Origin of the sequence: uncultured Clostridium sp., from assembly GCF_947072515.1 — a bacterium.
GTDB lineage: Bacteria > Bacillota > Clostridia > Clostridiales > Clostridiaceae > Clostridium.
Genome location: NZ_CAMTIG010000024.1, coordinates 1 through 53681, shown reverse-complemented (window position 1 = coordinate 53681; position 53681 = coordinate 1). Strand labels below are relative to the sequence as shown.

Sequence of the window (53681 nt, the reverse complement as noted above, 5' to 3'; positions counted from 1 at the left end):
ACTGAAAATTTATAGATTTTTCAGTGTTTTTTTCTTAAGTTGATAGCATTGTGCCCAGGGTATGTTTTGGACATTTTTGTTCCCACTCAATTTTTCTTTTAAATCAAGAAAAAGGCTAACTTTTCTAAGCCAGCCTTTTTCCAGTGTTACCTTACGTATTCTGCTGACACGTATCCATATCCATTTCCATATTTTATTTTATGCCATCCATTTTTAGTTTCTACTACAGTAACTTTTGCTCCATTTCTTAATGAACCTACAACTCTATATCCTGTTCCAGCTCCACTTCTTACATTTAAGCTTGATGCTGTTACTGTTTTAGTAGCACTTGAACTGCTTCCCCCTCCTGATGTTGAACCACCAGTTACTTTTATATAGTCAGAACTGATATATCCATATCCACTTCCAAACTTTATTTTATGCCATCCATTTTTAGTTTCTACTATTGTTACTTTTGCTCCATTTCTTAATGAACCAATTACTCTATTTCCTGTTCCAGCCCCACTTCTTACATTTAAACTTGATGCTGTTACTGTTCCTGTTTTTGAGCTTGTTCCTGGATTTATTGGTCCTGGGTTAGTTGGGCCTGGATTTGTAGTTTCTCCTGATGTGAATTTTACATAGTCAGAACTAATATATCCATATCCACTTCCATATTTTATTTTATGCCATCCATTTTTAGTTTCTACTACTGTTACTTTAGCTCCATTTTTTAATGAACCAATTACCTTATATCCAGTTCCTGCACCACTTCTTACATTTAAGCTTGATGCTGTTACCGTTCCTGTTTTTCCACCTTCTACTGGTGGTGGCGTTGGTTCTTCTGGTTTTACTGGTGGCTTAACTTCTTCATTATTCCCATCTGATTTTTCTATTTCACTCATTAGTCTTGATATTTTATTTCCATACTCTTTATCAGTCGCCCATGTTCCTGATAATCCACTTACTGTTTTTGCTTTTCCAAATATGCTTGGAAAATGTCTTGGATCTTTTGTATCTGCTCTTGGGTATCCACTAACTCCTGCATAAAGAGCTAAGTGATCTAAATGAGCACTTACTCCATCCTCCCAAGAATCAAATCTTTGATGAGCATTTGGATCACTATTACTTCCACCGTCTTTAGTTTTTAATCCACAAGGATTATTATAACTTTCATTTAAAACTCCACCAAATTTTCCATAACCTGTTTCAACAGCTGATTGTACATATGCCATTACTGGATTTATTCCACCATGACTTCCGGCTAAATCTACATATTTTTGCGCTAAAGAAATAAAAGTTTCTGTTGCTCCCTTACTTCTCGCCCATTCTCTCATTTCATCTACACTAGCAGTAGCTCCACTAACTATGTTCCTTGAAGTATTTCTAACACTTCCTGTAGTTATACTTATGTTTGTAACTGTTGTATTGGCAACTTCATTTGCTTCTGCTTTGATATTAGTTCCACCCACTATAAGTGATGCTGCCAAACTTACTCCCACTGCACCTTTAATTAATACATCAATTTTTTTCCTTCTCATACTCCCTATATCCCCCACAAAATATAATATATGTTCTATTTTAACATATACTCTTCTACTTTTGTATTATTTTTGTATTATTTACATTAAATTACAGTATTTTTTTATAAAAAAGCTATAGAGTCTACTTTTATTTATATAAAACCCCATAGCTTTCTTTTTAAATACTAATTTTTTACTACTTTTATTTCTATTGCTTCTAATCTTTTTGCTTGACCTTCTGTTCCTGACATTTCTCCATTCTTTTTCCAGCCTTGCCATCCAATATCTTCTACATGTGTTCTATATTCTACTCTATATCCTGGAGCGTTTTCTAATTTTATTTCTATACCTTCTAATCTTTTTGCTTGACCTTCCGTTCCTGAAAATTCTCCATTTCTTTTCCAATCTTGCCATCCGATATTTTCTATATGTGTTCTATACACTATACTTGCATTTGCAGGTAAATTTTGAGTCTTTATCTGAATTCCTTCTAATCTTTTAGCCTGTGATACAGTTCCACTTAATTCACCGTTTGATTTCCAGTTTTGCCAACCATCAATTTCTACATGTGTTTTATATTCTACTTTAGCCGGTAATTTTTCTACTATTTTTATTTCTATGGCTTCTAATCTTTTTCCTTGGCCTTCTGTTCCACTTGTTTCCCCACTTCTTTTCCAGTCTTGCCACCCGATATCTTCTACGTGAGTTCTATATGCAACATCATATTTTCCTGTATTTTCTAACTGTATTTCTATAGCTTCTAATCTTTTAGCTTGTCCTTCTGTTCCTGAAAGTTCTCCATTTCTTTTCCAATCTTGCCATCCAATATCTTCTATATGTGTCCTATATTTTATATTTCCATTTGGAATAGCTCCATTTAACTTTATTCTTATTCCTTCTAGTCTTTTTCCTTCTCCAACGCTTCCACTAGTTTGACCATCCATTTTAAACTCTTGCCATCCCTTATCTTGTACATGTGTTCTATAAACAAGTTTATTAAAATTTCCATGCTCATAAGAGTTTATCTCTTTTTTTATAAGGTCAAGAGGATAATTCTTTCCTGGACAACTAGTTGAATTTACATCTTTATGTCTTAAAATCTCATTCATTCCATACTTACTCCTTACATATTGTCCTAATTTAATAACAGCCTTTCTTTGTGCCTCTGGCATATTTTCAGTTTGATACTTTCCTTCAACTGCTATTCCTATAGTATCAACATTATATCCAGATGCATGAGCTCCTATAGCCTCTTCTGGTCTTCCTCTAAAAACTTGTCCTGTTTTTGTTACATAGAAATGATATCCTATTCCTGACCATCCATTTGCTAAGTGCCAATTATGAATATCTGTTACTGGTATTGTTGAACCTGGTCTTGACGCATCTATATGATGCATTATCATTTTTTTAGGCGTATTCGTTAAATCTAAACTTCCTGCCCATTTAAAGTTTGTTTCATTTATAGTAACTCCATTTGGTGTTACTGTGCTCTTTTTAGGAGTCATTTTTTCTTCACTAAAGCCTTTTACTTTATCTTTTACTTCTAAGTAATCCTCTAGTGAAATTTCTAACTTATCATCATCTGCAAATTTAGTTTCTGTAGATTTACCCTTTAAGTTTTCTTCAATTTTTACTGCCTTATTTAAAGACTCCTCTTTAGTTTCACTTGCCATTGCTACATTTGAAAAACTCAACATCATAACTATTGCGGTCATGCTAATTCTTAATATTCTTTTTTTCATCTTCTCACCCTATAATCTTTATATTTTTAATTCTCTCTTAGCTTGTCCTTTTGTTTCTTAAATACTAATTAGTATTCTCTGCAATAGTTCTTATTTCTAATTTTTTATCTTATACTCTGATTGCTTTTAATTTACTACTAATAAATCCAATTGCTTCATTTATTTCTTTGTTATACATACAAAAACTTACTAACGTATATATAATCAAATACATTACTGCCCCTACAATCCAATGCATTGTATTAGTTGTGATTAAAAATGCAACTAATACTATTGCCAAGTATAAAATTTCTTTTTTTCTTACTTTTGTATATCCTAAATCATAACTTGAATATATATACCATGTAATAAATGATAATAATGTAGCCATAGCTATACTCTCCATTGTTTTAAATATAATTATTGCAATTAGATTGTATACTATTGATATTGCTACCATACTGAGCATAACTTTTAAATATTTTTTTTCATCTTTCCTTGCATTATATAAGTTTACTAATAACCCTTTTATAACTATAATATAAGGAAATCCTGCAAAAGATATAGCTATTATTTCTAAAGCTGGTGTATATTTTTTTATAAATATATTTACTATCATTGCAAATCCAAAATATGCAAAACTACACAAACCACCAAATAAAATAAAGTAATTTTTTAATTTCAATACTAATTCTTCATTTTCTTCTTTAGCTAAAAAATTATAAAAAGTAATTGATACTGACATTATCATTACATTTATTATATTTAACATTGATATTGCAAAAGAATAATATGCAAAACTCTCTTTTGACAATCCTATTTTTACAAACCATAAATCTGCTGCACTAAATATCATAACTCCTAAGTTTGCAATTAATATTACAGCTCCAACTTTAATATTATTTTTCAAATCCTTAGTATAAGTTGCTTTTATGCCTCTAAATTCTTTACAAATCTTTATTTCTAAAATAGAAAATACCACAATATGTCCAATTAAGCTTGCTAAACAATAGAATATGTAATTATCAGACTTTAATACATATGCTCCAATCATATTTATAGTTAAATAAATAATAGAGTAAATATATGATGTTTTAGCAAAACTTTTAAATTGCCCTGTTGATTGATAAAATAGTTTATGAAAGGATCCTGTATTTATTGGCAATATGCTTATTCCAAATAATATTAAAATAAAATCTTTTGTTATTATTGCTATAGTAACAATTATTAATGTCATTATTGTTTGCATAATGATAAAAATATTATGCTCTGCCTTTAAAACTGATTTATCTATTTCATCAATTGATTTTCCACCATATTTTATATACATTCCATCAATAAAACCAAAATGTAAAAAACCTATATAACCAACATATAGCATATAAGTCTTTACGTATGCATATGAGTCTAATGATAAAACTGCTGGGACTATAAACCCAATTAATATCCCACTCACCATAGTTAGTAAATTTGCTGAAAAAACTCTTGCTATACTTCCTTTTATATTCATAGTTACTCCTTTTTAATCTTTCTTTACCGTGTATATGTCTTAACAGTATCTTTAGCACATTTCTCCCATGAGAAAAACTCTATTCTCTTACTTCCAAGTTTACTCATTTCTTCTCTTATAGTTCTATTATCTATAGTTTCTATCATTTTTTCTGCCATATTTTTAATATTATATGGATCTATTAATATTGCACTTTTTCCTACAACTTCTGGCATAGATGTTACATTAGATACTAAACAAGGCTTTTTATAACTCATAGCTTCTAATGGTGATAATCCAAAACCTTCATAAAATGATGCATAGATAAATAAACTTGTATTTTTATATAAGAATTTTAATTCATCATCATTTACTTTTCCAGTAAAAATGACTCTATCTCTTATTTTTAAAGTATCCACTAATTCATGCACTTCATTATAAAGCCATCCATTAGCTCCACCAATAACTAACTTAAAGTTTGTTTTATCTTTAATTTCATTAAATGCCTTTATTATTCCATCTACATTTTTTCTAGGTGATATTGTATTTATAGTAAAAATGTATTCACCTTTAATGTTCTTAATTTCATCTCTTATATTTTTTTCTTCAATATTGTCCTTACTAAAATCATTAAACCCATTATATACAACATCTATTTTTGATTTATCTTTTAAATTGTAGTATTTGTTTATCTCATCTTTTGTAAACTCCGTTATTGCTATAACTTTGTCTGCTTTTTTTAATGAAATCTTTGTTATAAAGTTTTTCCATAATACAGTTTTTAGTTTAAATACTTTCTTTAAACTTCTAAATGCTATATCATGTACCGTTATAATACTATAATTTTTAGCAAAAATCGGTGCCATTGAATCTGGATAATGTATTTTTGCATCTGGATACTTTCTATATATCATACGTGGCAATTTTATTTGCTCGTATAGATTTCTTTGAATACTATTCGTTATTCCTTCTGCTATTATTAAATCTTCATCTTTTGCAAAGGAAAAATCTTTATAGTCTTCTTTTCGAATAACTATTTTCATATCTATTTTTTGCTTATATAATTCCTTTGATAACTCAAAGCTATATCTTCCAATACCTCCACTTAGTGAAGTTTGCAACGCATTAAATATTATCATATCTTCTCCCTATTTATACATTTTAGAATAGTACTTTTGATAATCTCCTGAAGTTATATTTTCCATCCATTCTTTATTATCTAGGTACCATTTTATTGTTTTCTTTATTCCTACTTCAAAAGTAGTTTCTGGATACCATCCAAGTTCTTCTTTTATCTTTGTTGGATCTATTCCATACCTTCTATCATGACCTTTTCTATCTTCTACATATTTAATTAAGTTTTCAGTTATTTCTTTATCCACATTTTCACTTAAGTAATTAATAACAGTCTTAACTATTTGAATATTTGTTCTTTCATTATGTCCACCAACGTTATAAACTTCTCCAAGTCTACCATTATTGATTACCATATCAATTGCTTTTGCATGGTCTTCTACAAATAACCAATCTCTTATATTCATTCCATCTCCATAAACAGGTAAGTCTTTATGACTTAAGCAGTTGTTTATTAATAGTGGTATAAGCTTTTCTGGAAACTGGAATGGTCCATAATTATTTGAACATCTTGTTATATTAACTGGCATTTTATAAGTATCAGCATAGGCTTTTACCATTAAATCTGATCCAGCTTTACTTGATGAATATGGGCTGTGAGGATCAAGTGGTGTAGTTTCCATAAAGAATCCTGTTTCATCTAAAGAACCGTATACTTCATCTGTTGAAACATGAAGAAATTTAACTCCTTTTTTCCACATTCCATCCACTTCCCATGCATTTTTTGCACAGTTTAAAAGATTAACAGTTCCTAAAACATTTGTTTTTGCAAATACTTCTGGTTCTCTTATACTTCTGTCAACATGTGATTCTGCTGCAAAGTGAGCTACATAATCTATTTCATACTCTTCAAAAAGTTTTGAAACTAGTTCTCCATCACAAATATCTCCTTGAACAAAGATATGTCTCTCATCATTTTCTATCTCTTTTAAGTTTTCTAAGTTTCCTGCATAAGTTAATTTATCTAAATTTATTATTTTTATATCGTTATATTTATTAAGCATATATAAAACAAAGTTTGATCCTATAAACCCTGCTCCACCTGTTACTAAATAAGTTTTCATATCTTTACTCTCCTCTTATATCCTCTTGTTTTAAACCTTTTGCACTACCTTTATATCTGCTTCTTTTTCTACATCTAGTTTTTTAATAAAACTTTCTATTGCATCTTCCCAGTTTCTCATTTCATCACCAATAGTATTTCTAAGCATCATATTATCAAGTGATGAATATTCTGGTCTCTTTGCTGGAGTTTTAAATTCCTCTGATGTACATGGTCTTACATCACAGTTTATATTTGAAAGTTCCATTATTTTTTTAGCAAAATCATACCATGTGCACTCACCTTTTCCTGTACAATGATATATTCCATACTCTTCTGTTTCTATAAGTTTTAATATATGATACGCTAAATCATTTGCAGATGTTGGATTTCCCTTTTGGTCATTTACCACTGTTAAGAAATCTCTATCTTCTCCAAGTTTTCTCATAGTGTAAACAAAGTTATGTCCTATATATCCATAAAGCCATGCTGTTCTTACTATGAAGCTCTTAGTTGAATACTGTTTTACATACTCTTCTCCCATAAGCTTTGTTTTTCCATAAACACTATATGGTGCTGCTAAATCATATTCTTTAAATGGCTTTTCTCTAGTTTCTCCACTAAAAACATAATCTGTTGAAACTTGAACAAGTTTTGCTCCAATTTCTTCTGAAACCATGGCTAAATTTCTAGCTCCTAAAGTATTTACCTTAAATGCTAAATCTTCGTTAGTCTCACAACCATCAACATTTGTTGCTGCAGCACAGTTTATAACTACATCTGGCTTTTCAATTTTTAGAACTTCTTTAACCTTTTCTAAATTTGTTATATCAAGTTTATCTACATCATATGAAAGGGCTTCATATGTTTTAGCCCTTTCTAATGTTCCAATTTCACCTTGTCCTGTTTTTATAATGCTAATAAGTTCATTTCCAAGTTGTCCTTTTCCACCTGTTATAAGAATTTTCATATTAATTTTCCTCCTTATATACAAATGGTAAATCTAATTCTTTTAATGTCTTTTGATTTTTATCCTTTTCTGAAAGTGATACTTCTTTTATTCCTTCTAATGGCCATTCTATACCGATTTCTGGGTCATTCCAAAGAACTCCCCCATCATATTCTGGTGCATAAAAATCTGTACATTTATAATTAAAAGTTGCATAATCTGAAACTACTAAAAATCCATGTGCAAACCCTTCTGGAACATAAAACTGCTTTTTATTTTCTGCTGTTAAAAGAATTCCTTCCCATTCACCATAAGTTGGTGAACCTTTTCTTAAATCAACTGCTACATCATAAACAGCTCCATCAGTTACCCTAACTAATTTTCCTTGAGTATACTTAGTTTGAAAATGCATTCCTCTTAAAACACCTTTTTTAGAGCGTGATTCATTATCTTGTACAAATTCCATAGTAAGTCCAGCTTCATTAAATGCTTTTTTACTATAGCTTTCCATAAAATATCCTCTATCATCTCCAAAACATTTTGGCTCTATAATATATAAATCTTTTATTTTTGTTTCTATAAAATTAAAGTTACTCACCATATCCCCCCTATAATGTAGCTGCTACTTCAGCTCTTCCTTTTTCCTTTTCTTCTACAATATCCATAAGATATTTTCCATACCCTGTTTTCATTAAAGGTTTTGCTAAATTTATTACTTCTGAACTATTTATCCAACCTTTTCTATAGGCAATTTCCTCAAGACATGCAATATATGTTCCTTGAGTTGTTTGAACTGCTTCTACAAAATTTGAAGCTTTTAACATTGATTCATGAGTTCCTGTATCAAGCCAAGCCATTCCTCTTCCTAAAAGATTTACCTTTAAGTTTCCTTCTTCCATATAAACTCTATTTAAATCTGTAATTTCAAGCTCTCCTCTATCAGAAGGTTTAAGATTCTTTGCCTTTTCAACAACTGTGTTGTCATAAAAATAAAGACCTGGAACTGCATACTTTGACTTTGGATTTTCTGGTTTTTCCTCTAAAGAAATAACCTTCCCAGTCTTATCAAACTCAACTACTCCAAAAGCTTTTGGATCTTGTACATAATATCCAAATACTGTTGCTCCACCTTTCATTTCTGCTGCTTCTAAAAGATGACTTGAAAAGTTTTGTCCATAGAAGATGTTATCTCCAAGTATCATTGCAACATTATCATCTCCAATAAACTCTTCACCTATAATAAACGCTTCTGCTAGTCCATTTGGTTCTTCTTGAATTGCATATTCTATATTTAATCCAAACTCACTTCCATCTCTAAAAAGTTCCTTGAAATTTACTATATCTCTTGGTGTAGATATTATTAATATATCTTTAATCCCTGCAAGCATTAAAACTGACATTGGATAATATATCATTGGCTTATCATATATTGGTACCATTTGCTTTGACATTGCCTTTGTTACTGGATAAAGTCTTGTCCCACTTCCACCTGCTAAAATAATTCCCTTCATTCTTTTCCCCTTTTATATATACTCATATATTTTTATATGTTCATCCCTTACATATCCCCATGTAAATTTTTCTATGTTTATCTTGTGATTTTTATATTTTTCTTCTTGCATATCTTTTATTATTTCTGTTAGCTTGTCTACATCATTATATTTTTCTAAAAGTATTAATCCTTCAAAGTCTTTATAATCATATTTTGCCTTTGTTGTTATTACCATTTTATTTTCTTGTAATGCAGCTAACATGCTTCCATTTTTAGGAGAGTATCCATTTACAAAAGGTAGTGCAAAATAATCTGTATCCTTTATGTATTCCCCTACTCTATTTGCCTCTAAATACCCTGTTATAGTTATCCACTCTTTTAATCCAAATTCTTTAATCTGTTCTAATAGTTTTTTATGATATTCATTCTTCTCATTTAGCTCTGCTATTATTAAAAATTTGGTTTTCAATTCATTTCTATCTTTTAGCTTTTTCATAGCTTCTAATATTGTTTCTATACCTTTTGATTCATTTATAAATCCAAAATAGCCCATAACTTTATTTTCTGAATGGATTTCTTTTTTCTTTTTACTCTTAGGTATATTAGATGCTATATTCACATAATTTATTTTCTTATTTTTTAGCCAAAAGCTTTTTAGCATATCATCTTTATATCTTTCATCAACAACTATTGTTTCATTTGAAAATAATGCACTTAATCCTGTTCTTATTTTCCCTAATTTTGAGTTATCACTATATTCATGGATTGTTGTAATAACTTTATATCCTTTTATCCTTAAAAATAATGGCAATATATTTATTCCTACAGATTTGCCATATCCTATTGTTGGATATTGAATATGAACTATTTCTCTTTTCATTCCATGAACTTCTTTTAGAATTTTAAATATGTTACTAAGTTTCCAGCTATCAATAGAATTATTTATATCTTTTTTCATTATATTTTTTGTGCTAGTTAGTACTTTTACATCTATTTTCTTTTCTAGCTCTTCCGTTAATAAACTACTGTAATCCCCAACTCCACATTTATCCTTTGGGAAACTTCCTGTTATCATTAAAACTTTACGCTTCATATTTCCCCATAGCCTCTTTTCTTATGCTTTTATAACTGTTTATTACTATCTTTTTTCTTACACTATTATTTCTCAATATTTCTCGTGCAAACTTCATTAAAAGCCTTGTTCTCATGTAGCAAAACATAAACATTTTATTTTTTGTTCCAAAGTTTCTCATTATAAAGTAATAGGAATTTCTATCGTAATAATAACTGACGATATCACTTATTTTTTGAGTACTACTAGAAATTTTATGATATATTTTTGCCTTAGGATTATATACTATTTTGTATCCACCATTTTTTATTTTCATGTTCCAATCAGTTTCTTCATAATATAAAAAATAATCTTCTTCCATCATTCCAACATCTTCTATTACTTTTGCAGGAACTAACATCATACATCCTGTTACATATTCTGTTTCTGATTCTTTATCGTACTCACCTTTATCTATTTCATTTACACCTATATGTCTAGTTCTTGCTGTAAAGCTATTTACTTTTCCACCAGCATACCAAATCTTATCTTTTTCATCGAAGTAATTTATCTTCCCACCAACTACTCCAATTTTATTGTCTTTCATAGCCGTTTTAACTAATTCACTTAAGAAATCTTTTTCTACTGTAGTATCGTTATTTAAAAGTAAGATATAATCAGCTTTATCTTTTAAAGCTTTCTTTACTCCTAAATTATTTCCGCCAGCAAAACCTAAGTTTACTTTTGATTTTATAGTTATAACTCCATCAAAGTTTAAATTTGCTTTTTCTACTGAAGCATTATCAACTAAAATTATTTTATAATTTTTATAATCTATTTTCTTTAAGCTAGCTATACATTCCTTAGTATCTTCAAAGCCATTATAATTAACTAAGATTATATATACTAATGGTTCTTTAAGCATTTTTCACCTCATTAAATTCATTTATTTTTCCTTTGAAGTTCATCTTGTATGTTTCTCTACTTTCACCAGTTAAAGCCACTGCTATAACTATCCAAAAGAAGTTATAATATGGCTCTGGTACTGATATTAAAAGAATAGCTAAACATACTACTACACTTGCTTTATATGCAATAGTATTTATGTTATCTACATCCTTTATATATAGTACGTCATAGAAGAATCTTCCTATTAGGAAAAGTGATATGATTCCTCCATTTGCCATAAGTGTAGTTATCCAATCTGATCCTCTATTTATTCCATACCCTATTCCTGTTAATGGATATCTTAAAAAGATATTTAAACATGCTTCAAACTGGCTAGCTCTTTGACTTCCTGAAACACCATTACCACTTATTTTATAAATTAATTGACTAATCTCATTTGAAATTATTCCTTTGAATACCACTTCTAAAATAACTGCTAGTCCAAAACAAACTCCCACCATTATTTTTATTTCTTTAAATCTTTTTTCTTTTATCATATATGCAAGAACAATTAAACTATCAAACATTATTGCTAATATAAATGTTGATCCTCTAGAAAGTAATCCAATTAGAATTAATCCTCCTACATAAATAAGATTTTTAAAGTTTCTAAAAGATTTAATTGAAAAATATGCTATAGCAATGGCTAAAAATGTTGCTAACATTGATGGTTCATTAAATGTTGCAGTTAATCTAAACTTTCCACTCTCTAATGTTTGAATAAAAGCATGTCCACTACGATTTACAAGTAACATATTAAATATATTAGTAAAAACTAATTGAAATATGGCTAATACAAATAATAATAATGTAGTAATTTTCATTCCTTTATCTAACATTTTAAAGTCAATCTTCTTATTTTTAATTAATATATAGCTTCCATAAAATACGCATATAGACATTACTAAGTACACAACTTGTATAATGCTTCCCATACTAAATTTTGATAGTCCTTCTTTTCCTACAATCTGGACTCCACTTGAAAATATTAGTGGGAATATTATTGATATAGAGCTATATATTCCAAACATTATTAACCATTTATTTAAAGCAAACTTTTCTAACTTTCCTTTAAGTACATCATGGATTATTCTTGCAAAATATATTAACGCCATTACATTTGGAACTGTTATACTTTTTTCACCAAGAGTTATTACTGCTGTTGTAGTTAATATAGATGTTGCAAATAAAAATAATACTAGTTTTTCATAATCTTCTTTTATCCCTATGTATATCCCTACAGCAGAGCACAATACTCCAACTACCCCAATATTCCCTATCATTATTTACACCTGTACATAATCTATAACCTTCCATTTTTTTTGATTAGCAAATTCATGTTTCTTTTCTTTTATAAAACCTTCAATTTTTGCCTTAAATATTTCTTCATCAAATTTTTCTGCATTTTTTCTTATTGTCTCTTTACAAAATTTAGTTTTTTCAAACTTCTGAATAGCATCTTCTAAATCTTTTACCTTCTGCTCTTTAAAGAAAAGCCCTGTTACTCCATCTACTACTGTTTCTAAAGCCCCACCTTTTCCATAAGCTATAACTGGTCTTCCTGATGCTTGAGCTTCTAAAGGTGTTATTCCAAAGTCCTCTTCTCCTGGGAATATAAATGCCTTGCATTTTGCATAGTGTTCTTTTATAACTTCATCACTTGCTCTTCCTAAGAACTTTATATTCTTATTTGCCATTTTCATTAATTTTTCTTTTTCTGGTCCATCTCCAATTATTACTAATGGTAAATTTAATTTATTAAATGTCTCTACTACTAAATCTATTTTCTTATATTCTTGTAACCTAGATACAACTAAAAAATAATCTTCATTTTCCTTTGATATCTGGAAGAATTTACACCTTACTGGCGGATGGATTACTACAGATTCTCTTTTATAGTGTTTCCATATTCTTTTCGCTACATTTTCTGAATTTGCAATGAAGTAATCTACTCTCGCAGCACTAGAATAATCCCATACTCTTACCCCTGTTAAAAAGTAACTTAGTAATTTACTTTTAAGACTGCCTTTCCCTGCCATTTTCCCTGCATATTCATGTGAGAATTCCCATCCATATCTCATTGGTGAGTGACAGTAGCAAACATGCATTGTTTCTGGTTTCGTAATTACTGCTTTTGCAATACTAGAACTACTACTTAACACTACATCAAACTCATTTAAATCAAATTCCTCTATGGCTGTTAACATAAAAGGAAATAACTTTCTATGATTTTCTATAGGTTTGTTTTTCTGTAATTTTGATGTTATTATCTCTGTATCTCTAATAGGTCCATCTATTTTTTCTTTATTGCATATTGTTGTATATATTGGTGAATTAGGATATAGTTCTACAAAATTAGTTAGAACTCTTTCAGCTCCTCCCATAAAAGGTAGCCAATCATGTATTAATGCTAATCTCATATTATTTATCTCCCATCCCTACACATTCTTTATATTCTTTTAGGTTTTCCATATAATCCTTATTTACTATAAATATTGATTCATCTGTTTCTACAGTTAATGTATTTTCCATACCAATCATTATTATTTCTTTTTTATTATTTATAGTCATATTGCTCTTACTTTCTATAGCTTTAGCTTTATGTCCTAATATGTTATCCCATTCATCTTTCTCTCTATATCTCTCAACTGATTTCCATGTTCCTATATCATCCCAACCTATGTTACTTGGAATAACTTTTATATTTTTAGATTTTTCTAAGATTGCATAGTCAATAGAAATACTATCTGTATATCCATATCGTTTACTGATTAAATCTTGTAAATCCTCTTCTTTTACTTCTTCAATTCCCTTAATAGCTTCATAAGTATTTGGTATGTATTTTTTTATTTCTTGTATTATGTAGTTTGTTTTCCACATAAACATACCACCATTCCATAAATATCTACCATCTTTTAAGTATTCTCTAGCTTTATCAATATTAGGTTTTTCAACAAAGCTTTCTACCTGTATGACTTTTTCCCCATTAAACTCTTTTTCTTCACTTGAATACTTTATATAACCATATCCTGTTTCTGCTCTATTAGGTGTCATTCCTAAGGTAATTAAATTATCAGTATAATTATTTAAAAAGTCTGCTCCACTATTTATTATTCCTCTAAAATATTCTTCATCTTCTATTAAATGATCTGATGGTAGTACCACCATTTTTGAATCTTTAAAATATCTTTGTATAACTAAAGCTGATAATGCTATACATGGTGCAGTATTTCTTCCTTCTGGTTCAACCACTATATTTCTCTCAGGCAAATTTGGTAGTTGCTCTTTTACTAAATCAACATACTTTTCACCTGTGCATATAAAAATTCTCTCTATTGGTATTAGTGGTAAAATCCTATCTACAGTCATTTGTATCATTGTTTTATTACCAACTAAATTTAAAAATTGCTTTGGCTTCTCCTCTGTTGATAGAGGCCAAAACCTCGTTCCTTTTCCCCCTGCCATAATTAACCCACATAACATCTTTAATTCTCCCCCTCTTTAGTAAGCGTTTTTGTCTCCAAATAAAACAAAAAAAGTCTTAAATATTAATTTTATATCTAATACTAAGCTTCTCTTCTCTACATATTTTTTATCTAATTTCATCCAGTCCTCAAACTCTATATTATTTCTACCCATTACTTGCCAATAACATGTAAGTCCTGGTTTTACTTTTAATCTTATTAACATCCACTCTTCAAACTCTTCTACTTCATGTGGAAGACTTGGACGTGGTCCAACTAGACTCATTTCCCCTTTTAATACATTAAATAATTGTGGTAATTCATCAATGCTTGTTTTTCTTATAAATTTTCCTATTTTAGTTATTCTAGGATCATCCTTCATTTTAAACATTGGTCCCGACATTTCATTTTCTTTTTCTAACTGTTTTTTTATCTCTTCTGCATCTATTACCATACTTCGGAATTTATACATTTTAAATTCCTTCCCTTTATATCCAACTCTTTTTTGTGAAAATATTACTGGCCCTTTTGAATCTTTTTTTATAAATATTGCTACTATGCATAATACTGGACTTAATAATATAATTCCTATCAAGGAAAGACATATATCCATTCCTCTCTTTAATGTTTCATATATAATTTTTTCTTCTATAATATCTTCATTTAAATTTTTCCCATTTACTTCTGCTTCATTTTCCATAATACTTTGCAAAGCTTCCCCCTCCATTTAAATCTCAAATTTCTTCCCCACTTCATGAATAATTGTAACATAATATTAATAAATTTTGAATAATTTTTGAATACTTTGTCATCTTTTATCCAATTTTTATTATTTTTGTAAATTTAAAATAGTTTTTTTATCTATTTTAAACTATATTAAATTATTTTTGCTTTTTTATTTTCTTTTATTATTAAACTAAAAAAAATTAATATACTTAAATTCTATTTTTTTATCATTTAATTCTCTATACTACAGTAAATCTAAGAGTTTTTATATTTCATTTTCAAATAAAAAAAGCTAGATACTTTTTTCGTATCTAGCTCTCTTAACTTTATTTTATTCTTCTGATTTACCTACATCTGATAGAACTATTCCTTTATTATGTTCTAAAGCCCATGTGATTCCCCATGTGTTTTGGAATATAAGAAGGTTTCTATCTTTAACGTCTTTAACTTTTTTAGTATCTGATGTAAGATTTAATTTATCTATATCGATATTACTATCGTCTTCTATCCATCTTACAAATCTATATGGAAGTCTTTCCATTTTTATATCTACATTATATTCATTTTTTAATCTGTATTCTAATACTTCAAATTGTAGTACCCCTACAACCCCAACTATGATTTCTTCCATTCCTATGTGTAGTTCTTTAAACACTTGGATTGCTCCTTCTTGTGCTATTTGTGTTACACCTTTTACGAATTGTTTTCTCTTCATAGTATCAACTGGTCTTACTCTTGCATAATGTTCTGGTGCAAAGGCTGGAATTCCTTCAAATTTGAATTTTTTTGATGGTGAACAGATTGTATCTCCTATTGAGAATACACCTGGATCAAACACCCCAATTATATCTCCTGCATATGCTTCTTCAACAATTTCTCTATCTTGAGCCATGAATTGTTGTGGTTGTGCAAGTTTTATTTTTTTATTTTCTTGCATGTGGAAATATTCTTTTCCTTTTTCAAACTTACCTGAAACTATTCTCATAAATGCTATTCTATCTCTATGAGCTTTATTCATGTTTGCTTGTATTTTAAATACAAATGCTGAGAACTCTTCATCGAATGGATTTATTTCTCCTGCATTTGAGTTTCTTGAAAGTGGTGATGTAGTCATTTCTAAGAAATGCTCTAAGAATGGTTCAATACCAAAGTTTGTTAAAGCTGATCCAAAGAATACTGGTGTTAATTCTCCAAGTCTAACTTTTTCTATATCAAACTCATCTCCAGCTATATCAAGAAGTTCTATATCTTCCATAAGTTTATCATGTAAAAGTGATCCTAAGATTTCTCTAAATCTTGGGTCACTAGCTTCACCTGTTATCATTTCAACTTCGTTTTGCCCGTGATTTCCACCATTAAAAAGAATTACTCTATTGTTATCTCTTTCATAGATACCTTTAAAGTCTTTACCTGAACCTATTGGCCAGTTCATTGGATATGTTTTTATTCCAAGTTCGTTTTCTATTTCTTCCATAAGTTCAAATGGATCTCTAGCTTCTCTATCCATCTTATTCATAAGAGTAAATATTGGCATTTCTCTTAAAGAACAAACGTGGAATAATTTTCTTGTTTGGTCCTCTACCCCTTTAGCTGCATCTACTACCATTACTGCTGAATCTGCTGCAATAAGAGTTCTATATGTATCTTCTGAGAAGTCTTGGTGCCCTGGAGTATCAAGAATATTAATACAGTGACCACTATAGTTAAATTGCATTACTGATGATGTAACAGAAATCCCTCTTTGTTTTTCTATTTCCATCCAGTCAGATACTGCATGTGTTGAAGCTTTTCTTGCTTTTACTGACCCTGCAAGTCTTATAGCTCCTCCATATAATAAGAATTTTTCTGTTAATGTTGTTTTACCAGCATCAGGGTGAGATATGATGGCAAAGGTTCTTCTTTTTTCTATTTCATTTCTTAAATCAGACAACGTTATTCCTCCTAAAAGTGTATTTATAATAAATTTAAGTTTTCTCTTATATTTTCACTATCCCTCATTATATCACACCATAAAACAATTTTAAAGAATGCTATTTTATAAAGTCGGCTTCCCTTTATTCTCTAATATACTCCCCCTAACTTCATAAATTTGATTTTCTGTAACCAAATAATAATCCGTTCCATTTACTAGAAATAATTGATGTGGTTCATCATACAACTTTTTATACCCTTGTACATCATTTATAAATTCTCCTTCATTATAAATAGCTTCTATATTAGGAGTAGATGCTTTATTTTTATTCTCATTTTGTAGACATTGTTGTAATGTTACAAATCCCCTTGCTAAGTTTAAATCTTTTTCTGCTTTTTCTTTTAATGAACCACTTTTTATCAATTCTAAATTTTTTATTGCATACTTATATCTACCTGCATTAAAAAAAGCTACTCCATCTTCATAATATCTTTCATTTGATTGTTCCGTTTCCATATTTACTTCTGATATATTTCCCTGCTGCGTATCTTTCGATTTACTCTGCTCTGTTTTCTTATTCTCTTCATTAACTCCCTGTACATTCCCATTATTTATATTTATAGTCATGTTATTCATGTTATCTTCAAAGGGCTCTAAGGCATTTTCTATACATAAAAATGAAATGCTTCCACCAATTACAAGCGCTAATATAATTATGCTGAATATAGCTTCTTTTCTATTTTTCATATACGTTTCTCCCGTATTACTTTTCTTATATTCTAACAAAAGCTTCAAACCCATCTTTTTCTTCTGTATTAGTTATACGGTTTTTTCTGCATTAAATTAATAACCATTTAAATAAATAATCCTTTTTATATAATATTTATATTTACCTATAAAAATTTTTCATACATTGCATTTATTTAATATAGTTTTTATACTTCCTCTGTCTGTATTTTAGGATTTAATATTGTCTTTCCTTCTTTAATTAATTTATTTCCTTTAACCATATATATCTCTTCTGGTGTAACTAAATAATATTCATTTCCATAGACTAAAAATAATTGATGTGGCTTATTATATAATTCTTTATAACCCTTAACTTCATTTATAAATTTAGTTTCATTATAAAGACTTTCTAAGTGAGTTATCTTATTTATATCTTTTTTTCTTAATAAATCTTGAAGAGCCATAAAGCAATTTGGTATATTAAACTCTTTCATATATGAACTTGCTACAGGATTCCCCCCATTAAATTCTATAACCTTAAATGTAGGCTTAAAATTATTTAAAATACTTTTATCATATATATTTACTTTTCCTGAATCCATATTTACAAATATATAATAGTATCCATTTAAGTAATTTAAACTATTTCCTTCCCTCTCCACCTGCTTTACTAAAAATAAAAATCCTTCTTGACCATCTATAACTCCATTTTGCTCTTTTGTAATAAAGTTAATTTTCCCTGTTGGATAGCTATATGTTATATAGTTATTACTCACTACTCCCACCATAGTTTGAATATCTACTTCAATTTCATTTACTTTCTTTAATGCAATCCCTGTCGCTTTATATAAATCTAAATTATTCTCATTTTCTAATGCTTTTATCCTATTTAAATATTCTTTCACTATTGAATTATTCACTATAAAAGCACTTTCATTTTGTAATTCATTATAAGCATCCATATAATGCTTCGCCTTAATCTCTGGCTCTAATTTTTCAAACTTTTCATTTAAAAATTTTGTAGTGGCTATATTTAAATCTTCTTTGCCTTTTTTAGCAAATCCATTAGTTCTAGGAAATTGAAAATCTTCAATTGCTTGTTTATAGTCCTTTTCATTTGATGCTGCTATTCCCTTATTAAACACTTGTAAACCTTGATTATATTGTATTTCATTTTCTTGTCCTTCACCTAACCATATACTTGCTTCATATAAGGCAGATTTATCTTTAAATTTTTCTTCTGCAGCTTTTTCATAGTACCTAGCCGCTTCTTTTAAATTGCAACTTGAAATAGCTTTCTTCATATTTTCTATATCTTTATCAAATGGTTTTCTTAATTGATGTACAACTATTATTCCTACTGATATTACTACTATTACGGCTATTACTAAACTCTTTAACCGTGTCTCTTTTTTATTTTTCATTCCTTGCTCTCCACTAATCTTTTTCTTATATTGTAGCAAAGCTTTTTCAACATAATTTCTCTTATAAATTGCATTTATAAAAGGATTATCTGAATAATAAAAATATCTCAGTTAAACTTTCATCTAACTGAGATATCTTTATCTATTTTAAAAGATTTTTTATAAATTGTTTTTCTGCCTTTATTAACATTAAACTACTTTTGTTCCGTGGATTTCTGTAGCTCCTGTTTTTTCTAAGATATAATCTCTATTACTTTTATTAACACCTTTTCCTGGCATTATTATAATTCTGTTTTCTGCATATTCAACTAATTTCTTTAATGAGTTCCAGTTGTATAATGCATCTCCTTTTCCACCTTTTGTTAGGATTCTATTTATTCCAAGTAAAAATAATCTGTCTATAGCATTTTTCATGTGCTCTAAGTCACTTAGTTCATCAAAAGCCATATGGAAGGTTACTTCTAAGTCACCTCTTATATCCATTAGATCTTCAATACAATCGTAATCTATATCACCATCTTTTATAGCTCCTATAACGATTCCATGAGCTCCTGCTTTTTTCACCATATCTATATCCATTTTCATGATTTCTATTTCTTCTTTTGAATATGTAAAATTTCCACCTCTTGGTCTTATTATAACCATTACAGGGATTTCTACATCTTCTACTACTTTTTTAATCGTTCCATAACTTGGTGTTGTCCCATCTTCTTTTAGATTATCGCAAAGCTCTATTCTATGAGCACCTCTTTTTAATCCATCTATTGCTTCAATATAATTTCCTACACAAATTTCATATATCATATTTTTTCCCCACAATTCTACATAAATTAATTTTCTATACACTTCTAGTTATAGCACGATAACCCTTAATTAACAATATACTTTTATTAAATAAAAACTAAGAAATTCCTTTTTAAACCTATTCTTTATTCTTCGCTAAATATTCTATTTCTTCTTCTGATAACCCCGTGGCTATTATTATAGTTTCTAATGGTGTATTTAACTTCATTAGCGCTTTAGCAGCTTTTTCTTTAGCTCTTCTTTCACCTTCTTCTATTCCCTTTTGCGTAGCATTCTCTAAATCACTTACTCTATCTGATATTGCCATCATTCTTTGCAAATAGATATCTCTTTGTTCTCTATCACTACTTAAATTTATTAATTCTTCTTTTGCTTTTTTTATTTCATCAATATTTCGTTCCAAAGCCTTCACCCTCTTACTCTCTGGATTTTTTATAAAGGAAACCCAAGCTTCTAAAAGATTACTTACCTCCACTTCATCCGATTCCTTAAGTTTTGGTAATTCTATAAAATGAATCTCTTGAATATCTGTAAGCTCTTCATTAGTTTCCACTTCTTTTAATCTATATCCATTATGATATCTATCATTTTTTAAATAATTAAAACTTAAAAGATTTATACATACAGTTCTTTTCAACTTATCATAGTTTTCTCCTTTTTTTAAATCTTCCTCGTACATTTTACTCCAATAATAGAGACTTCTTTTTATCATATTATATTCATTTTTAACTTGAATTTCTATATTTACTTTTTCATTCTTATTTGTCCTTGCTTTTATATCTAATCTACTATATTTATCATCTATATGTTCTTGGTTTATATCAGTTCCTTGAATCTCTACTGAGATTATTTTATCTTCTGATTCCATAACTGCATTTAAAAATGATATTAATATTTCTGGCCTTTTTTCATTTCCGAAAATCTTTTTAAAAACAAAGTCCACTTCTGGTTTTAATAATCCTATTTCCATCTTTTACTCCTACTAAATTACATTTTTTCTTATGTTTAAATTATTAACCTTTTTTACTTTTATTATAACATATACTTCTTTTCAAATTTAAAAAAACTAGCCCTCAGGCTAGTTTCTTCATTAATTCTTGACTATTTACTTTTAGTTTTTCACTAAATTAAACTGCTGCTGTTTCAACTTTAGCTAGTTTTATTTTCTTCTTATCAAGTCCAACAACTTTTAATATTTCTTCTGATCTAACTTTTGTTGATCCTGTAACTGTTGTGAACTTAACATGTTCTGATTCTAGGAATGTAAGTATAGCTTTATCTATTGCTATAGCAATATCTTCATCTTGCCATCTTACTCCATCTTTTTCATATCCAAACTCTCTTGGTACGAAGAATATATGATCATAATTTTGTAAATCTCTTAATGCTAATACATAAAGATCTTTTAATATTTCAATTTCTTTTTTAGTTCTCTTTCTTTCTCCAAGCATAAATCTACCATATATGTATGGTAAGAATGTTGCATAATCTGTTAATGCATAATCAAAATCATTTAACGATGCTTCAATTTGTGCTTGTCCTAAATATATACCATATTGTTCAGAGATATTTTCTATCATTCCTTTATCTCTTAAGTAATCAGTACTATATTCTGTTACTGCTCCAACATTTAAATCTCTTATTTTTAAATCTACATATAATTGTTGGATAAGTGTTGTTTTCCCACATCTTGGGCCACCTAATATAGCTATTCTTGTTGGCATAATCTTCTCTCCTTTATCGTTACACAGACATTTCTTCAGATTTTTCGACAAAATCCGAATACTTTTTAATTATATCAATCTTTCATTCAGATGTCCATTGTGCACAAGGTAATAGGTAAGAGAGAATAGATAAAAGGTATATAATTTTTTTTTCAAGACAAACTAATTAGGAGGAGATGATTTTTATGAATGATAAGAAAAATAAATCTTTAAGTACTTCTCCACAGATTACTACAAAAGTTTCTGAACATGGAGATAATACTCAAATGTCTAACCTTATGAATGACTATGCAGAAATTCAGAATTTAGCTAGTAGTTGTGAGCATTGTAATTGTGATAAGAATATTCAAGCTTCTGTAGATAGTTATCTTCCAAAGGAGAGAACTGACTACAATCCATCTAATTCACAATTAAATAATTTCTATGAATCTACTACTCCAACTAGAGCAACTAGTCCTGTAACGGATGATATTGCAGTTAATAATATTGCGACTTCAGAATTTGATAATACTGAAGATCCATTAACTGAAAAAAAAGAAAAGTAAAAAGATACACCTAAGCAATTTTGCTTAGGTGTATCTTTATTTTATGCTTTTAATTTTTCTAAGAAGTTTGTTAAGTTGTTTACTGTAGACATATCTTCTCTCTCAATGTCTGTTGGTTGAAGTTTCATTCCTAACTTTTCTTCTATTTGAATTAATATTTCGATTATTGCTAATGAATCTAAAAGTTCTGCTTCAAAAAGATTTAAATCTAAATCCTCTCTCACTTCATCATTTCCTGTAACTTCTTCTAAAATTTCTAAAACTGTTTCTCTCATTACAATTCCTCCTTTGTTTTATACATATATCTTCTATTTTAGATTATATCTTTAGTTTCTTCTATATTTCTATTTATATTTAATAGTTTTTTAATCTAAATGACACTTTTTATTCCATGTAATATATGTTGTACAAAGTGATGAACTATTCCAAAGTGTGAGAAATATCCTGAGAATATTAATAATAAAAATACAACTATATTGAATGTTACTATAATTGAAACTATCTTAAACCATGTTTTCTTTTTATTTCTCTTATAGAACTTTGATTTTCTTTGGAATATATCAGTTAAAACTAACATAAGTCCTTGTAAGAATCCATAAAGGATATAATACCATGTAATACCATGCCAACATCCTATAATAAGCATTGTCATAAACTGTGCTATATGTGATGCTGTATATCTACTTTTGAATCTCTTTTTTCTCATTGATGAGATTACAAATCTTGAATAAAGATAATCTCCAAGCCATTTTGAAAGTGTTATATTCCATCTAGTCCAAAATTCTTTCATATCTTTACTTATGAAAGGCATTTTAAAGTTATCTGGTGTTTTTACTCCAAAGAAATAACTTGTCCCAACTGCCATTAAGCAGTATCCTGCAAAGTTGAAGAATAAGTAGAATGTATATCCATAAGCATATGCTGCTGCATGTAAGAATGTAAGTTCATGTGGTATTTTCATTAACCAGTATGTATAAATTAAATAAGATAATATAAACTTATAAAACACACCTAAAATTAATTTTCTAATACCTACAAGAGCATACTCTTTTAAATATATATTTCTTGGAATTCTATTATTTGCTTCTTTATCAAATCTTCTGCTTCTATCTATTGGTCCTGAACTTAATGCTGGGAAGAAAGTAACATAGTATAAAAAGTCACCTAATTTTACTTCTGTTATTGTTCCATCATAAATTTCTATAATCATTTGTAATACTCTAAAGTTTAGATATGCAAGTCCCATAAATGTTACTACACCTATCCATATCTCATTAGTATATCCTAATTTATGTCCATTATAAGCAAAGTTTCCTATAGGTAATTTTACTCTTATAGTTTCTGTGTATTCAAATATTAGCATTGGTATTAAAGATAAGAAAAGACATATTCTATATTTTATTATACTGTCTGTTCTCCTTCTTATTTCTAAATAAATAAATACTATTAGAACTTCCCATATTATAAATACTGCAAAGTATAATAAGTGAAGACCTGTTCCTAAGATTACAAATATCATAAAGATAGTTGCAACCATTCCATAAACTTTTATTCTTTTTCCCATTGCTCCTAATATAAAGGCTGGTATTGTAACCAAGAATAGGAGATACATATAAAAATATGTACCATATTGTATAAGTGGGAACATTACATATCCTCCATTAGTCTTTTTCTATCGATTTTTCCATTTATATTAGTTGGAAATGCATCTATAATTTTTATATTTCTAGGTACCATATAGTTTGGTATATATGTCCCTAATTCTTTTTTAATAGCCATTCCATTCTTAAGATTACTTAAATCATTTTTTTCTTTAAGCTGTACAACACCTTGAAGATAAGCTATTTTTTCATCTTTATATACTGGTAAAACTATTGCATTTTCTACATTTAACACTTTTCTTAAGTTATTTTCAATGTCTTCAATTTCAATTCTGAATCCATTTAATTTAATTTGGAAATCTCTTCTTCCAGAATAATATATCATTCCATCTTGGAAATATCCCATATCACCTGTTTTATAAGCTCTCCATTCTTTTCCTTCAAACTCACTGTAGAAAAATGCTTCATTTGTTTTTTCTTCATTTTTGAAATAACCTTTTGATACTGATTTACCTATTATGATTATTTCTCCTTTTTCTCCTTCAGGAACTTCATTTAAATTTTCATCTACTATTTTAACTCCTGATGTTTTCATAGGAATTCCAACTGGTAGATTTTTTCCTGATTCTATCATTTCATAAGTTATATCATTTGTAGCTACACCAACTGTTGCTTCTGTTGGTCCATAACCATTTATAACTCTTGTATTTTTAAATCTATCCTTTAACGCTTTTGCAAGTTTTACTGGTAGCACTTCGCCTATAAATATCATAGACTCTAGCTTTGGTAACATTTCTGAGTTAAAACTATCTTCTGTTACACATACTCCTGCAAAAGATGGTGTAGATACCCATATTCCCATGTTAGATTCTTCGAACTGATTAAACATCTCTTTATAATCAGCTAAAGTTTTCTTTGATAATGAAAATAATGTACATCCATGTGAAAGCCCTGGATATATAGTTGTTACTGAAAGATCAAATGAATAAGCTGCTTGATTCATTATTACTTTTTCACTACCATCTATATTTAACTCTGGACTTATCCAATCTATAAAGTTATCTAGATTGTTACTGCTTATTTGAACGCCTTTTGGCTTTCCTGTACTTCCTGATGTAAAAAGAATATATGCATTTTCATCTCCTTTTACCCAAGAGTCCTCATTTAGCACTCCATTATATTTAAAGAAAATCTTCTCTAATTCTTCTTTATTTATAACAGTTATGTCTTCTCCAAATACTTCTTTTTCACAGTCACTAAAGTTAAAAAGAATTTTTGGTTTAACTTCTTCTTTAACAGTTATAACTCTATCAATTGGAAAACTTATATCTAGTGGTACATAAGCTCTCCCTGATTTTAAGGCCCCAATCATACATGCCATTATTAAATTTTCTTTGTTTCCGTATATCATAATTGGAGTGTTATCACTATGCTTTTCTTTTAAGAAACATCCAATTGAATTTGAATAGTTTTCTAAATCTTTGTATAAAAGGTCTTCTCCATCGCATGTTAATGCAACTCTTCCAGTTGCTGAATACTCTTTTATTCCTTTTAATATTTGCATTTTTAACTCCTTCCTCCTCTTACTCTCTTCTTCCGTAAAGTTATATTTTTATTTTAAACTTCCTTTGAGCCTTTTTTATATCTTCTTAGAACTCACTATAAATGAATGGAAGTTGTTTATATGGTGTAAATGTAATTATTAATATTCCAATTATTATTGCAATAGTTAATATTATACTCATTATTAAAAGCTTATTGTTGATCATAAATGTTATAAACTTTTTCACAAACATCAGTCCACCCTTCTGTTCCTAAGTGAGCTACGTCTCTTAAGAAGTATTTTTTTGTATCATCTTGCTCATAATTTAACACTGTAAATCCATAACTTTCTCCAAGCTTTTGTATATAATCGAAGAATTTTGTTCTTTCTTCTTTTGGTACTCCTATATAGTTATAGAACCAGTTCATACCAGGCATTAATACTATTATTGGCTTAACTCCTGTCTCTTTACATACTTGTAAGAATAATTTATATTGGTTTACTTCATTTGATGTCATTAAATCTGATGATGCATAGGCTTTATTATATATTGGTAAGCTATCTACAAACCCTTGATTATATTCTGAATTTAACATTCCATATGGATTATTTGTACTTAATCTCTTACCATCTTCATAAGCTAATTCTTGTTGTTTCTTCCAATTCCATGGCACTATTTTCTTTGATTCTGGTTTATATTTTGGTAATGTCTTTAATTCTTTATATAAAAGACCTTTTCCATTTAATTGAATCATAAATTTGTGCACTACATAATAAGGATAGAATAATACTCTTTCTATTTTTGATGAGATAGTATCATATCCATACATTTTTGCATATAAAACTTCTGGTTGATAATCTTTTGATCCTCTTAAATATAAGTACACTTGCTGTGCAAATTGCTTTTTAGTAGCAGGTGTTATCTCTGGATTATCTAAAAATTGGTAAAACTGTATTGGTGAGAATCTTACCGAGAAATTATAATTTGAAATTCCTGCTTGTGATAAGAACCATTGGAATGAAAATGTAAATACAACTTTCTTATCCTTTATTTTTGGATCTAAACTTCCTATTGTTGTGGCTGCTTGTAAGTCTTGATTAAATTCTTTACCTACTATAAATGCTTCATTTTTACTTTTTCCTGAGTTAAAGAAATAACTTGGATGTTGAAGTGTTACATGTCTAAGTTCTGATGAACCTAAAAACATTATATCTCCTTGATTTAAAAAATAATCATTTGCAACTACACCTTTAGACTTTAGGTCATCCCCGAATTTATTTCTAATTGGCATTAAGTCTTTTTGTTTCATTAATACTGGAATCTCATGGTCTAAATACATATTAAGTCCATTTGCAAATAAAACTCCAATTAATATAGGTACTATAAAGTATAATATCTTTAAATATTTTTTCATTGTTTTTCCCTTCTAAATAAATCAAAATTCTAATCTAGAATATTATTTTTACCCATTTTTATCAACTAAGTCTAGTCTCTATTCTTTAGTTTTTTTTTAATACTTCATTAACATATACCTCTATTTTACTCATTTCCTAAGAAAACCCCCTCAAAATAGTGCATTTAACGTCTATTTTCATGTTCATATATTAAATAGTTTATTTACTTTTCTTTTTTTCAATTTTTTGTGAACAGTTGATATTATCAACGCTTTACGCTGCTTTTTAATTTGCTTTCTTATATTATAGTTTATTTTCTAATTTATTTATTTCATTAAATTCTCTTACTTTTTTATTTTTTTATATACGAAAAAAGAACAATTTCTATAAGTAAACAGAAATTGCTCAATTCTTAATATTAATACACACTATTTGGTTAATTTGGTTGAACCTTTACGTAGAGATTTTAACACTTTCTCATTTTTCTGTCCAATATTTATAACATTTCTAAATATATGTACTATCATTTTGTTTGTTTATCTAATGTTTTTTCTTTAATATATCACTTAATTCAAAGTTAAACTTATGATTTATTTATAAAATTTCAAAAAATTTCTCATTTTTACAATTTAATTTATAAAAATTCACCATTTTTGCATTTATATGCGGTTTCTAATAGCAAACTTCTATATAACTTTCCCCTAAACCTGTTGGAATAACTTCATTCTCAATTTTTTTACCATTTATTAGTATCTTTTTTTCACCTCTAGAAACCTTTATTTTATATTTTTCATCTTTTATTTCTATAGAAAATGAATCTATATAACTTGGCATGTGTGGAGTTATAGTATATCCTTTCCCTTTTACCTTATTTAATCCAATTAGATTCTGAAGACCTATTTTATAAAACCATCCTGCAGCTCCTGTATAATAGCTCCATCCTCCTCTTCCTTCATAAGGTGGTCTAATATATATATCTGCACTTATTACATAAGGCTCAACTTTATATGTATCAGCCTTTTCTTTTGTATTAGAATGACTTATAGGATTTATCATATTATAAAAACCATATGCTTTTTCATTTTCTTCAAGCATACTATATGCTAATATGACCCAAGCTGCTGCATGAGTGTATTGCCCACCATTTTCTCTAACTCCTGCAACATATCCTTTTATATATCCTGGCTCTAACTTTGAACTTTCAAAAGGTGGGTGTAGAAGCTTAATTACAGAGATATCTCGATCTACAAGATATTTTTCTACTGATTCCATAGCTTTCTTTCTTCTCTCCTTACATCCAAGTCCTGTTATTACTGAAAAACTTTGTGGAAGTGAATCTATAAAGCATTCATCATTTTCACTTGAACCAAGAGGAGTTCCATCATCAAAGAAGGCTCTCTTATACCAAGCACCGTCCCAAGCATTTATTTCTATATTTTCTATAATAAAGTTTCTTTCTTTTTCAAATTCTTTTGCTCTAGAATCTTCACCTTTCTTTATACATAGTTCTTCAAAATCCTTAAGAATTTTAGCTAAGAACCATCCAAGCCATACACTTTCCCCTTTTCCTTTATTCCCTACAGTACTCATTCCATCATTCCAGTCACCACTTCCCATTAGAGGAATTCCATGACTTCCATATTTTAAAGCCTTATTTATAGCTCTAATACAGTGATTATAGATACTATCCTTTTCAGTAATATTATTTACTATCGTATATCTCTCATCCTCACCTTTATTTAATGGTGCATCATCTAAATAAGGAACCTCTTCATCTAAAATACTATAATCTCCTGTTAAATTTATATATTCAATAACTCCATAAGGAAGCCATAATAAATCATCTGAAAATCTTGTTCTTATTCCACTATTTACGATAGGATGCCACCAATGCTGTACATCACCTTCAATATACTGCCTACTAGCATTTTTTAATATTTGTGTTTTTAATATTTCAGGTTTAATTATTCCAAGAGATAATGAATCCTGCATTTGATCTCTAAATCCATAGGCTCCTCCTGATTGATAAAATGCTGTTCTACTTAAATATCTACAATTATAGTTTTGATATAAAAGCCATCCATTCATCATATAATCAAATGATTTATCTCCTGTATTTATTTTTATATTACCTAAAAAGCTATCCATCTCTAGTTTTATACGGTTTAATTCTTCAAACGCATTATTTATATCCTTATATTTGTTTATCTTCCCTTCTATAGCCTCTAAGCTTTCTTCTTGACCTAAAATACTTATAAGGGTTATCTCTTCGTCTACGGCCAGTATTATGTCCTTTTGAGTACATAAGCAAGGTTTATATCCTCCTCCACTTTTTGGAGTTATATTTTCTTCTATAGCCTTATTCAACATTCCTCTTCCTTCATCTATATCACAAGTATAATGATTTACCCCTTCTCCAAGAATTGTTCCATAAGCTATTTTTTCTTTAAAGCTTTTTGAGTATGTCTTTTTAGCAAAAGCAAACTCTTCTCCTATCTCCGTATATATTTTTTCATTATCTTTTCGTTTATTTTCTCCTAAAGCTAGTTCATTATAACTAAACATTGAGATACTTTTGCTTTCTCCACTTAGATTTTTCAATTTAACTATTTGAATCTTCAAGTCTTCTTCTAAAGGAACAAAAACTGTTATATTACCTTCTATTCCTCTACTTCTATGCCAGAATGTAGAATATCCAAAGTTATGATTTATCTTATAAACCCCTCCATCATCAAAGAGATTTTTATAGATAGAAAATAATTCTAAATCTGTATTATCTCTAAACCATATTCCTTCATACATAGGGTCTTTTATATAATCATTACTCCATGGTGTTATTTTATTTTCTCTACTGTTCCCGCACCATGTATAACTTGAACCTGACTCTGATATATGAGTTCCAAAGTTTTTATTACTTAAAACATTTATCCAAGGTCTAGGTGTAGATTCTTTATTTTTTAGTATTATATTATAACTTCCATCTTCCTTATTAAATCCACCATATCCATTAAAGAAATCTAAATTATTCCCCTCTTCTTTTTCTATGTATATTGGATCTTTTTCTAGTTCCTCTTCTTTCCTATCATTTAAATGAAGTAGTATTTTACAGTCTTCTTCTATATCACTATCTAGCTTATGCATCTTTTCATAGTATTCTAATTTTTTTTCAAAACTGTCTCCATCTTCATTTATATAAATAGTTGCAATACCTGTAAGGAAATGGAGATATTCTTCATCAATATCACCTTTATTTAATATAAATACTCCTGTTCTATCTCCACCTCTAAAGTTATTTAAAAGCTTATCTATATCTTTTCTATTTCTTACGTTATAATCTATCTCTTCTTCGTTATATATGATTAAATCTAGCTCTATGCCTTTAAGTTCCATATAGTAATGGAATCTTATAACATCCTTTAATAACTTTTTATCTTCCTTTGATTTTAAAAGAATTATTTTTTTATCTCCTGAAATCCCATATCTCCATAAATCTTCTTGTGACCCCTTAATATTTTTTATATAATTATCTCTAAATTTTCTTCCTTCACCTATGTAAAGAATCTCTCTTAAAACCTTTTGATATTCATTACTTTTTTCTGATGGCAGAGATAATCTATTTAAAAGAAGGCTAGCCATTTTATTATATTTTCTCTCTATTTTAACGATATCTTTTAAATATTTATTTTCTCTTACCATTCTTATTATTTCTCTCTTATCATCTGTAAAGCCTATAATTAAATTCAATACCTTTTCTTTTCCCTTTTCTAAAGTTATTTCTTTTCTTATAGCTATACATGGATCTAAGGGTTGAAAACTTTTATTTTTTAAATCTTCTTCAACTCCTATAGGGTTTTGAAATGTTCCATTTCTTTTAATAAAGTTTTCTCTATTTGTTGTAAATTTCAATTTTCTATCATCTTCATTATTTCCCTCAACTAAACTTACAAAAATATAATTTTCTTTATCTTCTTTTTTTCTAGTTCTCCTTTTAGCAATAAGAATATTTTCTCCGTTTATAAATTCTGTTTCTATAAAAAGATCTGAAAAGGCTTTATGAGCTAAGTCTGCTTCTAATGTTGTTATTATAGGTTCTAAATAAGATGTTATTTCTAGCTCTACATCTCTTTCTTTTAAATTTTTTATTTTTAAGCTTCTTATTTCTAAGTCTTCTTCTGGTGAAACTAAAATTTTCAGCTTTGTTTCTATTCCATTTTCTATTTTTTGAATTTCACTTCTATCTTCTGAAAACTTAACTTTATATCTTTCTCCTAGCGAGTTAAATGGATAATATGTTGGGCTTTGAATCTTATTCCCTTTTTTATCTTTTATGTAGAATAAAACTCCACCTTCTTCCGATAAAAAGTCTCCACCCCATCTATAAATCATATTCTTCTCACATTTAGAGTATCCTCCACCAAGGCTATTTATCATTACAGAGTATTTTCCATTTGATAAAATATTACTTCCCTTATCCAATACTTTTTTATCATTTAAAACTCTAGTATTAAATATTACTCTTTTCATTTTAAATTCTTCATTTATAAAGCCTTCTTTTTCAGCTAAAACTAAGTTTTCCATTTTTTCTTTTAATATTATTTCAGTTGTCTTTACTTCTGGAATGCTATGAAACCTTTCTATCATAATATCGTCTTTCAAAATATTATCTAATGCTAAAAGAGATATCCCTATATGATGAACCATATAGGTTTTAATTAATAATCCCTTTCTTTCTTTTGCTTCATACTCATTTATTACTTCTTCTTTTAACAACTTTGTTATTCTATTTGGCGTATAGTCTACAGCTTCTATAAATCCATACTTTCCATATGCTCCAATATCCTCTAGTGCTTTTAAGTTTCTTATTCCTTCTTCTTTACAATATTGAAGTGCCATCATTGTAGAGTATGGAGATATAACTAATTCCTCTTCACTATCTCTTCTCATTTCTAATTTTGGTACTCCAAAAGCTTTATATTGATAGTTTTTTTCATTATCAAATCTATAAAAAGCTGATTCTGATATACCAAAAGGAACTTTTTTCTTTCTTCCATATCTTATCTGTGCCCTTACCGCTCCTTTATATGTTTCCCATAGAACACTTCCATTAAATGCTCTCATTATTAAGGAAGGCATTAAATATTCAAACATTGTTCCACTCCAAGAAAGAAGTGTTTTATGTATTCCTACATTTCTATAACTTCTTTTTAGCTTAAACCAATGACTTTCTTCAACCTCGCCTCTAGCTATTGCTAAAAATGAAACTATTCTTGCCTCTGAAGCTAAAAGGTCATAATAACTTTTTCCTAAACTATCTTCTTCCATGTTATATCCAATATAAAATAATTCTTTTCGCTCATTATATAGTGGTTTAAAATTCATTTCATCTATATATTTATTTAAAAGTTCGTCTTCTCTGTAGTTTTTCTGCATAAACTTTTTTACTATCATTAAATATGAAAGAAGGTTTCCACTATCAACGGTTGAAACATATTTAGGGTGAAGTGGCATTTTACTCCTTATATCATACCAATTTAAAAAATGGCCGTTCCATATTTCTAAATCTTCCATAGACTTTAATGTCATTTGAATTCTATAGATAGCATTTTCTAAATTTATAAATCCTAAATCATATGCAACTATATTACAAATCAAAGAAAGTCCAATATTAGTTGGAGACGTTCTTAATGCTTCTCCAACTAAAGGATCTTCTTGATAATTATCTGGTGGTAAATAATTATTTTTTAGATTTACTAAATCACTATAATATCCCCACATGTCCTTGCTTATTTTTAATAAATATATTCTTTCCTCAGAAGTTAGAAATTCTTCTTTTTCTTCACTTTTACTTATACTCCAAGCTACATAAGGTGAAAATACCCATAAGACTCCAACTACTACTCCCAAAACAGAAACTATTTCATTTGCATAAAAGCTTAAAAGTACTGTTATAAGTCCTGCAATAATTGAAAACCACATTCTTTTTATATAATATCCAAAGTTTTCCATCCTTCCTTTATCTTCAATATCAGACGCTCTCCACTTTAACAAATTCTTTTTGCTTATCCCTAATCTATAAAGACTTCTTATTATTGCATCTAACATTATTACTGCTTGATAAGGTATAAAACTTATTATAAGCATAACTGTAATTAGTGTTTTTCCACTTCCATTTAGTTTATTTTTAGGTGTTACAACAAAATCTGTTACTCTGAATATTAAAGGAGTAATGCAAGTTAAAAATAAAACTGTTACTATTCCTCTACCATTTGGAAGAAGTAAAAATGCAAGCCAAAGTCCAATTAAAAGCCATGGTGCTAAAAGACTCCTTCTTAAGTTATCAAAGATTTTCCACTTTGAAATCCCCTTTAATTCCTTTGAAAAAAGCCAGTTTATAATTTGAAAATCTCCTCTAACCCATCTATGTAATCTACTTATGCTACCCATATATGTACTAGGATACTCTTCAATAAGCTCACAGTCTGTAACTAATCCACATCTAGCAAGTTCTCCTTCTAAAAGATCATGACTTAATATTCTATTTTCTTTTATTTTCCCACTTATAGTTTTTAAAAAGGCATCAATATGAATAATTCCCTTTCCTGTAAAAGACCCTTTCTTAAAAAAATCTTGATATGTATCTGAATAAGCTGTTGAATATCCATCAACACCACTATCTCCTCCAAATATCTTTGAAAATCTAGTTTTATTTTTACTTTCTAGAGATATTGAAACCTTTGGTTGCATCATTCCATATCCTCTAATTATTTTATCTACTGAAATTTTTGGATTATTTAATGGATGTGCCATAGCTCCAACTAATCTTCTTAAAGTATTTCTTTTCATAAATGTATCTGTATCTAGTGTAATTAAATATTTTGATGTTTTTAATACTTCTATATCATTTGAAAAAAACTTAAAGCTTCCAGAAGTATCTCCTCTTAAAAGCTCCATAAACTCCATAAGCTTTCCTCTTTTTCTTTCCCAGCCTATATACATTCCTTCACTTTTATTAAATAATCTTTCCCTTGTTAAAAAGAAAAATCTATCTTCTCCGTATGTATCATTTAATTTTTGGACTTCCTCTCTACCATATATATTTAATTCTTCTTCCTTTTTTAAATCTGGATTTTTACTATCTACAAAGTCTCCTAATATAACAAAATATGCATTTGGATCTTTATTTCCTAAATGATAAACCTCTAGTTTTTCTACTAAACTTTTTATTTTTTCTTTATTTTCTATTATTGTAGGAATAACTACTGTAGTCTTATTTTCTTCACCTATTCCACTTCTAAAATCTATTTTTGGTATATGGGCCATCTCCATATGTCTAGGTATAAAATAATTTATAAGCCCAACTATAATCTCACTACAAGGCACAAGAATTATAAAAAAGCCTACTACATAATCACTAAAGCTTCCATAATCCCATTCAAATAGATAATCTATCCCTATTATAATTAAAGCTAATATCAACGTAAGAATTATATTTGTGAAAATAAATCCACCTTCTGATCTCTTATTCTTATCACGGCCCTTTAAATTTAAACTTTTTAAAAGTTCTTCATAGCCAGAATCAACTATATAATATCCTATATGTGTCCTTTCATCCCAATTTCCCTCAATCCTTTTTTCTCTTGCAAGTTCAAAAGCTTTTTCTGCAACCCTTTCCTCTAAAATATCAAACTTTCTACTTATTTTTTCTATTTTATGTCTATAGTAGTCCTTTGACTTTTCCTCCATATAAGGATATGTTCCACTTGGATCTTTTAAGAGATATCTCTCAATTTCTGATACATTATCAAAAAATATTTTCCATTCTAAATTATCTGTTATTCTTAATTCTGTTATTCTTTTTTCTATATCTTCTTCAAGCTCTTCACTTATAAAAAGGTCATCTAAATTTCCTTTTAAATAAAATTCCTCAATTTGGTGAACAATTCCACAAATATCTATTAGTAGAAATATTCTAAGCATAATTGGAAATGAAACCACTTCCCCATAAGAAAGTTTAATATTTCTAGATAATATAAATTTACATAACTCTTCTTCCGTTAATTTATTTGAACTTTCCATAAAGTCCTTTGCTAATAAATATGACCTTGGTAAACAATCCTTTGCACAATCTATCTCTGTAGGTAGTTTAAAGAAGTATTTTTCCGGCATATTTTTCTTTACGAAATTAAACTCTCTTTCTAAAAGATATGTATTATCTAATATCCACTCACTAGCTGTAGTTTTTACACCACCATTTTTTATACAAATATTTATTCTTTTATATCCTTCTCTAAGGGAGTTATATGCAATATTTAAATCTTTTAATAAGTTTCGTCTATGTTTTTTAAATTCATTTTTACCCATATAAAAAGCCTCTCTTTTCAATTTAAAATTCTTAAAAATAGTCTTTCCAAGAAAACTTAAATTTATTACAAGGCTTATCCATTAATATCCTATAGCTTGTATTTTTATCTAAAATATGTTAAATTTATAGTGAGATTTTTAAGAAATCTCTCCTTTAGAAATATTTTAACAAAAGCAATCACTTGTATCATTTTGGTGCAAGTGATTTCTTTTATGCACAAAAAAAGAACCCCCTCTAAGGGAGTTCTTTATTTTTATTATAAATTATAGAATTCAGTGAAAGCTTTAATTGTATAATAGTTATCTTTAACTGAAGCTAATTCTCTAACTGAGTGCATTCCTATAAGTGGTGCTCCCATATCTACAACTGGAATACAAAGATCCGCTGCTGACATTGGTCCTATAGTAGTCCCACCTCTTACATCTGATCTATTTACGAATTCTTGCATTGGAACATTAGCTTTTTCACAGATTGCTTTAAATATTGCTCCTGAATATGCATCAGTTGAATAACTTCCTGAAGCAGCTTTCTTTAATACAGGTCCCATTCCAAGTAATGGTCTGTTTGTTGGATCGTGTTTTTCTGGAACATTTGGATGAACTGCATGAGCTAAATCTGCTGAAATCATAACTGAATTTGCTAAAGCTCTAAAGAACTCTTCTGTTCCTTTTCCTGTTGATATAACTATTCTTTCTAATAATCTTCTTATAAGATTTGAATGTGCTCCTTGAGCAGTTAAACTTCCTATTTCTTCATTATCTACAGCAATCATAACCTTTGTACTATCTATTTCATTACTATCTAGTAATGCTCTAACTCCTGCATATACCATCCATTTATCATCTAGTCCACCAATTGAAATAAATTCTTCATCCATTCCAACTAAGCATCCTTTAGTATATTCATATAAGAAAAGATCAAAATCTAATATTTGGTCCTTTTGAACTCCAAGAGCTTCACAAAGTAAGCTTATTAAATATCCTTCTTTTTCTAACTTTTCATTTACAAATCCTAATAAAGGTAATGTATCTTTTTGCTTGTTTATAGCAAATCCTTCATTTACAGTTCTATTCATATGAATAGCTAAATTTGGAATTATTAAAACTGGCTTATTTACATCTACTAATTTAACTGTAGGCTTAAGAGGATTTTCTCCTTTTAATGTAACTCTACCTGCTATGCTAAGAGGTCTATCAAACCAAGTACTAAGTATAGCTCCACCATATCCTTCAGTATTTAATTTAACGTATTGTCCTTCACTTTTCATATCTGCATTTGGTTTTATTTTAAATCCAGGGCAATCAGTATGAGCTCCTATAAGTCTAAATCCGTCTTTTTCAAGCTCTCCTTTTCCCACTACAAATGAAATTATAGCTGAATCATTTTTTCTAACATAATACTTTCCACCTTTTTCAAGTGTCCATGCATCACTTTCTAAAAGTTCTTTAAATCCTTCTTTATCTAACATGTTTTGAACTTCTTTAGTTGCATGAAAAGCAGTTTTTCCATTATCTATAAATTCCATTAATTCTTTTGCTAATTTCTTTTCCATCATTATCACTCCTAATCTCTAGTTTATATAAAAACATTTTACCACAAATCTAATTTATATTTATCTCTAAATTACTATCTAGTTCTATATATCATATATAATTGACATATTTCATTTTATATCTTACAATTTTATTATACTAAGGAGGAATATTTATGAAATTAATTAATGACTTTACTTTACAAGACGAAAGACTAAATAAAGAAGATGCTATCTTAACTGCTAAAGGCTATATCTATACTCAAATTTTTGCCTTAATTTTATTTATTTTAGAACTTATTTTTAAAACTAATGTTATTTTAATATTCCAAACTGCATTTATTTTAATTATTTGCAACTTATATATAGTTATTAAAGCACGTACTGCTGGTTTGAATATTTTAAATATTTTAAATCCCAAGGATGAATGTTTAATTAGCTTTAGAAATACGTTTTTTAAGAAAGCCTTCTATCTAATTCTTAGATATGATCTGCTTATTGGAGTTCTTGCTTTATATAGCCTTTATTTTACAAAATCTTTTAATGGTTTCAATCTCTTATTTTCAACTTTAAATCTTCTTGCTATTATTATTCCTTGCTGTTATATTAGCATTAAACAATATAAAAAAGGTATTTTAGGACGTACTACAACTCAAACTAACTCTAAAAAAATGTCTTTAGAAAAAAGAACTTTTTTTGCTACTTTGGTTTTTGGTGCTACTATGACATCTTTTCAATTTATATCTGGAAATCATACCCCTCTCCTTTTATTAAGATTCTTTCTAATAAATTCAATTTCATGGGGAATTATGTTTTATGTTTTTACAAGCTTATTATTAAAATTTGCTAAAAAGAGAAATACTAAATTAGAAAATATAAATGAGGAATAATCTTATGTCAAAAAATTTAAAATTAAAATCAGCACGTGCTGGTAAAGATTTGTCTCAAGCTGACCTTGCTAACATCGTTGGTGTAACAAGACAAACAATTAGTATGATTGAAAGTGGAAACTATAATCCAACAATTAATCTATGTATATCAATTTGCAAAGCTTTAGATGTCACTTTAGATGATATATTTTGGACTTAAATATATCATTTATTAGTGATTATACTTCCACTCTAGTTACCAATTAGAAACTCTATCTCTTAGGAATAATAATCATTCTTTATTATTTAATAATTATTATTATATAGATTGATTAATCTCTATATTTAAGCTACAATAGTAATATTAGTTTAGAGGGGGCATAATTTATGATATCAAAACTTTTAGTAAATACTTTTGTAAAAGATAATACTAACATTAAAGATAAAAAAGTTAGAAATAACTTTGGTACACTAGGCGGTGTAGTTGGAATTATAGTTAATTTAGTTCTTACTGCTATAAAAATTTCAGTAGGTGTTGTAACTGGAAGTGTAGCTATAACTGCTGATGGAGTTAATAACCTTTCTGATGCTGGTTCTTCTATAATTACTATAGTTGGATTTAAAATGTCTAGTAAACCAGCTGATAAAGAACATCCCTTTGGGCATGGTCGAATAGAATATATTTCAGCACTTGTAGTTTCTTTTTTAGTAATCTTAGTTGGGCTTGAATTTATTAAGACTTCTTTTGATAGAATTCTTCATCCTGGAAAAGTTACTTTTGAAGTTATTCCTTTTATTCTTTTAATAGTTTCTATACTTTTAAAAGTTTGGCTTGCTGGATTTAATAAATATATCGGAAATAAAATAGATTCTAATGCTTTAAAGGCTGCAGCTATTGATTCTTTAGGTGATGTTTTTGCATCAAGCTGTGTTGCGATTTCATTTTTAGCATCTAAATTCACTAACTTTCCTATTGATGGCTATGTAGGAGTCGTAGTTGCATTAATTATCGTTTATTCTGGATATTCATTAATTAAAGATACTTTAAATCCATTACTTGGTGAAGCACCAGACCCAGAGCTTGTTAGTGAGTTAGAGGAACTTTTACTTTCATATCCTCACATTACAGGAATTCATGACTTAATTATCCATAACTATGGACCAGGACGTTGTATGGCATCTGTTCATGCAGAAATTCCATCAGATATAGATATAATGGAAATTCATAATATTATAGATAAAGCTGAACGTGAAATTTCACAAAAACTTGAACTATATCTTGTAATTCACATGGATCCTATTTGTTTAGAAACAGATGAAATTAAAGTTGCTCATTCTGAAGTATCAAAGATTATAAAATATAATCCATTAATAAAATCAATGCATGACTTTAGAGTAGTCGGTGAAGGTAATGTTAAAAATCTTATTTTTGATGTTGTTGTAGATTCAAAAAATCTAAGCAAAATAATGAATGAGAAAGATTTAAAATCTGACATAACTTCTTCAATAAAAGAACTTCACCCAGAATACAACTGTATTATAACTATAGACCACGATTTTACTTAAAAACTAGCTTAATGCTAGTTTTTTTATTGCAAAATAATACTACTTCACACTTTATTTTATTAGTTGCAAAAATATAGGCTATATTCCAATCAAATTGAAATATAGCCTATATTTAAATTTATATCTTTAATTAAAGCACTTTCGATAGAAAAGCTTTTGTTCTTTCATTTTTAGGGTTTTTAAAAATCTCTTCTGGATTTCCTTCTTCCATAACTATTCCTTCATCTATGAAAAGTATTCTATCTCCAACTTCTTTTGCAAACCCCATTTCATGAGTAACTATAATCATAGTCATCCCTTCATTTGCAAGAGATTTCATTACCGACAATACTTCTCCTACCATTTCTGGATCTAAAGCTGATGTTGGCTCATCAAAGAGCATTACATCTGGTTCCATAGCTAATGCTCTAGCGATAGCTATCCTTTGCTTTTGTCCTCCCGAAAGAGAATTAGGATAAGCATTTACTTTTTCAGAAAGTCCTACTTTTTCTAATAATTCTAAAGCTTTCTTTTTACTTTCCCCTTTACTCTTTTTCTTTACATTCATAGGTGCTAAGGTTAAATTTTCTAATACAGTTTTATGAGGAAAAAGATTAAACTGCTGAAAAACCATTCCCATCTTTTCTCTTATTTTATTTATATTTGTTTTTTTATCAGTAATACTTTCTCCCTCAAATATTATCTCTCCATCTGTTGGTATCTCTAAAAGGTTAAGACATCTTAGAAATGTACTTTTTCCTGAGCCTGAAGGCCCTATAATAACTACGACTTCACCTTTTTTTACTTCTTCATCTATTCCACATAAAACATTATTATTTCCAAAACTTTTTTTTAAATTTTTAACGGATATCACTTGCCTTCATCCTCCTTTCAATATACTTCATTAAACGTCCTAATGTAAAAGTCATTACAAAATAAAATACTGCAACTACAATTAATGGTTCAAAAGGCTTATATGTTGCTCCCTTTACTATATTGGCAGTAAACATTAATTCATGTACTCCTATTACAGAAGCCATTGAAGATTCTTTTATTACTACTACAAATTCATTTCCTATGGCAGGAAGAATATTTTTAACTGCTTGAGGTATTATTATCATTCTCATAGCCTGTCCTCTATTCATCCCTAAACTTCTTGCTGCTTCCATTTGCCCCTTATCAACAGCTTCAATTCCTGCTCTAATTATTTCTGATACATAGGCTGCTGAATTTAATGATACTGCAATTATTGCTGCATAAAGTGCTTCTATATCCATCCCTAAAAATAATGCACTACCTGAATAAACCATAGTTATTTGTAATATCATAGGAGTTCCACGAACTACTTCTACATAAGTAGATGCTATTATATTTAATGGCTTTATACCAAATATTTTAAAATTTATTGACTTGAAAAAATATAGAACTGACCCCATTACTGTTCCAAATAGAACCGCTATTGCTGATATTATTAATGTTAATTTAGCTCCCTCTAAAAATACTGGAAAGTATTCTGAAAGAAAACTAAAATCTAATGTATACCCCATATTTCCCTCTTCCTTAATTAGCTATTTTATTTGCATTTATTATAAACTTCTCAAGTTCTCCACTATCAAGTAATCTTTTTATAGTTTTATTAGCTTCTTTTATTAACTCATTTTCACCTTTTTTAACTGCTATTGAGTTTCCGCCACCATCTGCTTCAAATTCTATTGGTGCTAACATCATTTCTGGATTTTTTTCTATTGCCATTTTTGCTACTGGTTCTTCTGTTATTAATGCTTTTATTTTTCCTGTTTTTAGTTCTAAAATTAAATTATTTACATCTGCTAAAAGTGTTGGATTTATCGCTTTCACCTTTTCATTTGCTAGTTTTTCTTGAGTTGATCCTAGTTGTGCACCTATTTTAACACCTTCTAAGTCTTCTATTTTCTTAAATTTTTCTGCATCCTTTTTATTTATTAATACTCCATGTTTTGCTTCATAATATATGTCTGAAAATGTAACTACTTTTTCTCTTTCTGGATCAGGGTTCATTCCTGAAATTATCATATCTATTTGTTCTGCCGTTATTGCTGATAAAAGTGAATCAAAGGACATATCTTTTATTTCTAATTTAACTCCTAAGTCCTTAGCTACTTCATTTGCTAAATCTACATCAAATCCAACTAATTTCTTTTCTCCATTATCCATAATATAAAATTCATATGGAGCATAGTCACCACTAAGTCCTACAACTAATTTTCCATTCTTCTTTATTTCTTCTAGCTTATTTTCTCCCTTTGTTTCTCCATCTTTATCAGACTTGCTTCCACAAGCTCCTAAGCTAAACATCATTATTCCTGTAACTGCTACTACTAATATTTTTTTTAATAATCCCTTTTTCATTTTATGCTCCCCCTCTTTTTTCAATTTTATTACTTTTTTTACTTTTTATAACTTGGTATAATTATACATTTAAAATTCATTTTTATGCAAGCTTTTTTTATATTTTTTTAATTTTATTTATTTTGTCTGCATTTCACGTACATATCGAAGGTTTTTATATGTATTTATTCTTCTACTCATATATATTTATGCATTACATATTTATATATTTCCTATTTTTTATAATCTTATTTTTTGTAGACGTATACCCAATGAACCTTTTTCCATTTAAAAGTATATATTGTATTAACTTATATCAAAGGAGTGATTTATATTGGATAAAAATAAAGATCGTCACATTTTTCTTGGTGGAAATACTTCGGAGGGCTTCTGTTCTTTCTTTGATCATATAATCGATAGAGAATCAGCACAAAAAATAATCTGCCTAAAAGGCGGGCCTGGAACTGGAAAATCTTCTTTAATGAAAAAAATTGCTTTTCATTTTAATACTCTAGGTTATAACATAGAACAATTTCATTGTTCTTCAGATGACCATTCTTTAGACGGTGTTGCTATTCAAGAATTGGGATTTGCCATTGTTGATGGAACTGCACCTCATATTGTTGATCCTGAATATCCTGGCGCATTAGATAAAATAGTTGATTTAGCAGTTGCTTTAAATAAGCCAAATATGATTCCTCATAAGGATGAAATTATGGCTTTAAATGCGTCAATATCTAACCTTTTTAAAAGAGCTTATAAATATTTTAATGCTGCTAGTGTTTTATATAAAGATTGGGCTGATTTAAATTACAGCACTTTAGACAAAAATAACTTAGCAAAATTAAATCTTTCTATTAATGATTCAATTTTTCCTAATTGTAGAATAGCTCCTATCGGAAAAAAACGTCATTTATTCGCTACTGCTTTTAGTCCTAATGGCGTAGTATCTTATCTTGATACTTTAGCTTCCGACTTAAATTCTATATATATTTTAAAAGGTGAGCCTGGACTTTGTAAAAGTGAATTACTAACACAAATTTCAGATACAGCTATTGAATATGGTTATAATGTAGAGTTATATCATAATACTCTTCTGCCTGAAAAACTTGCTCATGTCATAATCCCTGACTTGAATATTGGTATATTCTCTGAAAGTGAAATTTCTAAATTAAACTTTACAGGAACTATTTTTAATCTTACAAATTTATGTGATCAATCAAAGTTAATAGCTGTAAAAGAAGAAATAGACTTTAATAAAGTTGAATTTGAACTTCTTCTAGATAAAGGCCTTTCTTTAATAACAGAAGCTAAATCACTTCATGATAAACTGGAAACTTACTATGTAGGAAATATGGATTTCAATAAAATTAATGATATTTTTGATGAAATAGTAAAAGAAGTTGAAGCACTAATTTAAATTAATTTATACTAAAAAAATGGCTAAATAAAAATAACCCCTGATAGTTTAATTTTAACTACCAGGGGTCTTTTATCTCTTCTCTATTACTTCTTACCTATTCTCTAAACTATTTCTTTTCTATAACAGAAAGTCTATGAAGTGCTCTAGTACACATTATATATTTAACTAAGTTTGGAGAATCACCTTCATCTAAAATAATAACTCCATCAAATTCTAATCCTTTTGCATAGTAAGCAGGCATTATAACCTTACCACCATTATAAATTATATCACTTCTATCAAAAGTTAAAATTTTAGTTTTTTCTTTTAATTTAGATGATATTTCTTTTAATGATTCTTTATTTTTTGTGATTACTGCAATACTTTCTAATCCTTCTTCTTCATAATCTTCAATAATTGAAAGTATTGTCTCTATACTATCTTGAAGGTTTTCAACCTTTTCTTCTAGTACCTTTTCACCATGTCTGACTAATGGAACTATTCTATCTTCTTTTAAGAATTTACTTGCATATTCCATAATTTCTTGTGTAGAACGATAACTTTTATTTAAATTATAATTAGTTACTTTATCTCCAAAGATTCTATCTAAGTTAACCATAGCTACCGATTCATCAGTTTCTATAAGCCTTTGATTACTATCTCCAACTATAGTCATACTTTGACAACCTGTCATTTCTTTTATTATTTCATATTGCATATAACTATAATCTTGTGCTTCATCTATTACCACATGCTTATAATCTTTTGTTGTCTTCTTTCCTTCAAGCTTTACCATAAGATATAATATTCCTGCTAAGTCCATATAAGTTAACTCTTCAATATTAAGAGCTTTTTTATAGACATTTACTGTTTCTTCTCTAGTTATCCATTTATTTAAAATAGTTCTAGCAGTTATAACTTCTCTTACTACTTCTCTTATTTTTATTCTTCTTTGGAAATCCAAATTATTTTTTTCAAAGATTAATTCATCTTCTTTAACTTCTTTTAATTTTTCTTCAATCTCTTTATTTAATTTCCAAACTGCTTCATCTCTTTTATCTTTAATCTTAGAAACTATTATTCTTTTTATTTTTTCATTTCTTCTAAATAGAGGCATATTTTTATAGTAATCTATAAATAAATCTTTTATCTCCTCTTTAGTCATTATAGTTTCTCCAAAGAAAACTACATCTTCTGGATTAAAATAGTTTTTATCCATATCTAAAACTATATCATTAAGCTTTTGAATAAATTCCTTAGAACTTTTCTCTTTATAGTCTTTTAAATTTTCTTTTTTCCCATTCATAGCTTCTTCCATATAATAAGCGAAACCTTTAACTTCTTCAGTTAAATTTATTTCATCCTTTGCAAAAGCTTCAAATGTCATATTATCTATTCTATCTTCTCCAAGTGAAGGTAATACCCCACTTATATAATCCATAAATATATCATTTGGTCCTAAAATTAAAACTTTATTTCCAAACTGTTTTCTATAGTTATATAAAAGATATGATACTCTATGAAGTGCTATTGTAGTTTTTCCTGAACCTGCAACTCCGTTTACTACTATCACTTTTTCTTTTGGTGCTCTGATAATTTCATCTTGTTCTTCTTGTATAGTCATAACTATATCTTTAAGCTTATCATTTGAATTATTAGTTAAAACCATTTGAAGAATTTCATCTTTTACATCTACTGCCGAATCAAAAATTCCTTTTAACTCACCTTTTTTAACTATGATTTGTCTTCTACCAATTATATTTGCTTCAATATCACCTTCTGGTGCTTCATAAGTAGCTGTTCCTAAATTTCCTTTATAAAAAAGTGAAGCTATAGGTGCTCTCCAGTCAACTATTACCGGCTCATACGTTTCTTCTGGTGTTAATCCAAATCTTCCTATGTACATTTCTTCTGGCATGTCATCTTCAATAAAGTTTATTTTTCCAAAGTAAGGACTCTCCTTTAACTTCGTAAACTCTTTAAGCTTTCTATCAATAGTTCTAAAAGCTTCTTCTTTTACATAAGCTTCATGATCAAAATATTCTAATACTTTATCTTCATCATCCCTATACTCTTCGATTACTTTTTTTCTATAATCTACTATAAATTCTGTTATATATTTTCTTTTTTCAATATAATTTATTATCTCACGATTAAGAACATTTAAGGTTTCCCCTAAATGTTCTCTCTCTAATGAGAAATCTATGCTTTTTTCCACGTAGACATCTCCTTTATGCTTTTATTTATTTTCGTTATTATCTTCAACTTCTGTAGAATTTTCAGTTTTTTCAATTGATGATTTTCCTTCTTCAGTTGATGACTTTTCTCCATCATTCTTTGGTAATTTATCTAGATTTACAGTTACTTTTCCTTTTTCTAAATCTAAGTCTTTTACCTCTGTTTCATTGTTTTCACCTGAAACTTCACCTTCATGTAACTGTTTATCTTTTTGCATTTCTTCTAATGCTTCATCTAGAGCTGCAAATTTAGCTTTTCTTTCCTCAGCTTCAATTCTAGCTCTTTCTTCATTTTTCTTAGCTATTTCTTCTAGCTTAGCTTTTCTAAGTTCTTCTGCTTTTTTCTTAGCTTCTTCAACTTCTTTTTTAGCAGCTTCTCTTATTTTATCTTTTTCTTCTTTTTTGATTTTCATTTCTGGATATTTTCTATAAACTGCATCCATAAATTCATCTCCAAAGATTGTTTCTTTTTCTAATAATACTCCAGCGATTTCATCTAAAAGATCTCTGTTGCTATTTAATATTTGTCTTGCTTTTCCGTGACAGCTTCTTACTATATTTAAAACTTCTTCATCTATAAGAGTTGAAGTTTGTTCACTACAGTTTCTAACTGCTCTACCATCTAGGTATCTATTTTGAACTGATTCTAATGCCATCATATCGAATCTATCAGTCATACCATAAACAGTTACCATACTTCTAGCTGTTTGAGTAGCTCTTTCTATATCATTTGATGCTCCTGTTGATACAAGGTTAAATACTTCTTCTTCAGCAGCTCTTCCACCAAACATTACAGTTATTTGATTTAATAAATCTTCTTTTGATACTAAGTACTTTTCATCTTCTGGTAATTGCATAGTGTATCCTAATGCTCCCATTGTTCTTGGTACTATAGTAATTTTGTGTACTGGATCTGAATCTTCAAGTAATGCTGCAACTAAAGCATGCCCAACTTCATGGAATGCAACAGCATCTCTTTCTTGTTTTGAAAGAATTCTATCTTTCTTTTCTTTACCAGCAATTATATCTTCAACTGCTTCTCTTAAATCATCTTGAGAAACTTCTTTTCTTCCTTCTCTAACAGCTCTTAAAGCACCTTCATTCATTATGTTTGCAAGGTCAGCCCCAACAGCTCCTGGAGTACTTTTTGCGATGTCAACTAAATCTACATCTGGTCCTAATTTAACATCTTTAGCATGAACTTTTAATATAGCTTCTCTTCCTGGGAAATCAGGTCTATCAACTATAATTCTTCTATCAAATCTTCCTGGTCTTAATAATGCTTTATCTAAGATTTCAGGTCTATTTGTAGCTGCAAGTATTACGATAGCTTTAGTTGAATCAAATCCATCCATTTCAGCTAGTAATTGGTTAAGAGTTTGTTCTCTTTCATCATTACTTTGTAATTGACTATCTCTACTTTTACCTACAGCATCAATTTCATCGATAAAAATGATACATGGTGCTTTTTCAGCAGCATCTTTAAATAATTCTCTAACTCTCTTAGCTCCAGCTCCTACGAACATTTCTACGAAACTTGAACCTGAGATTGAGAAAAATGGAACTTTTGCTTCTCCTGCAACTGCTTTTGCAAGAAGAGTTTTACCTGTACCTGGAGGTCCTACTAAAAGTGCACCCTTAGGTAGCTTTGCCCCTATTTCGGTGTATTTTTTAGGATCATTCAAGTAGTCTATTACTTCCACTAAGGATTCCTTAGCTTCTTCTTGACCAGCTACATCGTTAAATGTAACTCCGATTTCATCTTCCATATAAACTTTTGCATTATTTTTTCCAAAAGGCATCATTCCGCCGCCCATTTTACTTCCCATTTTAGAAAATACAAATTTCCACATAAGAACTAATACAATAGCCATTATTGCATAGCTTACTATAGTACTCATAAGTGGTGAATATGTTGAAACTTCTCCATTAACGTTAACGTTAGCTTTTTCTAGCTCTGGTAATAAGTTTTGGTTTGGTATATTAACTGTTGTTAATGTCTTACCTTTATATTCACTTGTATCTTTCGGTGTAATCATTAAGTTATCTGTTGATATAGTTACACTCGATATTTCTTGTTTTTGAAGTAAATCTTGGAATTGTGTGTATGTTATTTTTTCATTTAATGACGTATTTCTAATATATCCTGCTGATAAAACTAGGGCAACAGCTATTATTATGTATATAAGAATAGTCTTTCCCGGTCCCTTCATCATATTATTAGGATTTTGATCCTTATTCCCCTTATTTGAATTGTTTTTTGGGTCCATTCTTCCACCTCACCTTTCTCTATCTTTTCAAGAACTCAATGTCTTTAAACGGATATATTTTGAGCACAGCTCTTCCCATAATGTCCTTTGCTGGAATATATGGGTTTTTCCAAAATCGCGAGTCATATGAATTTGCTCTATTATCCCCTAAGAAGAAGTATTCCCCTTCTGGCACTTTAAACTCTTGATATGTGGACATTGGATATTTTACATAGCTTTGATCAATTTCCTTTCCGTTGACATATACATTCCCTGCCACTATCTTTACTGTATCCCCTGGAAGTCCTATAAGTCTCTTAATTAAAACTTTTCCGATCTCCTGAGAATAGAATACCACAATATCGCCTTCTTTTAAATGTTGTGGTTCGTATACTCTAGTTACAAATAATCTATCTCCTACATTTAATGTTGGTTCCATAGAACCACTTGGAATTTTTACTTTAAATATAAGAAATTTATTTATTAAAAAGGCAATTGCAAGTGCAATTAAGATTGGTAATATCCAATCAAAAAATATATTGTTTTTTTTAATTTTTTTTACTTTATTAGAACCTTGTACTTTTCTATTGGACTCTGAAGTTATTTTCTCTACTCCATTCATATTCTCTTCTGTCATTTATCCACCCACGTTCCTTTTTATAACTAAGTATTCTCTATTAGTATATCATAAAAAATATATAAAATTCTTTACTTCTTATGTAAATTAATTATATCTTAATAGAATATATCTCTCTCTTTATATATTGCCCTTTTTTTCAATATACAATCAATTAAAACTCAAAATATTTTAATTATTACTCTACAAATTTACATTATTATATACTAAAAAATACTTCTATAGCAAATTTTATCTAATTTCACGAAAAAAAACTAGACTTAGCCTAGTTTTTAATGAATTTTATTTTAAAATTTTTATTCTATCAAATGGATAAAACCTAAAAAAAGCCTTTCCTTTTATCTCACTTTGCTTAATATATGGGTTTTCCCAAACTCTACTATCCTTGGAATTTGCTCTATTATCTCCTAAGAAAAAATATTCTCCCTCTGGAACAGTATATTCTCCATAAAATTCTTCTGGATATTTTACATAGTCTTCTTTAATCTCTTCATTATTTATATAGAGTTTATCATTTTCAAACTTAATCTTATCATTTGGTAATCCCATAACTCTTTTTATAAATAATGTATCTTCTACATCTTCTTTAAAGTTAAAAACTAAAATATCCCCTCTTTTAATATTCTCATAATTATATATTCGTCTTACTACCATCCTATCTCCTACTTCTATTGTTGGTAGCATCGAACCACTTGGTACATAAATTGAAAAAATTAAAAACTTATTTATTAGTATAGTTAGAATTATTCCACCAATTATTGCAATTGCAAATTCTTTACCTGAATCCTTTAACTCCTCTTTCATAAAACCACCCAAACCCTTCTATGAATATTTTACCAAATTTTGTAATTTATTTCTATAGAAAGGTTTTAGTTTTTTACATTAAATTACTTCATTTCTTAATATATCTTCATAACTTTCTCTTTTACACACAAGTCTTTCTTTTTCGTCCTTAACCATAACTACTGCAGCTTTAGGTATTTTATTGTAGTTATTTGACATTGAATACCCATATGCTCCTGTTGACATTATAGCTAATAAATCGCCACTTGAAACAGCAGGTAATTTAATTCCTTTTAAAAGAATATCCCCTGATTCACAACATTTTCCTGAGATTGTTACTTCTTCACTTGAATCATGAATAACTCTATTTGCCACTATACATTCATAGTTTGCATGATATAAAGCTGGTCTTATATTATCAGTCATTCCGCCATCTACTGATACATATTTTCTTATTTCAGGAATATCTTTTATTGATCCTACAGTATAAAGTGTTATTCCTGCATTCCCAACAATAGATCTTCCTGGTTCTATAACTAACTTTGGCATTTCTAATTCTAATTCTTTACATACATGATCTGCTTTATTTAATATAGCTTCACAATATTCTCTAGTTTCTCTTGGACTATCCTCATCACTATAAAATATTCCAAATCCGCCACCTAAGTCTAATTCTTTTATTAGGTATCCAGTTTCTTTTTTTACTCTATTTATAAGTTTTAACATTATTTCAGTTGCATCTTCATAAGGTTCAATTTCAAATATTTGTGAACCAATATGACAATGTAATCCTAGTAGATTTATATTTTCAAGTTCTATTGCCTCTTTTATTGCATTTATTATTGTATTTCCTACTGGTGCAAATCCAAACTTTGAATCGATTTGACCTGTTTTTATATACTCATGTGTATGAGCTTCTATTCCAGGAGTTATTCTTAAGTATACATTTTGAACTTTCCCATATTTCTTAGCTAACTCGTTAAGATGTTCAATTTCAAAAAAGTTATCAACAACAAATGTTCCTACACCTAATCTAATACCTAGTTCTATTTCATCTAATGTTTTATTATTTCCATGAAACAATAATTTTTCTACAGGAAATCCAGCTTTATAAGCTGTATATAATTCCCCGCCTGACACTACATCCAAGTATAAACCTTCTTTTTGGATTATTTTACACATTGCAAGAGTCAAAAAAGCTTTACCAGCATATGCAACTTTATTTCCATTTTCTTTGCATCTAAAATTTTCATAATAATCTCTACAATTATTTTCTAATAATACTTCATCCATTATATATAATGGTGTACCATATTTATCCGCTAGTTTACTTACTTTTATTCCCCCAACGCTTAGCATGTTTTCTTCTACATTCATAGTTCCAAATAATTTCATATTCATTCCTCCACTATTTTAGGTAAAACAAAACGCCACAGTTTTAATCTGTGACGGGTAATAGCGTTTATCTGGTTCGTGTCTAATAGCTTTTTTGGGTACACCAAAAAAAACTATCTCTGTAGCACTCCACATTATGTGACAGTGATATGTATATTCTACATATCCCCAGAAAGCCTTCTTGCGGTCGGCTAACTTCGGCCATTGCACCTTTCCTTATTAATCACAGTTTGCAACTCCTAATAAGTACTATTTACTCTAGCTCCTCTACCCTTTTATTTTGTCTCTCTATTATTTTTTTTATTTTGCTTATTTTTAATAATATCATAAAATTCTGAAATTACAATAATAGGATATAAATTTTATACATTTATTCATTTTTGTTTTTTTGTCTTCATTTTTGCTATTTTTTCTTCATTTTCATGCTTTTTTCCTAATTTATATATATTTATCTTCTTCTTCATTTTTTTATCGCAGTTTTTATTCTTTTTCCTCTATCTTCCGTTTACCATTTATATCCTTATAATACCATCTTTATTCTTTACTCTTATTTTTATTCCTATTCATGTAAAAGTGTTACATTTTATTTTTGTCCTTTTCTTTCTCTATATATGTCCATTAATTCACTCATAATTTCTGCACCAGCTGGCGGTGTATATGTTATGGCATTTGCTCCTGCTTCTATAGTTTCTTTTATACTTTCTATAGTTGGCCCTCCTGTTGCTATTATAGGGAATGTTGGATGCTTTTCTCTTATATTCTTTATTATTGTGCTTGTAGATTTCCCACCTGAAACATTCAGTATAGTTGCTCCACTCTCTATTCTCTCTTCAATATCTTCTTCTTCTGAACATACTGTCACTATTATAGGAATATCTATAGTTTCTTTTATATTCCTTACAATATCATTAGAAGTCGGTGCATTTACAACTACTCCTATTGCTCCTTTAAATTCCGCATCTAAGGCTAGATTTACAACTCTTATTCCTTGAGTTATTCCTCCACCAACACCACAAAAAACTGGTACATCTGCTGCTGTTATTATTGCTTCTGTTATTTTAGGTTGTGGCGTAAAAGGATATACTGCCATTATTGCATCTGCATTTGTATTTTTTATCATTGCTACATCTGTAGAAAACAATATACTTTTTATTCTTTTACCAAATATTTTTATTCCTGAACAATTTCTTATTACATCAGGTACTTTTACTATATGACTTCTCAGTACCCCCATCACTTCTGGCACAAATTTTACATTATCACTCATAATCTTTCGCTATTTTAATAGCTTTCCTCCTCCCAACATTTTATACATATTAATATTATATATTCTTTATCCTTTCTTGAGAATATTTAACTTATTAGAAAAAAAATTTTTTTTAACACTATTTATGGAAAATATACTATAATAAAATAAAAATGAATATTATGTTTATTATTATAACGTATAATGAACATTTTTATTTGAGAGGTGAATTTTTTGTTCAAAAAAGAAAAATTTTTTCGACCCTATAAGGTTTTACTTATTCTTTATTCCTTATTTCTATTAGGAGGACTCTTCACTTCAACTCCCTCAGAAATCTTAATCGGATTAAAAAATATTTTACTTACACCCGATATCTTAATTACTGATTATGTAGCCATTGGAGGAATTGGTGCTACTCTTTTTAATGCAGGTTTAACTAGTATTATAAGTATTTTTATCTTAATCCTTTTAAAAATCAAACCCAATGGTTCTACTATCATGGCTTTATTTTTAATGACTGGATTTTCTTTCTTTGGTAAAAATCTTCTTAATATTTGGCCTATTATGTTTGGTGTATACCTTTTTTCTAAACATCAAAAAGAGCCATTATTAAACTATAGTCTTGTTATGTTACTATCTACGGCCCTTGCCCCTACAGTAAGTCAACTTAGTTTTACTTCTGATAATATTTACTTAGGTCTTATCTTAGGTGCAGTCATAGGTATAATAACAGGATTTATCTTAGCTCCTATTGCAAGTCATTGTATTCTTGCTCACTCTGGATATAATTTATACAATATCGGCTTTGCAGGAGGCTTAATCGCTACATTACTAATGTCTATTTTCAGATCCTTTGGGATTGATTTTGAGACGAGACTTATTTGGTATTCTGGAAAAGATCCAGCATTATTCTTTTTTATGATTGCTGTTTCTTTATATCTTATTTTAATGGGAATTTACTTTGGTATAAACAAAAGGGACAAGCTACAAAAAATTTCGAAACATTCTGGGAAGCTAGTTACGGATTTTTATTTTTTATATGGAGATACTACATATATAAACATGGGAATTCTAGGATTATTTTCGACTTTATTTCTATGTTTAATTCAAGCTCCATTAAATGGACCTACTATGGGTGCAATATTCACTATTATTGGCTTTGGTGCTTTTGGAAAGCATCTAAAAAATATTATTCCAGTATTAATAGGTGCCCTTATAGCAGGAATATTAAACGTAAATCCTTTATCTAATCCCGGTATAATTTTATCTATCCTATTTAGCTCTTGTCTTGCACCTATTGCAGGAAAATTCGGAGTATGGATGGGTATAATTGCAGGATTTTTACATGTTTGCTTATGCATGAATGTTGGTTATCTTCATGGCGGACTAAACTTATACAATAACGGGTTAGCTGGTGGTTTAGTTGCTATGATTCTAGTTCCTTTAATAACAACATTTAGAAGAGAGGTTAGACAAGATGAATTTTAAAACTGAAAAAGATTTAAAGATAATAAACGAATTAATGGCATATTGCTATCATTACAGTACTAAAGATATTACTGTAAATATAAAATCTGATCAACAAACTACTTTTATTTCACTTAAGGCTAATATTCCTAATTTCACTCAATCAGCCTTAGAAAAGCTTTTATCTTCTTTAAATAGCCCACGCCAACGTGAAGTAGAACAATATTACTGGCAAATCGGTGGTGAATGTGAATTCGATTCCGAATTAACTTTAGTTGGTATGATGACGGATAAAGTAGATATTACTTATGATAATAATTTTTTAAATATTAACCTTGAAAGGACTTCTTTGTAGTTAATAGATAAGAGGTAAAAGTAAAAAGGTATAGAGGAAAT

The 53681-nt window shown here is 28.7% G+C and carries 43 protein-coding genes and 1 riboswitch; of the genes, 7 read left to right on the top strand and 36 right to left on the bottom strand.

Going from position 1 to position 53681, the window contains the following annotated elements; all coding sequences use genetic code 11:
* Positions 1 to 146: 146 nt before the first annotated feature.
* The 20 genes from Q0W06_RS10510 to Q0W06_RS10415 all read right to left on the bottom strand — a co-directional run bounded on the left by Q0W06_RS10510 (position 147) and on the right by Q0W06_RS10415 (position 22111).
* On the bottom strand, positions 147 to 1520 hold the full coding sequence (locus Q0W06_RS10510; protein WP_297634896.1) for an SH3 domain-containing protein: 1374 nt from the start codon (positions 1518 to 1520) through the stop codon (positions 147 to 149).
* Between the two features lie 167 nt (positions 1521 to 1687).
* Positions 1688 to 3244, bottom strand: coding sequence for an N-acetylmuramoyl-L-alanine amidase (locus tag Q0W06_RS10505; RefSeq protein WP_297634893.1), 1557 nt, complete (start codon positions 3242 to 3244; stop codon positions 1688 to 1690).
* A 109-nt stretch (positions 3245 to 3353) separates the two neighbouring features.
* The gene (locus tag Q0W06_RS10500; RefSeq protein ID WP_297634890.1) at positions 3354 to 4733 is read right to left on the bottom strand and encodes a capsular biosynthesis protein; all 1380 of its coding nucleotides are present in this window, start codon (positions 4731 to 4733) and stop codon (positions 3354 to 3356) included.
* A gap of 23 nt (positions 4734 to 4756) precedes the next feature.
* Positions 4757 to 5851, bottom strand: a complete 1095-nt coding sequence (locus tag Q0W06_RS10495; RefSeq protein WP_297634887.1) for a glycosyltransferase family 1 protein — start codon at positions 5849 to 5851, stop codon at positions 4757 to 4759.
* 9 nt (positions 5852 to 5860) lie between these two features.
* Complete coding sequence (rfbB, locus tag Q0W06_RS10490; RefSeq protein WP_297634884.1) at positions 5861 to 6910, bottom strand: dTDP-glucose 4,6-dehydratase; 1050 nt, start codon at positions 6908 to 6910, stop codon at positions 5861 to 5863.
* Between the two features lie 30 nt (positions 6911 to 6940).
* Entirely contained in the window at positions 6941 to 7858 is a 918-nt protein-coding gene (gene rfbD / locus Q0W06_RS10485) for a dTDP-4-dehydrorhamnose reductase (protein ID WP_297634882.1), read from the bottom strand.
* Between the two features lies 1 nt (position 7859).
* Positions 7860 to 8435, bottom strand: coding sequence for a dTDP-4-dehydrorhamnose 3,5-epimerase (rfbC, locus tag Q0W06_RS10480; protein WP_297634878.1), 576 nt, complete (start codon positions 8433 to 8435; stop codon positions 7860 to 7862).
* 10 nt (positions 8436 to 8445) lie between these two features.
* Positions 8446 to 9348 (bottom strand): glucose-1-phosphate thymidylyltransferase RfbA, encoded by a 903-nt coding sequence (rfbA, locus tag Q0W06_RS10475; protein WP_297634875.1) that lies wholly within the window; start codon positions 9346 to 9348, stop codon positions 8446 to 8448.
* Positions 9349 to 9360: 12 nt separating this feature from the next.
* Positions 9361 to 10422, bottom strand: a complete 1062-nt coding sequence (locus Q0W06_RS10470; protein ID WP_297634872.1) for a glycosyltransferase — start codon at positions 10420 to 10422, stop codon at positions 9361 to 9363.
* The gene (locus tag Q0W06_RS10465) at positions 10412 to 11305 is read right to left on the bottom strand and encodes a glycosyltransferase family 2 protein (RefSeq protein ID WP_297634869.1); all 894 of its coding nucleotides are present in this window, start codon (positions 11303 to 11305) and stop codon (positions 10412 to 10414) included. Before Q0W06_RS10465 ends, Q0W06_RS10470 begins: the two co-directional genes overlap by 11 nt.
* On the bottom strand, positions 11298 to 12611 hold the full coding sequence (locus Q0W06_RS10460; RefSeq protein ID WP_297634866.1) for a hypothetical protein: 1314 nt from the start codon (positions 12609 to 12611) through the stop codon (positions 11298 to 11300). Before Q0W06_RS10460 ends, Q0W06_RS10465 begins: the two co-directional genes overlap by 8 nt.
* Before the next feature lie 3 nt (positions 12612 to 12614).
* Positions 12615 to 13748, bottom strand: coding sequence for a glycosyltransferase (locus Q0W06_RS10455; protein WP_297634863.1), 1134 nt, complete (start codon positions 13746 to 13748; stop codon positions 12615 to 12617).
* 1 nt (position 13749) lies between these two features.
* Positions 13750 to 14811, bottom strand: a complete 1062-nt coding sequence (locus Q0W06_RS10450) for a mannose-1-phosphate guanylyltransferase (protein ID WP_297634860.1) — start codon at positions 14809 to 14811, stop codon at positions 13750 to 13752.
* 18 nt (positions 14812 to 14829) lie between these two features.
* Positions 14830 to 15492, bottom strand: coding sequence for a sugar transferase (locus Q0W06_RS10445; protein ID WP_297634907.1), 663 nt, complete (start codon positions 15490 to 15492; stop codon positions 14830 to 14832).
* A 357-nt stretch (positions 15493 to 15849) separates the two neighbouring features.
* The gene (locus Q0W06_RS10440) at positions 15850 to 17448 is read right to left on the bottom strand and encodes a peptide chain release factor 3 (protein ID WP_297634857.1); all 1599 of its coding nucleotides are present in this window, start codon (positions 17446 to 17448) and stop codon (positions 15850 to 15852) included.
* A gap of 105 nt (positions 17449 to 17553) precedes the next feature.
* Complete coding sequence (locus Q0W06_RS10435) at positions 17554 to 18177, bottom strand: hypothetical protein (protein ID WP_297634855.1); 624 nt, start codon at positions 18175 to 18177, stop codon at positions 17554 to 17556.
* 188 nt (positions 18178 to 18365) lie between these two features.
* Positions 18366 to 19583: a hypothetical protein gene (locus Q0W06_RS10430; RefSeq protein WP_297634853.1), complete on the bottom strand. Its 1218-nt coding sequence runs from the start codon at positions 19581 to 19583 to the stop codon at positions 18366 to 18368.
* A 189-nt stretch (positions 19584 to 19772) separates the two neighbouring features.
* Positions 19773 to 20387, bottom strand: a complete 615-nt coding sequence (locus tag Q0W06_RS10425) for a copper homeostasis protein CutC (protein ID WP_297634850.1) — start codon at positions 20385 to 20387, stop codon at positions 19773 to 19775.
* Between the two features lie 118 nt (positions 20388 to 20505).
* A complete protein-coding gene (locus Q0W06_RS10420; RefSeq protein ID WP_297634847.1) occupies positions 20506 to 21357 on the bottom strand; it encodes an Rpn family recombination-promoting nuclease/putative transposase in 852 nt (283 codons plus the stop codon).
* A gap of 157 nt (positions 21358 to 21514) precedes the next feature.
* A complete protein-coding gene (locus Q0W06_RS10415; RefSeq protein WP_297634844.1) occupies positions 21515 to 22111 on the bottom strand; it encodes an ATP-binding protein in 597 nt (198 codons plus the stop codon).
* A 185-nt stretch (positions 22112 to 22296) separates the two neighbouring features.
* Between Q0W06_RS10415 and Q0W06_RS10410 the strand changes: the two genes are divergently transcribed.
* On the top strand, positions 22297 to 22656 hold the full coding sequence (locus Q0W06_RS10410) for a hypothetical protein (RefSeq protein WP_297634841.1): 360 nt from the start codon (positions 22297 to 22299) through the stop codon (positions 22654 to 22656).
* Positions 22657 to 22697: 41 nt separating this feature from the next.
* Here Q0W06_RS10410 and dltC read toward each other — a convergent pair whose 3' ends face one another.
* From dltC to Q0W06_RS10375, 7 genes are all read right to left on the bottom strand, one after another.
* Positions 22698 to 22931 (bottom strand): D-alanine--poly(phosphoribitol) ligase subunit DltC, encoded by a 234-nt coding sequence (gene dltC, locus Q0W06_RS10405; RefSeq protein WP_297634838.1) that lies wholly within the window; start codon positions 22929 to 22931, stop codon positions 22698 to 22700.
* Positions 22932 to 23026: 95 nt separating this feature from the next.
* A complete protein-coding gene (gene dltB, locus Q0W06_RS10400; RefSeq protein ID WP_297634835.1) occupies positions 23027 to 24304 on the bottom strand; it encodes a D-alanyl-lipoteichoic acid biosynthesis protein DltB in 1278 nt (425 codons plus the stop codon).
* On the bottom strand, positions 24304 to 25821 hold the full coding sequence (dltA, locus tag Q0W06_RS10395; RefSeq protein ID WP_297634832.1) for a D-alanine--poly(phosphoribitol) ligase subunit DltA: 1518 nt from the start codon (positions 25819 to 25821) through the stop codon (positions 24304 to 24306). Before dltA ends, dltB begins: the two co-directional genes overlap by 1 nt.
* Positions 25822 to 25906: 85 nt before the next feature.
* Positions 25907 to 26047, bottom strand: coding sequence for a hypothetical protein (locus Q0W06_RS10390; RefSeq protein WP_297634910.1), 141 nt, complete (start codon positions 26045 to 26047; stop codon positions 25907 to 25909).
* Positions 26013 to 27215, bottom strand: a complete 1203-nt coding sequence (dltD, locus tag Q0W06_RS10385) for a D-alanyl-lipoteichoic acid biosynthesis protein DltD (protein WP_297634829.1) — start codon at positions 27213 to 27215, stop codon at positions 26013 to 26015. Before dltD ends, Q0W06_RS10390 begins: the two co-directional genes overlap by 35 nt.
* A 652-nt stretch (positions 27216 to 27867) precedes the next feature.
* On the bottom strand, positions 27868 to 35556 hold the full coding sequence (locus Q0W06_RS10380) for a glucoamylase family protein (RefSeq protein WP_297634826.1): 7689 nt from the start codon (positions 35554 to 35556) through the stop codon (positions 27868 to 27870).
* 257 nt (positions 35557 to 35813) lie between these two features.
* Positions 35814 to 37109, bottom strand: a complete 1296-nt coding sequence (locus Q0W06_RS10375) for a M18 family aminopeptidase (RefSeq protein ID WP_297634823.1) — start codon at positions 37107 to 37109, stop codon at positions 35814 to 35816.
* Positions 37110 to 37264: 155 nt separating this feature from the next.
* Between Q0W06_RS10375 and Q0W06_RS10370 the strand changes: the two genes are divergently transcribed.
* The 3 genes from Q0W06_RS10370 (at position 37265) to Q0W06_RS10360 (ending at position 39523) form a co-directional block, all read left to right on the top strand.
* Complete coding sequence (locus tag Q0W06_RS10370; protein ID WP_297634820.1) at positions 37265 to 37978, top strand: hypothetical protein; 714 nt, start codon at positions 37265 to 37267, stop codon at positions 37976 to 37978.
* 4 nt (positions 37979 to 37982) lie between these two features.
* Positions 37983 to 38177: a helix-turn-helix transcriptional regulator gene (locus Q0W06_RS10365; RefSeq protein WP_297634905.1), complete on the top strand. Its 195-nt coding sequence runs from the start codon at positions 37983 to 37985 to the stop codon at positions 38175 to 38177.
* Between the two features lie 167 nt (positions 38178 to 38344).
* Positions 38345 to 39523, top strand: a complete 1179-nt coding sequence (locus Q0W06_RS10360; RefSeq protein WP_297634817.1) for a cation diffusion facilitator family transporter — start codon at positions 38345 to 38347, stop codon at positions 39521 to 39523.
* A gap of 130 nt (positions 39524 to 39653) precedes the next feature.
* Here Q0W06_RS10360 and Q0W06_RS10355 read toward each other — a convergent pair whose 3' ends face one another.
* From Q0W06_RS10355 to Q0W06_RS10345, 3 genes are read right to left on the bottom strand one after another with little or no spacing between them, the layout of a single operon-like run.
* The gene (locus Q0W06_RS10355; protein ID WP_297634814.1) at positions 39654 to 40376 is read right to left on the bottom strand and encodes an amino acid ABC transporter ATP-binding protein; all 723 of its coding nucleotides are present in this window, start codon (positions 40374 to 40376) and stop codon (positions 39654 to 39656) included.
* Positions 40363 to 41049: an amino acid ABC transporter permease gene (locus Q0W06_RS10350; RefSeq protein WP_297634811.1), complete on the bottom strand. Its 687-nt coding sequence runs from the start codon at positions 41047 to 41049 to the stop codon at positions 40363 to 40365. The genes Q0W06_RS10355 and Q0W06_RS10350 overlap by 14 nt, the downstream gene beginning before the upstream one ends.
* Before the next feature lie 13 nt (positions 41050 to 41062).
* Positions 41063 to 41890, bottom strand: a complete 828-nt coding sequence (locus tag Q0W06_RS10345; RefSeq protein ID WP_297634808.1) for a transporter substrate-binding domain-containing protein — start codon at positions 41888 to 41890, stop codon at positions 41063 to 41065.
* Between the two features lie 460 nt (positions 41891 to 42350).
* Between Q0W06_RS10345 and Q0W06_RS10340 the strand changes: the two genes are divergently transcribed.
* Entirely contained in the window at positions 42351 to 43289 is a 939-nt protein-coding gene (locus Q0W06_RS10340; RefSeq protein WP_297634805.1) for an ATPase, read from the top strand.
* A gap of 109 nt (positions 43290 to 43398) precedes the next feature.
* Here Q0W06_RS10340 and Q0W06_RS10335 read toward each other — a convergent pair whose 3' ends face one another.
* From Q0W06_RS10335 to Q0W06_RS10310, 6 genes are all read right to left on the bottom strand, one after another.
* Positions 43399 to 45489, bottom strand: a complete 2091-nt coding sequence (locus tag Q0W06_RS10335; protein WP_297634802.1) for an AAA family ATPase — start codon at positions 45487 to 45489, stop codon at positions 43399 to 43401.
* A gap of 21 nt (positions 45490 to 45510) precedes the next feature.
* The gene (gene ftsH / locus Q0W06_RS10330; protein WP_297634902.1) at positions 45511 to 47724 is read right to left on the bottom strand and encodes an ATP-dependent zinc metalloprotease FtsH; all 2214 of its coding nucleotides are present in this window, start codon (positions 47722 to 47724) and stop codon (positions 45511 to 45513) included.
* A 73-nt stretch (positions 47725 to 47797) separates the two neighbouring features.
* On the bottom strand, positions 47798 to 48394 hold the full coding sequence (gene lepB, locus Q0W06_RS10325) for a signal peptidase I (protein WP_297634799.1): 597 nt from the start codon (positions 48392 to 48394) through the stop codon (positions 47798 to 47800).
* 282 nt (positions 48395 to 48676) lie between these two features.
* Positions 48677 to 49198, bottom strand: coding sequence for a signal peptidase I (lepB, locus tag Q0W06_RS10320; RefSeq protein WP_297634796.1), 522 nt, complete (start codon positions 49196 to 49198; stop codon positions 48677 to 48679).
* Positions 49199 to 49276: 78 nt separating this feature from the next.
* Entirely contained in the window at positions 49277 to 50572 is a 1296-nt protein-coding gene (lysA, locus tag Q0W06_RS10315; RefSeq protein ID WP_297634793.1) for a diaminopimelate decarboxylase, read from the bottom strand.
* Between the two features lie 114 nt (positions 50573 to 50686).
* A riboswitch (Lysine riboswitch) is annotated at positions 50687 to 50850 on the bottom strand.
* 305 nt (positions 50851 to 51155) lie between these two features.
* The gene (locus tag Q0W06_RS10310) at positions 51156 to 51839 is read right to left on the bottom strand and encodes a hydrolase (RefSeq protein ID WP_297634790.1); all 684 of its coding nucleotides are present in this window, start codon (positions 51837 to 51839) and stop codon (positions 51156 to 51158) included.
* Between the two features lie 258 nt (positions 51840 to 52097).
* Here Q0W06_RS10310 and Q0W06_RS10305 point away from each other — a divergent pair, with 258 nt between their 5' ends.
* Entirely contained in the window at positions 52098 to 53306 is a 1209-nt protein-coding gene (locus tag Q0W06_RS10305) for a DUF1576 domain-containing protein (protein WP_297634899.1), read from the top strand.
* Positions 53296 to 53640 carry a hypothetical protein gene (locus Q0W06_RS10300; RefSeq protein WP_297634787.1) on the top strand — a complete coding sequence of 115 codons (345 nt, stop codon included), beginning with the start codon at positions 53296 to 53298 and terminating at the stop codon, positions 53638 to 53640. The genes Q0W06_RS10305 and Q0W06_RS10300 overlap by 11 nt, the downstream gene beginning before the upstream one ends.
* Positions 53641 to 53681 lie beyond the last annotated feature (41 nt).

Bases quoted from the DNA above. Each gene is read 5' to 3' on its own strand.
- Q0W06_RS10465 (WP_297634869.1), bottom strand. From the start codon at position 11,305: ATGCTTAAAGAACCATTAGTATATATAATCTTAGTTAATTATAATGGC.
- Q0W06_RS10455 (WP_297634863.1), bottom strand. From the start codon at position 13,748: ATGAGATTAGCATTAATACATGATTGGCTACCTTTTATGGGAGGAGCT.
- Q0W06_RS10500 (WP_297634890.1), bottom strand. From the start codon at position 4,733: ATGAATATAAAAGGAAGTATAGCAAGAGTTTTTTCAGCAAATTTACTA.
- Q0W06_RS10510 (WP_297634896.1), bottom strand. From the start codon at position 1,520: ATGAGAAGGAAAAAAATTGATGTATTAATTAAAGGTGCAGTGGGAGTA.
- lepB (WP_297634799.1), bottom strand. From the start codon at position 48,394: ATGACAGAAGAGAATATGAATGGAGTAGAGAAAATAACTTCAGAGTCC.
- Q0W06_RS10450 (WP_297634860.1), bottom strand. From the start codon at position 14,811: ATGTTATGTGGGTTAATTATGGCAGGGGGAAAAGGAACGAGGTTTTGG.
- dltC (WP_297634838.1), bottom strand. From the start codon at position 22,931: ATGAGAGAAACAGTTTTAGAAATTTTAGAAGAAGTTACAGGAAATGAT.
- ftsH (WP_297634902.1), bottom strand. From the start codon at position 47,724: ATGATGAAGGGACCGGGAAAGACTATTCTTATATACATAATAATAGCT.
- Q0W06_RS10470 (WP_297634872.1), bottom strand. From the start codon at position 10,422: ATGAAGCGTAAAGTTTTAATGATAACAGGAAGTTTCCCAAAGGATAAA.
- dltA (WP_297634832.1), bottom strand. From the start codon at position 25,821: ATGCAAATATTAAAAGGAATAAAAGAGTATTCAGCAACTGGAAGAGTT.
- Q0W06_RS10505 (WP_297634893.1), bottom strand. From the start codon at position 3,244: ATGAAAAAAAGAATATTAAGAATTAGCATGACCGCAATAGTTATGATG.
- Q0W06_RS10370 (WP_297634820.1), top strand. From the start codon at position 37,265: ATGAAATTAATTAATGACTTTACTTTACAAGACGAAAGACTAAATAAA.
- Q0W06_RS10300 (WP_297634787.1), top strand. From the start codon at position 53,296: ATGAATTTTAAAACTGAAAAAGATTTAAAGATAATAAACGAATTAATG.
- Q0W06_RS10430 (WP_297634853.1), bottom strand. From the start codon at position 19,583: ATGAAAAATAAAAAAGAGACACGGTTAAAGAGTTTAGTAATAGCCGTA.
- Q0W06_RS10425 (WP_297634850.1), bottom strand. From the start codon at position 20,387: ATGATATATGAAATTTGTGTAGGAAATTATATTGAAGCAATAGATGGA.
- lysA (WP_297634793.1), bottom strand. From the start codon at position 50,572: ATGAAATTATTTGGAACTATGAATGTAGAAGAAAACATGCTAAGCGTT.
- Q0W06_RS10345 (WP_297634808.1), bottom strand. From the start codon at position 41,890: ATGAAAAAGGGATTATTAAAAAAAATATTAGTAGTAGCAGTTACAGGA.
- dltB (WP_297634835.1), bottom strand. From the start codon at position 24,304: ATGTTCCCACTTATACAATATGGTACATATTTTTATATGTATCTCCTA.
- Q0W06_RS10445 (WP_297634907.1), bottom strand. From the start codon at position 15,492: ATGGAAAATGAAGCAGAAGTAAATGGGAAAAATTTAAATGAAGATATT.
- Q0W06_RS10365 (WP_297634905.1), top strand. From the start codon at position 37,983: ATGTCAAAAAATTTAAAATTAAAATCAGCACGTGCTGGTAAAGATTTG.
- Q0W06_RS10350 (WP_297634811.1), bottom strand. From the start codon at position 41,049: ATGGGGTATACATTAGATTTTAGTTTTCTTTCAGAATACTTTCCAGTA.
- Q0W06_RS10410 (WP_297634841.1), top strand. From the start codon at position 22,297: ATGAATGATAAGAAAAATAAATCTTTAAGTACTTCTCCACAGATTACT.
- lepB (WP_297634796.1), bottom strand. From the start codon at position 49,198: ATGAAAGAGGAGTTAAAGGATTCAGGTAAAGAATTTGCAATTGCAATA.
- dltD (WP_297634829.1), bottom strand. From the start codon at position 27,215: ATGAAAAAATATTTAAAGATATTATACTTTATAGTACCTATATTAATT.
- Q0W06_RS10495 (WP_297634887.1), bottom strand. From the start codon at position 5,851: ATGATAATATTTAATGCGTTGCAAACTTCACTAAGTGGAGGTATTGGA.
- Q0W06_RS10415 (WP_297634844.1), bottom strand. From the start codon at position 22,111: ATGCCAACAAGAATAGCTATATTAGGTGGCCCAAGATGTGGGAAAACA.
- rfbA (WP_297634875.1), bottom strand. From the start codon at position 9,348: ATGAAGGGAATTATTTTAGCAGGTGGAAGTGGGACAAGACTTTATCCA.
- rfbD (WP_297634882.1), bottom strand. From the start codon at position 7,858: ATGAAAATTCTTATAACAGGTGGAAAAGGACAACTTGGAAATGAACTT.
- Q0W06_RS10435 (WP_297634855.1), bottom strand. From the start codon at position 18,177: ATGAAAAATAGAAAAGAAGCTATATTCAGCATAATTATATTAGCGCTT.
- Q0W06_RS10340 (WP_297634805.1), top strand. From the start codon at position 42,351: ATGAAAAAAATTGCTTTTCATTTTAATACTCTAGGTTATAACATAGAA.
- Q0W06_RS10360 (WP_297634817.1), top strand. From the start codon at position 38,345: ATGATATCAAAACTTTTAGTAAATACTTTTGTAAAAGATAATACTAAC.
- Q0W06_RS10380 (WP_297634826.1), bottom strand. From the start codon at position 35,556: ATGGGTAAAAATGAATTTAAAAAACATAGACGAAACTTATTAAAAGAT.
- Q0W06_RS10375 (WP_297634823.1), bottom strand. From the start codon at position 37,109: ATGGAAAAGAAATTAGCAAAAGAATTAATGGAATTTATAGATAATGGA.
- rfbB (WP_297634884.1), bottom strand. From the start codon at position 6,910: ATGAAAACTTATTTAGTAACAGGTGGAGCAGGGTTTATAGGATCAAAC.
- Q0W06_RS10420 (WP_297634847.1), bottom strand. From the start codon at position 21,357: ATGGAAATAGGATTATTAAAACCAGAAGTGGACTTTGTTTTTAAAAAG.
- Q0W06_RS10460 (WP_297634866.1), bottom strand. From the start codon at position 12,611: ATGATAGGGAATATTGGGGTAGTTGGAGTATTGTGCTCTGCTGTAGGG.
- Q0W06_RS10310 (WP_297634790.1), bottom strand. From the start codon at position 51,839: ATGAGTGATAATGTAAAATTTGTGCCAGAAGTGATGGGGGTACTGAGA.